This is a genomic window from [Flexibacter] sp. ATCC 35208, from assembly GCF_001975825.1.
GTDB lineage: Bacteria > Bacteroidota > Bacteroidia > Chitinophagales > Chitinophagaceae > Chitinophaga.
In genome coordinates this window covers 1-57,671 of sequence record NZ_MTKN01000038.1, presented here as the reverse complement: position 1 = coordinate 57,671, position 57,671 = coordinate 1, and the positions used below count along the sequence as shown (strand labels likewise).

Below are 57,671 nucleotides of genomic sequence, written 5' to 3'. Positions count from 1 at the left end.
AATCTCAACTTGCCGGCCTTGATTTTGAATACGTAGAAGATTGCGTATTCGCCACCATCGTATTCAGGATCAGATTTTTTGTTATAGCCACTGAGTTGCAGTGTTACAGTTTGTTCATTCTTATCGTAGGTAGCTTCCATGCTATAGTATTCTTCCTGATCATCTGTAAATTCGGCTGTTTTGGACGTGCCTTTTTCGTATAGATCTTTTGTTTTTATTTTCAGGAAGGCGGTAATAAATTGTTTATCGAAGATTTTGTCGAAGTATAGGTCGAACGATTTCTCAGTGACAGGGGCTTCTTTTTCTGCGAGGTTAGGTACACCGACAATATACCAGAATTCAGCATTGTTGTAAGGAAAGTTAAAGAAGGTTTTAGTTGTTTCTTTATCTCTCTGATAGATAGCGTCTCTAAGGGTACGGACCTGGTCAATCCAGGTAGTAGTGGTGTCGGTGGACGCGATGGCAGTGTGGGCACACAAGAGCAGGCAAATGTATAGTAGGGTTCTTTTCATGAGGTAAATTTAAAATTTTATATTTGAATAACTTTTACCCCGCAACTTAATTTGTTATGATTCCACTGCATCTACAATCTACATACAGTATGTTGACATGTGCTTTTAAACATCCTTTGGAGCAACATACATACGAAGGCGTGATACGGTTTTTGTATTATGACATGTCTGACGGATGTCTGGCGCAGGTATTGTCTTTGATGGTAGATAAAGAGATAGCTATGATCAAGAATGATATAGCCCGATATTATAATGCAGACGAAAGTCATTATCTTGATGTGAAAGAGCAACTCATCAGCTGTGGGTATGATGATTGGTTAAATGAAGATGATTAATACCTTACTACAATATTTGTTGCACCTGCCAATTGGATTTGTGTGGCTCATTTTCTTATTAGAGAATGTGATGATCACCTGTGGGGTATTGTAGATAGGCAGGTGTTTTTATAAGGGAGGGTATACGGCGAAGGAGTGGGGGATTTGGGAGTAGAGCCATTGCCTTCAGGTGTGCGGGATTTGCCGGTGATTCAGCAGCACCTTGAATTTTACTGGAGGGGAACTTTTTTCAGCATTAAAGAGATCGCAGAAGCTTCCGTCTGTGAAAAATGATCTTCACAAAAGAGACGAGTTCGCTGATAGCAGTGATCCCCAATGCATATTTGAAAGTAGACGGATCTACGCCTAAGATGAATACAATCAGGATAACCACGGGTAAGATCATCATACCATATCCTTTCCATCCAATCCACTTTTGGGTAAGAGATACCAGCACCCCCCAGATCAGGCTGAAAAAGCCGGCGGCTGCCAGTAAGCCCAGCATGACGAAGCTACCTTTTTCAGGAGCGAAGAAATTATAGAACAAGATGCTCCATAACATGACAAGGAGGATATATAGCAGGATGTATGGTACGCGTTTCATAGCGACAAAAATATGAGAAAATCTTAATTAATCCGCTTGTTGAGGCAGGAGTTGATGTTGTTGCAGGAGAAGTTTTTTTCGGGGAAGTTGTTTATGAGGTGATTAATTCGGAACTCATAAAAATTCAGCCTACAGCGATTAGCAGAGGGTTACCTGAGAATAATAAAAGGGAACATCGTCAGATGTTCCCTTTTATTATTCCTGGTCTTCATCATCTTCTGTTTCTTCCAGTTTATCCTTATCGCTCCCTCTCTTCAGCTTCACCTTCGGGTTACTTTGTGTTCCCGTTACATTGAACGGGATGCCCAATATCCCTAATGGCGGCAATCCCAGTCTGCCTTTCAGGTTTAATTTCCCATCAAAACTCACTTGACCTTCAAATCTGGGGCGGAAACCAGCCACACGCATTTTGGTCTTCTCAATCGTAATGATATTATTATTGATTTTGGATTTGATATTGATTTTTGACAAATCCGGGTCTCGTACGTCATCCTTGCCGGTGGCGCTACTTACTGCATTGAATAACCGGAATCCCTTCATTTTTACTTGCTTCACAGACAGCACGCCTTCTCCTTTCAGAGAAGGATAGACTGGCTGCATATTGTCATCCAGTCTTCCGCTTAGGTGGTATTCAAGTCCTACGATACCACTGGCGCTACCTGCGGAGGTGGCCATATCATGGAATAATTTGATTTCATTGTAGGCGCGCTTTATATCAAATTCAGCAGCGGAGATATGGTAATCGAAAGTGGCTTTCCGGGTATTGATACTGGTATACTTTGCATCCATCTCCACTGGCGCTCCGATTATAGTAAAGCCGGTTTTGTTCAGCTGGAGGTAGTTGCTGTCAATTACCAGCTGGCCATGGAAATCGTTGATATTAATACCGTTAAAATATATCCTTGCAGCATTGGCATTCAGGGTAAGCGACAGGTTGGCGGGCACCATGACCACGCCGGAAGCGGAAGAAGTGCTGGAGGTTGTAGTAGTGTTAGCTGTAGGGTTGGTGGCTGTTGAATGACCTCCATATACCATCAGTTCATCCACTAATATATAATCGCTTTTAAAATTAAACTGCCCATGCAAAACCTGATCTTTTTGCGTAGCATACCCGATCACATTGGTCAAATAGCCATCCAGGCGGATGGTGGATTTACCATAACGGGCATTGAACTGATCGAACCACATCTTATCCTGGTCAAAACGGAACACGCCGTTAGCAATATAAAATGGGAGTGGGAATAGTTCAGAGGTAAGGGTGATATCTTTTACAACCAGGCTTCCTTTGTTGTATAACCTGTTGTAGCGTCCTGCCATAGCATCGCTTTGTGTACCGCGTAATGACAGGTTGGTTTTGATCAGACCTGTCACATCATATCCTTGCTTTGCAAACACTTTGTATATCTTACCAAGGTCAATATTCCCATTGGAGGTGATATTATAACGCAGGTTATCAAAGTTGTTCAGATCCGCTTTCAACACAAATGGTTGTCCCTCAAATTCAAATGATATCGGTTTGACATTTACATTTAGTGATTTGAAAGTACCTGTAGTGTTGGTAATAGTGGCATCAATATTTATTTTTTCCAAAGGATTGGGGTAGTACTTTGTATGCACAACGCCATTGTTCATAGTGAGAGTGGCGGTGGTGACAGGGAACAATCTTTTTACCGGTACGTAACTGCCTTTTGTGACAATGTTTATATGCAGGTCTCCGGCCATAGATAAGCTATCCAATGGGTAGAACTGCTTCACGTCGTCCAGATGAAGTATTCCTTCCAGGCTGGCATCCACGAGTGGACTGCTGGCATTGCTGACCTGGAAATAGCCTTTGATATAGTTACTCAGCACATTTGCATTGATGTTTTTAACGGCAAGCATAGCATGTGCATAGTTGCTGTCGGGGCAGGAAGCCTGGATGTCAAAATTGATATTGTCAACAGCCTTTGGTAAAGAAGCGAATTTGAAATACCCATTATGGAAGGAAGACTGGAAGCTAAATGCCGGGATGCTGCTGATGACGGTATCGGCTTGTTTCCGCAGTCCTCTGTATACAACGGACTTTGCATATTTTCCATCAGCCAGCAGGTGGGCCTGTAGTCTGCCTTTCATGGCAAATGAGTCCAGTCCTACGGCTTTACTCCATTTTTCCAGGTCTATATCTGTATTCAGTTTAACATGAACTTCCGGCGTTTTGATACCTTTCAGTTTCATGATCGCGCTAAAGTAATCCTTGTCAATATTGAAGAAAATAGAGTCGATATTCACAATCAGGCTATCGGTATTCAGCTGTCGTAATTGTGACTGGAAGTTGAGGAACAGGTTTTTTACAGGGGCGGGTGCTTTTGCATTGGAGATGGTACCATTTCTGATCTGCATATTAAATGTGAGATCAGGCATGGTGTTGGTTGCTGCAATGTATTGACCAGTCAGGGTGGCATTTACATCCGCGGTTCCCGCTACATGTGTATGTTCCAGCCAGGTGGTGTATTCATGTGGCAGGGCACTGAAAATGGCGCTCAGGCTGGATTCTTTTGAATTGAGTTTGAAATCCATGGCATATCCATTCTTTAAAAATCCGAATTTCCCATTTAATTGTACAGGGAGTTCATTGATTTTCAGGTCATTCTTTTCAAAGATCAGATCCAGTGAATTGGTATTGATTTTTGTAATCAGCTCTCCATCCAGCTTTTTATTCTGGATATAAGGTGTATTGCCATAGCTCAGATCGAAAGAGGAGGCACGAAGGCGGGAATACAGATCAAACTGGGCTTTGCTGAGATCTCCTTTACCCAGGTAATCAACATTCTGGGCCTTTACATAAAGCGGGAGTGACTGGTCGTTGTAAATGATATTGCACTGTTCCAGCTGAATGCGTGCTATTTTCAGAGAGGCGCTACCGCTATCTGTTTTAGTGCTGTTAGTAGATGGTGCTGATTGGTAGACGTTATAGTTTGGATGGCCGGCAGCATCTACCAGCACGTGAATATTTCCTTTTGTGAGGTAAATTTCATCGATGCTGATGGCGTTTGAGAAAATGCTGGCGAGGTTTACACCCAGGGCTACTTCATCAGCGGCGATCAGTGTATCTTTTTGGAAAGGCGCGGCGCCTTTCAGATTGAAATCATAGAGGGTTAATGTGAGGGAAGGGAAGTGATTGAAAAAGGAAAGTCTTGCCTTTGAGAAGTTGAGATCCCCAGTAATACTGTTATTGGTCCATGTCTTGATCTTGTTGGAGACAGTCGATGGAAAGAGGACGGGGAGGAGGAATAGCAGTAATAAAAGTGATACAATAGAAATGCCGGCAATCTTCAGTGTTCGTAGTGCTGTTCTTTTGATTTGGACGTAGCTCATAAAAGCCCCCGGGTATTTTTTTAAACCCGGGGTAAAGGTAAGTGGTTTTTCATGAGCTCGATTAGAATGGGTTAAAAGTGAGGAAGTTATAATGATTATTTTAAATGTGTTTGGTTGAGTATTGATGTATTGGTGGAATTAATTATTCATTTGATCGACAGAGAGAATGTGTTGTGTAAATAAATTGGGGGAAACAAAAAGAAGGCGCCTTAGGTAAGTCGCCGTTCTTTTTCAGTGTACAGTACTTACCTGGTATTGCATGATCCATTATTACAGCTATCACAGCAGGTAGTATTGACCAGTGCCTGAATGATGAACATGGCACCAAATATGGCAATGATCAGGAGTTGCATCTGTATAGCCACACCGATTAAAATTATGCCGGCAATCAGTCTTATTATCCTGAAGAAGCTCCAGTTTTTAACTATTTTGTTCATAAGTTTTTTCCCGATTTGGTTGTAAAAATCCGATAGGAAAACGAGAATGACTGTAACTATTGTTACATATTTAGTTTTAGATTAACAATATCATGGTACAATTGGGTATAGACAGACTACTACTTACTGCATGGGACTGGAAAGCCAGGCGGATAGGTTTCGTAACGAACAATGCGGCTGTTACCTCAAATTTTGAAGCTTCCAGGAAAGCCTTAATAAGAAATGGATTTAATGTTGTCAGGTTATTTTCTCCTGAGCACGGATTGGATACTACCGGTCCGGATGGTCACTTTATGGGAAATACAATGGATAATCTGACAGGTTTGCCGGTAGTGAGCTTATATGGTGAAAAGTTGGCCCCGGATCAGAAGGACTTTGAAGATCTGGATATAATCCTGATTGACCTGCCTGATATTGGTAGTCGTTTTTATACTTATTTATGGACTTTGACTTATGTGCTGGAGGCCGGAGCGCGCTATGGGAAAAAATTGATTGTATTAGACAGGCCTAATCCAATTTCTGGAAATCTCCTGCTAGCCGAAGGTCCGATGCTTGATGAAGTGAATGCCGCCAGTTTTATTGGCAGGTGGGCGATCCCTGTTCGTCATAGCTGTACAATAGGAGAGCTGTCGTATTATTTTAACATAGAAAGAAAAATTGGGTGTGACCTTCAGGTTGTCACATGTACTGGGTGGAGGCGTCATATGTTTCATCCTGATTGGAGCGAATCATTTGTACCTGCTTCTCCTGCTATTAATACTTTTGAGACGGCCTTGCTTTATCCCTGTCTTTGCTTCCTGGAAGCGACAAATATCAGTGAGGGTAGAGGTACCGCTGTGCCTTTTAGGGTAGCAGGTGCTCCATGGATAAATGCAGGAGAGCTGGCGAACATATTTAATGATAATATTAAAACAGCTGTTGTGGCCCGTGAAGTTGATTTCGTGCCGGAAGTGGGTAGATATGCAGGTAATAGTTGCAAAGGTATAATGTTGCATGTGACAGACAGATACCAGTTTCACGCAGTAAAAACGGGGTTACTATTGATTAAGCTGATCATGGATACTTATAAGGGGAGGTTTGAATGGGCACCATACAAAACCCTTGTAAATGGAAAGGGGGAAAATCATTTGACATTATTATTGGGTCAACTGGATGCAGAAGATTTTTTCAAATTGCCTTTTGAGGGTTTTAAGGAGGAGTTGGATAGTTATGTTAGCAATGGGAATTGGAGAGAAAGAGTAGAGCCTATATTATTATATGAGGACTAAAACGATGGAAGATGTGAGAGAGTTATATTTGTTTTAGGTAGGATATGTCGTCTCCCTATTTTCCTTATATTCCAATTACTAATGAGGTAAATGGTAAAAGAATGGAGGAATTAATAGAGCATTTTCCGCGGAAAAATTGCTTCTACCTGCATATCAATCTTACGAAGATAATCGGCTCCATATGTTCCATTCTCCAATCCATTCTTCAATGTTTCCGGCACATAATCGTCGAGAACAGTACAATGGGAGGCAATAATTGTGGCTATTGCACACACTGTATCTGTATCCGAATTCTCTATTTGGTTTACCACATTCAAAAATACATCTGCCATCGTTTTTGCATTCTTCAATGCAGAGAGGGCTTGTGTCACTATCCTCATTGCATTTCCGGGATCATTTTCAATACCATTTTGTTCCCATCCTTCGCCTGACTGCACAATTGAAAACGCCTCCAATTGCTGGCGAGTACCTCCGTGATGCAAAAAATGCACAGACGGTGCTACTGCCAATGCAGATGTAGTCCCTGCGACGCAGTCTACAGGAGAATTTTTTGTGATTGTACAACTTATTCTGTCAATAAAAATGCTTCCAAAACAAGACACTTTTGCAGTGTGTTTTATTTAATACTGTTAGAAGCGGGAGGCTTTTGGTGAATTCCACACAGTCTATAAGTGAAATAGCCTGGAGCTCAATTTTAAGAATAATTCGTACTTCTCTCGTTTTCTTTAAGAAGTAAGAAGGGATAAGTCCTGAAAAAGTTAAGAATATGAAACATGCTAACAAAGATCTTATATAGTCCATCTCGCCTTCCCTAATTCCATATTTTTTTAATAATAAGTAAAAAGTTACATCATTGAGGTAAATAGGATAACTGCCTGCGTTTTAAGGTGTCTAATTTTGTTCCTGAAATAACACATATACAGGAATATGAATACAAATGCGCATTCTGATATCGAAAAAGACTTCAAACCCAAAGGTACTATCGTCTTCATAATTCTATTGCTGCTTCTTACTGTTTTGGTATGGTTCAGCGTGTATAATCTTCAGTTGGAGAGACATTGAGTTAATAATAACTATTATTATGAATAAGTATGAAATAAAAGTCGTTTTACTGAGTAGTTCGGTAATGGCGGTATTTTTTTTTGCTCTCCTTTATAATGTATTTGCCAGGAAAATAGATGTACCTACCTGTATTCCCTATCAGGCATCTTTTCAGCAGTCATTGGTTAAGCAGGTTGATAATACACATTATGAAGTATATGTTATTGCAAAGATGTGGGCCTTTGATCCCGCGGAAATAACGATACCAGTGGGTAGTACAGTTGATTTTTATCTGAGCTCTGCTGATGTGGTACATGGATTCAATATTGAACGAAAGGGAGTCAACCTGATGGCTGTACCGGGTGCTGTTAATAAGGTGACAGTAAAATTTACAGACTATGGAACATATAGAATTGTATGTCATGAATATTGTGGTGCGGGGCATCATAATATGATGGCCCAGGTATTAGTTACTTATTTAAAGAGATAAAGAATGAATATATCAGCATCATATAGAAGAACAATTCTTACCGGTCTTTTTATGCCTATGACACTCTTTATATTGGGTGCTTATAATGGTGTAATGCAAACACTTTACAGAGCAGGCGTTATTCATAAAGCAGCGGTTGCAGGTATTAATTATTATCAGGGACTTACTATGCATGGTGTTATTAATGCTATTGTCCTCACCACATTTTTTGCTGTGGTTTTCGGACATGTAACAATGAGTCATTACCTGAAGAAGGAGCCTCCTGGATGGTCTTACCGCATATCGATGGTATTGATGGTGATTGGTACTTTAATAGATGCGATATTAATGATAATGGGTAAGGCGCAGGCTCTTTATACATTTTATGCCCCGCTTAAAAATTCACCTTTGTTTTATCTGGGTACATCTTTATTGATTGTGGGTAGCTGGGTCGCGTTTTTTGGCTGGATTAAAATGTATATCGATTGGAAGAAGGAACATCCTGACGGGAAAATGCCCATTGCCGTTTTAGGTACGTTCGTGAATTTTACAATGTGGGTTATCAGTAGTATCCCGGTGGCATATGAATCATTGGTATTGTTAATGCCCTGGTCGGCCGGCTGGACAGAAGATATTAATGTGCCGCTTACCCGCATGCTGTTCTGGATGTTTGGACATCCTTTGGTTTATTTTTGGTTATTGCCTGCATATATAGCATTTTATACCATTCTACCCAAAATAAGCGGAGGAAAACTATACTCCGGAAATGCAGCAAGGTTAGCTTTTTTGTTATTCCTTATATTATCTACTCCTGTAGGTGTACATCATCAGTTTAGTGAACCGGTAATGGGGCAGGGAACCAAACTTTGGGTAAGCATACTTACTTATGCGGTGTCTATTCCCAGTTTCATGACTGCATTTACTGTTGGGGCTTCTTTAGAATTGGCAGGGCGAAAACGGGGAGCCAGAGGTTTGTTTGACTGGATGGCAAAATTGCCCTGGTTCCGATCTGAATATTACCTGTTCGGATATTTCCTGTGTGGGTTGATATTATTCATTTTTGGAGGACTGTCAGGAATCATCAATGCGTCTTATTCTCTTAATCAAATGGTGCATAATACCGGCTGGGTACCTGGGCATTTTCATATGACAGTGGCCGGACCTGTCCTACTGGTAATACTGGGTATGAGTATTTACATGTATAGTACTGTATCCGGAAAGCCGGTAAAATTTTTAACCATGGTTACTCTTGTTCCGTACGTTTGGATGATCGGTGTGGCATTACTCTCACATGGATTAATGGCAGGAGGGTTAATGGGGGAACCCCGGAGAACCAATATGGGAATGTCTTATACTAATCCTGAAAGCAATCTGTTTAATTCAAATTGGATACCTACAGCAACAGTTACTATGTTCGGGGGCATCGTGATGGGAGTTGCAGCATTGATATATTTTGTGAGTTTCTTTGCCACAGCACTTGGCAAAAGAACAAGGCAACCAGTTATTTCGCTACCGGAATCAGAAGAATTACGTGAAGAAAAACCAATTCCACTGTTACACAATATGAAGCCCTGGATCATTGCCAGTATAATATTGGTAATGCTTACTTACATTCCTTCTTTAATGAACGTATTCAAATACAGCACGCCTGTTCCCAATAAATTCAATGCAGAAAGTCCTGTAAATGAAAGCGGCAATAATGATAAGTATTCTCAACCTGTGACAAATGAAAGAGCTAAGTAAAAGAGCATGGGTACTGTTTTTCGGTATTGCATTTATACTGCCGGCAATGACTTACGGTGCATTATACTGGTACAACCATCGTATTGCAGGCCTACCTTATTACGGTGAAAATTACAGGTTAGAAACCAGTCGTCCATATTATACAGTTCCTGATTTCTCATTTGTAAATCAGGACGGCAATTTGATTGACAATAATTTTATAAAAGATAAAATATGGGTGGCACATTATTTTTTTACCACCTGTACAACTATTTGTCCAAAAATGATGAATGGGATGAACGATGTGCAGAAAGTATTTGCGGGTAATGATGATGTTCGCCTTGTATCTTTTACTGTAGATCCGGAACAGGATAGCCCTGCTGTTTTAAAACAATATGCTCAATTACGGGAGATACAAAGCAAGCAGTGGGGACTATTAACCGGTGATAAGAAAATGCTATATCAATATGCCCGTAAAGGATTGTTTATTGTGGCTACAGACGGGGACGGAGGCGACGGAGACTTTATTCATAGTGAAAAATTGGTGTTGATGGACCGTTTAGGGCATATACGGGGATATTATGATGGAACCGAAAAAAATGACATCCAACTATTGATTAACGATATCAGGCGCTTGCTTGCAGATAATTAGAATTATGAAGAAAAGAATTTTCAAAGGATATTTTGTATTGGGTTTTATTATGATTTTATTGCTCTTTATGTTTAGCAATGTTGATGCACAGCCAGATGTTACACATGGGAAGCAGTTATTTACTAATCGTTGCGCTGCTTGTCATGCTATAGCAAAAGATGTAACCGGACCGGCGTTAAAAGATGTTGACAAGAGACATACAGAAGACTGGATTATAAAGTTTGTGCAAGGGTCGCAATCTGTTATCAAATCAGGAGATCCGGTTGCTGTTCAATTGTTTGAAAAGTTCAATAATACTATCATGCCCAATCATCCGGATTTGAGTAATGATGATATCAAAAGTATCATTGCCTATATTAAAGATGAAGGTGCAAGACAAGCCGCTTTACCAGCATTACCCGCTGTAATCAACGATGATAAGCCGTATGCCGGGAAAAGCAGTGTTTTGCATCAGTTAGTTTACTTAGATATTCCAGGTGAGCACCGACCATTAAACCTTCAGTCTCCATTCGTTTTATTATCGCTTGCCGGCATAATTATAGCCCTGGTTTTATGCTTCTGGGTAGTTGTTAAAACTTATGATATCCTCGAAAGGTATCAACAATCAAAAGAATAGAATTTTCTGGCGTATATCGTCCGGTAAAATCTGAAAAATAAATGCTTAGCCCAATTATAAGGTTTTTTATCAACATTTTAATTCATATTAATTACCTGTCATAACGTCTGCGTAACAAATGTTACCGTTTTACTTATTTGCTGCCAGTACTTTTGTAGCAAATAGGAAGTTAATGAATGCTACAACGTATATTATAAAATTGAGTCTGTTCCTGTTGATGGGAACAAACGGCTTGCTCTCAGTCGCATTTGCGCAGGAAAATACCCGGAATATAAGTCTCACGGAGGCAATCTCAACGGCCCTGTTGAATAACAAAGATATTCATCTGGCACTGCTGGATGAACGTATTGCAGCTTCTGACTATAGGCAAACACAAGCGATCTTTCTTCCACAGGTGGATGTTTCTTATACTGCTATGAGCACGAACAATCCGCTGAATGCCTTTGGCTTCAAGCTACAGCAAAGGACGATAACACAAGGTGATTTTAACCCGGCTACATTGAATCATCCATCTGCTACACCGGATTATATGGCCAAACTGGAATTACAGCAGCCACTGTTGAATATGGATATGCTGTATCAGCGCCGGGGGGCCGAAAAGAAAACAGAGGTTTATCAATATAAAACACAGCGAACCAGGGAGTATTTAACCTTCGAAGTGCAAAAAGCTTACCTGCAGTTACAATTGACTTATACAGCTGTTAAAGTATTGGAAGAGGCTTTGCAGACAACCAATGATGTTTATACTTATACCAAAAATCATTTTGATCAGGGCCTGATTCAAAAATCAGATGTATTAAATGCGCAGGTACAGGTGGCAACAATAACAAGTAATCTTACCAAAGCAAACAGTAATATCCGTAACGCATCTGACCATCTCAGTTTATTGATGGGTGAAAAAACCGGCACCATATACAAAATCACGGATGGCATTACAACGGCTCCGCAAATGCCTGATGCCGTGCGGGATGTTACTTTTTCAAGAGCAGATTTTATGGCTATGCAAAAAGCGGTAGAAGCATCTGACCTGGTGATCAGGTCAACACAAATGAAATACCTGCCCAGATTGAATGCATTTGGAAACTTTCAATACAATGATAATAGTATGGTGGGTTTTGGTGCGAATGCCTATCTCGTTGGTGTGCAATTGTCATGGAATATTTTTAATGGTAACCGTACTAAGAACACGATCACTACCCAAAAGCTGGAACGTGATAAGTTAGTTACACAATTAGAAGATAAAAAGAATCAAAGCCAGTTGGAATTGGATAAAGCTTATCGTGACCTGGCTGATGCCCGGTCAGAAACCGGAAGGGGGGAAGTATCCGTTGAGCAGGCTGCGGAAGCGTTACGCATTATACAGAACCGGTATGAGCAGGGGCTGGTGAACACGACAGACGTATTGTTGGCTCAAATGCAACTTTCGCAACAAAAATTATTGCTGGCACAGGCACAGTTCTCTGCTAATGTGACCCTGGCTTACCTGCAATTTTTAACCACAAGCACTAATAAATAAATTTTCATAAATGAATAGCGTTTACATCTCAAAAACAATAGCACTTATATGCATCGGTTTTGGATTATTATCCTTAACCTCATGTTCTTCACATGAGAATACGGATAATAAAACAAGCACAGATAGCGCAATAGTCGTAACGGTCGCCACTCCTTCATCGACAGGACAATCGGGGTTAAATATAAGTGGTCAGATTGAAGCGGGTGAAACAGCTGGTATCAGCACGAGGGTGATGGGTTACATTACTATGATAAATGTAAAAGTGGGGGATAAGGTGAGTAATGGACAATTGCTGGTTACTATCAGCAATCAGGATATACTGGCAAAAAGGGCGCAGACGGATGCAATGATCACTGAAGCAGATGCTGCCTATAAAAACGCGCAAAAGGATTTTGAGCGCTTTACTAATCTATACAAGCAGCAAAGTGCTTCCGCAAAGGAACTTGAAAATATCAGCCTGCAGTATACATCTGCGAAATCCCGGCTGGAAAGTGCAAAACAGATGCGCAATGAAGTAAACGCAAGCCTGAGTTATACCCGTTTAATCGCACCTTTTAGTGGTGTGGTTACTCAAAAGCTGGCTGACGTAGGCAACATGGCCAATCCTGGTATGCCGATATTAACGCTGGAACAAAGTGGCAGTTACCAGGTAAGTGCTGCTGTTCCTGAAAATGCCATCAGCCGGATCCGTCAGGGATCAGCCGCAATCATTAGTGTTAGCGCAGTGAATAAAACCATCAATGGGAAAATTTCCCAGATTAGTCAGTCCTCAGAATTTTCAGGCGGGCAGTACGTCATCAAGGTGCAAATTCCTGATCATGAAAAAGAGGGTTTGTATGCAGGCATGTATGCCAATGTATCTATTCCTGTGGCAGCAGCCAGTGAGATAAAGAATGATCAGGTGATGGTACCGCTTTCCTGTATTGAGCATAAAGATGCATTAACCGGGCTATATACTGTGGGTAATAACAGCACTGCTCTATTACGCTGGGTGAGGCTGGGAAAAGCAAATGGGAATCTGGTGGAAGTGCTGAGTGGATTAGCTGCAAACGAACAGTTTATTGTTAATGCTGAAGGCCGGTTATTTAACGGTGCTGCTGTTCAGATAAAAAAATAATAACGATGAAAAACGGATTCTCAGGGAATATAGCAAAGGCTTTTATACAGTCGAAATTAACGATACTGCTGATGATCGCCTTTTTGTTGATTGGCGGTTACAGCACTTTTTTGATTCCTCGTGAAGAAGAGCCACAGATACAGGTACCAATGGCCGATATCTTTATTGGTTATCCTGGAGCATCACCCAAAGATGTGGAAATGAAAGTGGCTATTCCGGTGGAAAAAATGGTCTCCAACATTAAAGGAGTGGAATATGTGTATTCCACTTCAATGCAGGGACAAGCGATGTTGGTAGTACAGTTTAATGTAGGGGAAGATGTGGAGCGCTCATTGGTGAAATTATACAGTGAGCTTATGAAAAATATGGATAGGATGCCACAGGGGGTTACGCTGCCTCTGATTAAAACCAGGGCGATAGATGATGTGCCGGTATTAGGTTTAACCCTATGGAGTGATAAATATGATGATTACCAGTTGAAACAGATAGGACAGGAGCTGGCGAATGAGGTGAAAAAGATAAATGACGTTTCGGATGTCAATATTATTGGTGGGCGAAACAGCGAGGTGAAAGTTTTGCTGGATAAGAATAGAATGGCAGAAAACCATGTAGATTTTTTATCTGTCAGCAAACAGGTGCAGGCAAGTAATGTGCAGTTGGCAGGTGGTACGTTGCTTCAAAAGGATACGGCGTTTTCAGTTGAAACAGGAAATTTTCTGACTTCTTCAGATGATGTGGGTAATCTGGTAGTGGGTATTAATCAACAGCACCCCGTTTATCTAAAGGAGATTGCAACAGTGGTAGAAGATGCCGAAACGCCCAGACAGTATGTATTGTTTGGTTATGGGAGTGCAGATGCTGCAAACGCTCATACATTCAAATCCAATTACCCGGCCGTTACGCTTTCCATTGCCAAGAAAAAAGGTGCAGATGCCATGCAATTATCAGAACAGATCCTGAGCAAGGTGAAACATCTGGAGAAGGAGCTGCTTCCTGGTGATGTACATTTAACTGTTACCCGGAACTACGGGGAAAGTGCGTCGGATAAAGTAGGCGAATTGCTGTTCCACTTGTTTATCGCTATTGTAGTGGTTACTGTGTTTGTGATGCTGGCGATGGGATGGCGTGGTGGTCTGGTCGTGTTTTTGTCAGTACCTGTCACCTTTGCACTTACCTTGTTCGCCTACTATTTTATGCACTACACGCTTAACAGGATCACCTTGTTCGCGTTAGTGTTTATAACAGGTATTGTGGTGGATGATTCTATCATTATAGCAGAGAACATGCACCGTCACTTTAAAATGAAAAAGTTACCACCATTACAGGCCGCCATTTATGCCATTAATGAGGTGGGCAATCCAACGATACTGGCTACTTTTACGGTGATTGCAGCAGTACTGCCAATGGCTTTTGTATCCGGTATGATGGGACCATATATGAGCCCTATGCCTATAGGAGCCTCTATTGCCATGATACTATCACTGATCGTTGCACTTACATTAACACCTTATCTGGGATATATTTTCCTGCGTGAGAAAGAAAAACATGGTGTGGTGCATGAAGATAGCAATGCACCATTACTGGAGTCAACCCGTATCTATAAAATATATCGTTCCTTTATTAATCCTTTACTGGAAACCCGCTGGAAACGCTGGACGTTCATACTAAGTATAGTGGTGATTCTGTTCGCTTCACTGTCTATGTTTTATACTAAAGCCGTTGCGGTAAAAATGCTGCCTTTTGATAATAAGAACGAGTTCCAGGTAGTGATAGATATGCCGGAAGGTACGACGCTTGAAAAAACGCAGGCTGCAGCGAAAGATATTGCCAGCTATGTTGCACACCAGCCTATGGTTAAAAATTATCAGACCTATATCGGGACTTCAGCCCCAATCAGTTTTAATGGACTGGTAAGGCACTACGATTTGCGCCGTGGTGATAATGTGGCTGATATACAGATTAACCTGGTAGATAAAAAGAACAGGAGTATCCAGAGCCATGATATTGCTAAAGAAATGCGTGGAGCCGTACAATCTATCGCCAGGAAATATAATGCCAATGTGAAGGTGGTGGAAGTGCCGCCAGGACCTCCGGTATTATCAACTCTAGTTGCAGAAATTTATGGGCCTGATTATAATGAGCAGATCAGAATCGCCGGCGAGGTAAAAAAAATACTTGGCACCACCAATGATGTGGTAGATGTGGACTGGATGACAGAAGCAGACCAGCCGGAGTATCATTTAGAAGTTGATAAAGAAAAGGCAATGCGTTATGGCATAGCTACCGGGCAGGTTGCCGCAACAGTTAATGCTGCATTGTCTGGCATGTCTGCAGGAAATATATCTCAGCCGGCGGCATTTGTTCAAACAGGCATAAAGCTGCAATTGAGTGATCCTGATAAGAGCAATATAGACGATGTACTAAACCTGAAAGTTATAGGCATGCAGGGCAATGCCGTACCGATAAGGGATCTCGTAAATGTTACCCGTCAATTAAAACCCAAAAGTATTTACCGCAAAAATCAGAAGGAAGTGGTGTATGTGCTGGCAGATATGGCGGGGGATTTAGAGAGCCCATCTTATGCCATATCAGATGTATCAGATCATTTAAAAAGCATCAGGTTGCCTAAGGGATTTTCTCTAAAAGAGGAATATACTCATCAGCCGGAACTGGAAGATAACTACAGCCTGAAATGGGATGGAGAGTGGCAGATCACTTTTGAAGTTTTTCGTGATCTGGGTATTGCTTTCGCTGTGGTGATCATCATGATCTATATTTTGATTGTTGGATGGTTTCAGAATTTTACTGTACCCTTAGTGATGCTTGCTGCTATCCCGTTGTCATTAATTGGGATTGTATTGGGGCATTGGATGATGCATGCATATTTCACGGCCACCTCTATGATCGGTTTTATTGCATTGGCGGGTGTCATGGTGCGAAATTCCATACTACTTATTGACTTCGTAAATATCCGGCTGAAAGAAGGGATCCCTTTAAAGCGGGCAATTATTGAAGCAGGTGCTGTACGTACCACTCCGATATTACTGACGGCAGGAGCGGTGGCGCTGGGAGCGGTCATCATTTTGTTTGACCCGATCTTCCAGGGATTAGCCATATCGTTAATGGGCGGGACAATTACGTCTACTTTCCTGACATTAATCGTAGTGCCATTATTATACTTTAAGATGATGCGTAAAAAAAACTTAAAATCTGAATGATGAAATTATTTGTAGTAACCTCTTTGAAAGAGTACCTGGGGGATATATCCAAAATATTTAATCAGGCCAATATTCATGTTTTCAGCACTGTTGATATTGTTGGTCATAAACAGGATAAACCTCCTGATCTTCTGGATGACTGGTTTGCCAGTGGTGGTGAAGATATTGATTCAATGATGATCTTCTCTTTTACGAGCGAAGCCGGAGCTGATCATGGAATGAAGCTTATCGTTGATTATAATAAAAATCTTAAAGAAAACTTTCCGGTTAGAGCATTCGTTTTGCCCGTTGAAAGATCTGTTTAATTATACAATTATTAAAAAATGATAGAAAGAATAGTCCGTGTAGTTGCCGGCACGTTTTTCCTGACAAGTATAACATTAGCTTATACTTTAAATACCAACTGGCTATGGTTAGGTGTTTTCGTAGGCCTCAACTTATTACAATCTGCATTCACTGGCTTTTGCCCGCTGGAGAAGATTTTAAAAGCTCTGGGTGTCAACAACCAATAATAGTAGAATGTAACGGGTATAACAAAAGTGTTTTCATTAAAACTGGTTTTATGGATTTTTTCAAACAATTATTTAGTGGTTTTCCAGCAATTGATCTGGGGAAAATTATTAAAGATGGTGCGTTTTTAGTGGACGTACGTACTGCTGCAGAATTTGCCAATGGGCATGTGAAGGGTTCGGTAAATATACCCCTGGATCAGATAGCTTCGCAGCTTTCCAGATTTAAGGATAAAAAAAGCATCGTTGTATTTTGTCAAAGCGGTGGCAGAAGCAGTCAGGCTAAGTCTATTCTGGAAAAGAATGGATTTAGCCAGGTGATCAATGGCGGGAGCTGGAATAATGTTGCTAAATATTGCCAGGCATAATAAGCACAGTAGAAAAGTTCAACAGATGCACTATTCAGAGAATACAATGTTCCGGATTAACGCATTTCTGTTAACTTTAGGTGTATGAATGAGTCAGCCCGTTTAGATTTTGTATTTGAACCTGCCTTAATGGAAGAGATTAAGGAGTTTGGTGAACTGCGATCATTTAAAGATGGAGATATTATCATAGATTATGGTAAATATATCCGTATGATGCCACTTGTTGTCAAAGGATCCTTAAAGGTCCTTAAAAGGAATGATAACGGCAATGAAATACTATTGTACTATCTATCCAGTAGTGAGACTTGCTCAATGGCCTACAGCTGTTGCCTTGAAGAGAAGAAGAGTGAGGTTAAAGCTATTGCTGAAGGCGATCTGGTGATCATTGCGATCCCGCATAATAAACTGGATGAATGGCTTTGCAAATATCCAAGCTGGAAAAATTACATTCTGCGGAGCTTTAACGAACGGTTTTCCGAACTCTTAAAATCTATTGAAAGCATTGCATTCCTTAAGCTTGATGAACGGCTGATTGCTTACCTGAAAGAAAAGAAGCGGCTCTCTGGCTCAAACGTTATCAAAGCTTCCCATTATCAGATAGCGGACGAACTTGCCACATCCAGAGTGGTTGTATCCCGGTTACTTAAACTACTGGAAAATGATGGCAAGGTATTATTGTACCGTAATGAAATAAAATTATTACAGGAGTTTAACTGAGTATTACCGGATTTTCGATTTTATAGCATCATCCAATGCGTTTCTTTACATAGCAGGTTCCCGCGTCACAGCAGGTAGTATTGATCATTGCCTGGACAATGATCATAGATCCCAGGTTGAAGGGCCTTTCAAAACCACCCTTGCCCTTGGCTTTGATTCCTTATGTATATAAGCAAATTGCAGGAATTCGTCTTGAATGATCAATTTCCCTTTGAATAATTCAAAGTATGCTTCAGGGGCATTTAATTTTGCTTTGTTAGAAGGACGTTCAAGGTTGAGATAGACGGGTTCGTAAGAAAAAGATGTTGCATTTCTTCCGCTAATGTTGTTTTCCCGATTTGTCTTGGTCCTAAAACAGCAACTGCGGGAAATTCTTCCAGGAACAGATGTATTTCGGACTGTGCATTACACATTATCATCCTTGCAGTTTTAATGCTAAATTTTCGATTTGCAAGGAAATAATTGTGTATTAACTAAGTTAATGTTTTGTTTTTCAGTCATTTAGTTGAAATTCCAAATGATTTTTCAATTCACATTTATGACTTCCATTCGATGGTAAGGTCTTTGACTTCTGCATCAACTGTGCGCCCTGGATCTCCGTAAAAACAGGTTATGGGTACCAGCTTCAACAGCTTTACGGATGGCAATAATAGAGCATTTTCCGAGGAAAAATTGCTTCTACCTGCATATCAATCTTACGAAGATAATCGGCTCCATATGTTCCATTCTCCAATCCATTCTTCAATGTTTCCGGCATATAATCGTCGAGAACAGTACAACGGGAGGCAATAATTGCGGCTATTGCACACACTGTATCTGTATCCGAATTTTCTATTTGGTTTACCACATTCAAAAATACATCTGCCATCGTTTTTGCATTCTTCAATGCAGAGAGGGCTTGTGTCACTATCATCATTGCATTTCCGGGATCATTTTCAATACCATTTTGTTCCCATCCTTCGCCTAACTGCGCAGTTAAAAACGCCTCCAATTGCTGGTGAGTACCTCCGTGATGCAAAAAATGCACAGACAGTGCTACTGCCAATGCAGATGTAGTCCCTGCGAGGTTATTATGTGTTATACGGCCCTGTAGCAGTGTCAGTCGTTTCACTTCTTCAATATCTTCAATCACTCCAAAAACACCTGCGCGCATTGCTGCACCGCTGGTAGTTCTGCTGGAAGGTGCAAGCTGGCTCACAAACTCTGCCGGAGTTTCGCACTCTGCTAATAGTTTTTGCATGTGTCTTGAATATCCTACGTGAGGATCACGTTTGAATGTATGCAGCCAGGCGCTTACAAATTCCTCTGCTGTAATATCAAAAGATTGCTTTGCGAGTAGCAGTTCCATATTGGCCAGTGACATCTGTGTATCATCTGTATAATCGCCCTTTTTATAAGCTGTCAGTTTAAAGATTGCCAGGATAAAACTAATCTGTACCAAAGGCAATCACATAATTGATACAGTGCGATGTCAATATACAGGAGATAAAATTTATTTTAATAGTGTTGATACTACAGAAAATAAAATAGTCTCTCTATCTTATGTGAGATCAAAGCTGAAAAGGGGAAGAAGGGGCGTAATGAAATTGTCGTTATACCTTTTGAGACGTTATTTTATCATACTAATGAGAGTTCAACTGCCTCTATATCTTTAGAGAGAGATGATAATCACCTTTTCCATATACAAATTTCAAAACTAGATTTTCCGTATATGGTTTCTATTTTTGATGTAACGGCAAAACATTGAATAAAATACGTAAATAGAATATTCAGGAAAGAGAGGAATTCACCAAGTGAATTCCTCCAAATCGCCGAACAGGCGCAAGAACTCACCCAAAACAAAAACGGCAACAATACTTTCGTATCGTTGCCGTTTTCTTTCGTACAACGGGGCGGACAACTGTCGAACTGTTGGGTGGGGGATTTTTAGAAGGTATGTAAGCTTTAATCATGAAAAATGTATAAAATGACAGATAACAATAGAACCGAAATCCTCATTTACAAGGCTTTATAATGAGTGTACAATGGGTTGGACAAATCGGTGGTTATTCTTTTGATGAACATTTATGGTTGAAAGCTAAGTAGTTGTATTCAATTCAAATTAAATAATGGAACAGTAAAATGAGTAGGATAAACCGGGTTTCTGGCTTATTAACTTAATTTTTGTTTTGCTGTGGATGCTTTGAGTGCATCTTTCGGCGTTTTGTAATAGTCTCTTTATTTTTAAAGCCCAATCTGCCAGACTTTCTATATAGGGAACAAGACTATTACCCAGGGCGGTCAACTCATATTCCACGCGTGGAGGTACTTCCGCGTATAATTTTCGCACTATTACTCCGTCTTTTTCCAGTGACCGTAATGATGCCGTTTACATCTTTGTACAGTGCCAACCATTGAACTCCTCACTTTATTACGCAAATCTAATACGTGCTCCCCCATTACCTTCAATAAAATTTTTGTTAACTAAAATTATTTATAATGTTTTTTGAAACTTTCGCTGTTTTAAGCGCAACTCCTGGCACTACGGCAGGTGAGCAAGCCACTCTTGGGGGCTATCATAATTCCGGCGATGACGGAGGTGGTGAATTTTATTGGGATAGCAGTTCCACAGAAACTGCCAACGGAGGCACTATTGTAGCTGTAACCAGTGTAAGTACAGGTAGGTGGAAAAGGATTATCACTGTACCATTAAATGTTCGTTGGTTTGGTGCCTGGGGATATACAAATACCAATAATCCCCAGGATGACACCGCTGCTATTTCGAGTACTATCAATGCAGTTCCTGTAAGTCAAACAGGCTCAATTGTATTTCCTGCCGGTACATATTATATTTCTGCTATTGAACTGGGCAACAGGATATTAACAATCGATGGACAAGGCTCTTCGCTGGTATGTATTGGGAATGCTGATGTCGCCATTAACATTATAAATACAGCTGATATTCATGACTTGAATGTTTCTAAAAAAGAGGCATCGGTTACGACAGCAACTGTCTTCAGAATTTCAGGTATTCGTCACAAGTTCCGTAATATACAGACAGGCAGTACCTTTACTATTGTATTTGATTGTTACGATATGAAGGAAAGTCACTTTAGTATGATTCGGGTGGATAATGATATTACAGGATACACAGGTAATATTTTCAGTTTTTCTTATTGTGTAAATAATACCATTTCACAGTCAATGTTAGGTTATTGTGACAATGCATTTTATTTTTCCTCCACTCCTCATCCTACAGGGGGTTACAAGTCTGAAGGTATTCTGATTACTGAATGTATCACTGTGTTTGCCGATGCAGCTGTCAATATTCTCGCAGGCACGCAGATCTCCCTTATAGGCAATGTCTTTGATTTTTGCAGTACTTATGGGATCTTTCAGTCAAATGGGCAAAACTTAGTGGTCCATGGTAACTGGATTGCTGCACGGGGTGTAAATGGATTCATTGGCATAGGCGGAACTGTTAATTTGACAGGTGCCTCAATAGTAGGGAATCAGGTTCAGGCAGGTGCGACTGTTACTTCCGGTAGTGCATTCTCTTTCTCCGGCAAGAATATTATTGTATCCAGTAATTATTATATCAACCTAAATGGAGGCCTGGTAACAGATTCATCTTCCCAGGTCTTCGGTAATACTTTTTCTGGATCGGCGACAGGTATTGCCAATGTTGCCGGAGCTACTATTGCATTGGGTAATCATCGTACCATCGGTTATGGTCTTCCCTCCGGATCAATTGCGGGAACTGCTTATTCTGATTGTGGGTTTACCGCTGTCAATGATGTGAATGCTTCATATAGGGCAGGTGTCAAATATGTCAGGGGGAGTTACTCTGATCAATTAGGGCAACGTTTTTATGTATCCGCAGGTGCTGGTGTTGAAAAGGATGTATTTATACTGAATGAAAATATGGATGTTGGTATTCCTGATCAGGGGTATAATAAAGGGAAATTAATATTAGGTAATTACTTTTTTTGGGTAGATGCAAATGGAAGATTAAGAATCAAAAATGGAAGACCAACATCTGATACAGATGGCACAGTAGTTGGTACGCAAGCTTAATTCGGAAATGTTGCTTAAGCTCGGTAAGCATAATGTATATAATAATAAAAAAGGGACCATCATTGGATGTTCCCTTTTTATTGTACGGGGAAGGGGACGGAAGTCGAACTATTATCTGGCTGATTTGCAAATTCTGTTGAGTATTTTATGGAAAAACCTTGTCTTTTAAAGCTCAAGCTAATAGTTCTTTAAGCTCAATAGACTAATTTTTCGCGCTTTATTTTGAATATTATTGAGCTTTATTCATTTTAAATGCTTCCAGCAATTGAGTAATTTCAGATTTGGGCTTATGGGTAAGTATAGAGTTGGATTCCCTCTATTACATTTTATCAATTGATCGACATACCCATGGAGTCTAATATCCCATCTTCGATTTCATGATAATACGGGATTGTGGCTCTTTTTCGAAGAATTTCTATAACATGGTTCCGCAGTGCAAAGGAATTGGTCAATATATCACCTATATAGTGACCTATTATTCTTGCGCTTACTAATTTTAAATAATTATTGTCATTTGTGTCGTAAAGATCCAATACATCGGCTTTTTCCTGATATATTATTTCATCATGAAGGTTAAAATAAACAGAAATAATATGCTCTATATCAGTAATGTCTTTTGTACGTTCTGGTTTGTTGTCATTGGCAATGATTTTAAGCAGAACAAGTGCTTCAAGAGAGCATACTTTTAGCTTCACGTTATTTCCCAATTCAACTTCTTCAATATCGACATATGCTTCAGAAAACCCAGGTACGTCTATTACAAATAGCCGGGGCTTATGTAGCTGTGTTTCTCTTAATTCATTTTCAATGTCACCAAATGGTAAAAGGTCTATTTCAATACTATGCTTAAATATTAATTTAATAGTTTCGGTTTCATGGGGTAAAAAGTCTCCACTATTAGTCATTGCTTCTTTAATCGCATAAAATTGGTCTTCATCTGAAACTAATATGGCAATATCTACATCTTTTGTTTTCCTTTGTGGTGCGAAAGCGGGATTCGCCGATAAATGAATGTCCCTTGCCAAAGCTCCCACCAGATAAAATTCAACACCAAATTGTTTAAATATTTTTTCTGCTTTAGTGAGTAGTTCCAGCACGACAGGTAGTATAATATTACTTTCCATATAAATATTTATTTTTGATACGTGCGGCTATTTCCCAACTGCGGCTGTCCGTTCCTGCCATCAGTTCAGCATAAACAATGATTGGAAGGGCTACCTCTTCAGGAATGCTGTAATCTTTTAGTAAAGCTTCATCCCAATATTGTTCATATACTTCTATGTTCCCTTCCGGGTCAGGAATTATTTTTATTTGTTTTACGATTTCATTTGTTGTCTTAGATGTATAAATTGCAAATGTTTGTGGCTCCAGATAATTTACTAGTAGATCTGCTCCGGGTTCCCCTCCCCACTTAAAACCATTAACCGGTATATCTTTCCAGTTTTTTTGTTGCTGCTCGCGCATAAAGCGGAATCTACCTTTTGTCAGTTTAGGCTTTAATACCACATGAAATAATTCAACCCATCGCTGGATCAATTTTTCTTTATTCAATAACTGGGGGGATTGATCAGAACTCTGTATATAACCTTCCTGTTTTAGTTCTTCCTGTAGCGGTCCTATGTTACCTAACGCGATTCCCGCTGCCTTAGCAATTTGTCTGTAAGGAGCATTTAGATGTATGCTCTGTGATAACATTATCGATAAATATTTCAATCCAGGAGCGCTCCATAACTTGCTGGTATCTGTTTGCCTGCTGGGCGTAACTTCCTTATCGTTTATATAGATGAATAAATTTTCGACATTAATATAGCAATTACCTGCTGCCTCAAGATAGTTTATTGATGCAGCTTTTAATCTTTCCTTCTGCGGACCAGGAATATATTTTGCCACTAGTAACCATTTGTTCTGCTCCCGACTGAATTTCTCAATGATATCGGGTATATGGGTTTGACGAATTTCATTTTTAGTTTCGATAAAAAAAAAGTGGCTTTGATTACCCAGAGTCATTTCAATATTGGCATCAGCAAAAGGATTAGCAGGCAGAGTTCGTCTTATCTTCCCCCCAGTTATCTTACTGAAATTAGATATCGTCTCCTTTAATAATGTATGTTCCTTTATCATGTTCATTAAATTTGATTNNAATCAAATTTAATGAACATGCGGTGAGTTGTCAAATTATTTTATGCATTTGTGAAAATGTATAAAAAGCAGGCTGCCAATTTGTTACTGAAAGAGAAGCACAATATCTTGAAAACGATTAAAATAAAAAAGGTTGCTCATTGAGCAACCTTTTTCTTGTACCGCGTACGGGAGTCGAACCCGTCATTCCTCCGTGAAAGGGAGGCGTCTTAGCCGATTGACCAACGCGGCATTTCGCGATTGGGATTGCAAAGGTAGTCAATTATTGAATATTTCAAAATTTATTTCAAAAAAGTCGGGTGTATTTTCGCATTTTCACGTTTATGATGCATTCACGTAAGGATAGGCTGTTCGATGCCGTAGATTATCAACTCGAAAAATTTCCTAAGGAAGACATGCTGGCCGCCAAGGTGAATGGCACCTGGACCCGCTACAGCACTGCTTTTGTAAGAGAAATCGCTGATAGATTCAGTGCCGGGTTACTGCAACTGGGCGTTAGTGGCAATGATGGTTCCGCTGCCAAAGCAGACAAAATTGCCATTATCAGCTCGAACCGACCAGAATGGATCTTTACCGATCTGGCCGTTCAGCAAACAGGAGCGATACTTGTACCGCTCTATCCCACTACCAGCCTTCTGGAACTGGAATTTATCCTCAATGATGCCGAAGTGAAGTACATTTTCATTGGCAACCAGGAATTGTATGACAAGATCAACAGCATTCGACCGCAATTGTCGTTTCTGAAAGGTATCTATACGTTAGACGAAGTGCCTGATGTATCACATTGGTCGGCCGTCACAGATATGGCCACGCCCGAACTGCTGCAAAAAGTGCAGGAAGTGAAAGCAGGCATATCGCCCCAACAACTGGCTACTATCATCTATACGTCGGGTACCACCGGTACGCCAAAAGGTGTGATGCTGAGTCATCACAATATTGTGAGTGATGCCTTTATGGGCAAGGTCTCGTTCCCTTTTTATGACGATCCTGCTAAAAAGGCACTGAGCTTCCTTCCGCTGAACCATATTTTCGAGAAATGCGTTACCTATATCTACTTCTACAGTGGCACCAGCATTTACTACGCTGAAAGTCTGGATACCATAGCTGACAACCTGCGGGAAATACAACCGGACGGATTTACTACCGTACCGCGTCTTCTGGAAAAGGTATATGATAAGATCCTCGCTACCGGTAATAAACTGACCGGTATCAAAAAAACTTTATTCTTCTGGGCGGTGAACCTGGCTACCCGCTATGACAATGTCAAAAGCGGAGGCGCCTGGTACAACCTGCAGCTCGCACTGGCCGATAAACTCATTTTTAGTAAATGGCGAGCTGCCCTGGGTGGTAAGATAGATTTCATCGTAACGGGTGGCGCTGCCTGCCAGGAAAAGCTGCTACGCATCTTCTGGGCGGCTAAAATACCCGTTTACGAAGGTTACGGACCTACCGAGAATAGTCCCGTGATCAGCGTAAATACCCGGAAAGAGGTCATATTTGGCACTGTAGGCCCTGTTTTGGAAGGTCTTAGTGTGAAACTGGCAGAAGATGGGGAAATCTGCGTGAAAGGCGATTCTGTGATGGTGGGTTACTATAAAAGACCAGACCTGACCGCAGAGGTGGTAAAAGATGGCTGGTTACTAACCGGCGATATCGGTATCCTTCAGGAAGGAAAATACCTGAAGATCACCGACCGTAAAAAAGAACTGTTCAAGACAAGCGGGGGTAAATATGTGGCCCCTCAGCCGATAGAAAATAAATGTAAGGAAGATCCCTTCATCGAACAGATGATGGTGATAGGGGCAGACAGGAAGTTTGTGAGTGCCCTCATTGTGCCGGCTTTTCCATACTTAAAGCAATGGATGCAGCAGCAGGGTATCAATTTTACCACCCATGAAGCGGCCATTAAGGAACCTAAAGTGTTAGAAAAATACAATGATGTGATAGAAGGGTATAATTCGAGGTTTAACCATGTGGAGCAGGTGAGAAAGTTTGCACTGTTGCCTGATGAGTGGAGTGTGGAAGGAGGAGAGATGACACCTAAAATGAGTTTGAAGAGAAAAGTGGTGTTGGAAAAGTACAAAGAGGTGATAGAAGAGATCTATAATGTACAAAAGTAAATCAGAAGAGATTGGGTGGCGTGCAAAGAAACGAACTAATAAATGGGCCGGCTGTCTGAAGGCCGGCCCTGGTTTTGATCCTATTACTACTAAAGCGCTGTAAATGTGAATGAATGGACGATCAGTTCCACTTCCTTAGCATTTGACGGCGCATTGCCATCAAACAGCCAGAGATTCATATGTACTGGCATCGCTACCGTACTCACATTATACCCTGATGGTGTTGTCCATGGAAAAAAGGCATTTGCCGCCGCCTGTGTATGACCATGAAAACCGGAAAAAGACACACTGCTGCTGTTCCGCACAAACCGATAAGTACTATAAGTACCATTCAGCTTCAGCTCAGCCGTATAAGATGCACTGCCACTACCTGTTTGCGGATACACAGTATAGTTATAATTAGGCCATGCATTGTTCCCCCAGCGGGCAAACTCAATATCCATCTCATGGTGCCCATCATCTCCGGATTTGTAATTAAACAATCCAAAAACGATATTTCTGTCCAGAGAGTCAACTCTACCTTCTACCTGCCATACATAGGTGCCATACCCAAATGACTGATTGGTATACACTTCTGAACAAAGCCATCTGCCAGTACTGGCATCTTTCCTGATTTTGAGATGGAGAAAGCCATTGCTGTCTACCCATACATTACTGGAACTATTGCTCCAGTAATTGGGGCCCGGGCCTGAGGTGCCGGATTCTGTTCTTACCGTCCAGGTATATCCACTGAACGTAATCGTGGAAGCCGCAGCGCTTGCTCTGGCAGCGGAGGTTTCCGTGGCAGGAGTTGCTGCCTGTTGGGTAGATTCTTTACTACAGCTGGTGAAAGCGATCATTGCTACAGCCAGTGTCATGAATGTGTACTTCATGATGGTTTATTTTGATGAGGAAAAGTGGTTTTTTAATATGGTCTATATAATGACATCGTAGAAATGTGTTACTTTGATGCGAAATCAAGAAATTTTTAACAAATCCCTATCATCATCCATATTAGTTTTGCGCCCTACCCTTTATAACAAATGGAGAAAAAGAAATTGTATCTGCTTCTGGCAGGTTTATTTATGTTCAGGTTGATATACGGTCTATGTGCGGAATTTTGGTTTGCAGATGAACTGCAGATCTACCTGATTGGGTTAAAATCTTACACTACCGGTACGTGGCCTACCTACGGACCAGATGTAGTATATACCCACACTCAGATCCCCGGTGCCCTGCAAGGGCTGCTGGTGAGCCTTCCATTTTACCTCGGAAAGTTGCCGGAACTGCCTACGATTATGTTAAACATCCTGTCGTTTAGTAGCCTATGTCTGCTTGGTTGGTATGTGACTAAAAGGGTGAAAGGCGTGCCGGACTGGCTCGTCTGGATCCTGTGTATGACCACTCCCTGGACTTTGTATTATAGCACCAGGGTGGTCAACCCATCGTATGTACTGGTCTTTTCCATTCCGTTTTTCATTGCCGTACTGGAATTATTACCCATTTATACGGAAAAGCTCATGAAACCCGGCCTGGCATACTTCACGATGGGAATCACGACTACCTTCATCATGCAACTGCATATGTCATGGGTATTGATGGTGCCATATAGCCTGGCGGCGATGGCGTTTACGATGAAGACAGCCAATAAAAAAGTCATTCTTTTCTATATCCTGGGAGGTGTGATCGGGTTACTCACCCTGATACCTACCTGGTTACATCCGGACCCGTTGGCGGGTAAGGTAGGGGAGAATGTGGTGATCAACTGGGGGAATTTCAGCAATATCCTCACGATATTACTACGTTACCTGTCATTTGCCACTTACGAAATCCCTTATGTACTAGGCGATTCTACAGACAAGGATGTGATCTTTCATACCCAATACTGGATGATTCCATTTATCGTATTCCTGTTGGTAATCGGCTTCCTGCAGGTGGGGCTGTTGATTATTGGATTCTTTATAAAGACTGAGAATGAGGAGTGGAAAAAGGTGCGCTGGCTGAATATCTTCTCTTACGGGTTACTGTTTGTGAGCTTTTTCTTTTCAATAAAAGGGCCTTCTTCACACACCTTTTATTTACTGTTGCCACTGCCCATGATCTATTCCTTCTATTGCTATGAATGGCTGATCTCGAAAAAGGCAGTGGCGCTGAAAGTCCTGAGGGTCGTAGTCTATTGTGGCTTCATTTTCCACATTGGATTGGCGATATACAATTACGGGCACAAATCCATTTATAAAGACAGACCTAAAGTATCTGAAGCCCTGGAACGGATGGATTACCGCGTATTGGGTGAGCGACGTTCCGATCAGTTAGGCTATGGTTATTAATGTTGATCCTTATAGCTATAAACAGTGTAAGGATATATTTTCCCGGCAGTATAACGAGCTACCATACTGGCTAACAGAATAGGGAAAGTCAGTATGAAGCTGCCTGATAAACGTACTGCCAGGGAAGATGAAGTAAGTGGTGCATGTATGGCGCCGCTTAATACAGCTGCAATACCCAGGATGATAAAGTTGCTTACCACCAGCTGCGTGTGGAAAAACTGGTTACATGTCAGCGCTACCAGTAGCCCCAGCAAAGCACCTATCACAATACTTGGTGCAAATACCCCACCATCACCACCGGCTCCCAGCGTTACTGAAGAGATGATCGGTTTCAGCAAAACAATACCCAGTATCGTGCATGCAAATGTATAGGAGAGGGGAGTGTGACTGGATTGTTCAATCATATCTTTCACACCACTATAGCTGTCGCCAAACAGGTGAGGGAATATAAAAATACTCACACCTACTATCGCAGCTCCCAGACCGATACGCACATATTCATTCTTCATAATTGCAAAGCGATGCTTGATACCAATTACCGATTTGGTAAAGAATACAGAAATCACCCCTGCAATCACACTCATACCAATCATATAAGGTACCGCCTGCCATTTCCATGGAAATGCACTCAATCCAAACAATGCATGTTCATGAAATAAATGAAGCCAGCCCCATCCGATAAATACGGCAATGCCTGTGCTGATCAATATTGTTTTAGTGACTTTCTTCGCAATTACTTCCAGCGCGAACAGCAACCCTACAAATGGGCTACCGAACAATGCTGTTAAACCACCTGCTACACCCGCACAAATCAATTCTGTTTTATACCTGTTGGCAATGCCAGCTTTTTGCCTGGTCACCGCACCAATTGTAGCTGTTGATACTACTGTGGAAACCTCTACACCGGTAGAACCACCAAAGATGACAGTGAGGAAACCATTGATAAAGTGTGAAGGGATCTTATATGCAGGTAGTTCATTGCGACGGGTATCAATGGTGAGGTAGATCTCTTTAATACCTTTATTGGGTTTCTTCCGGAAAGCATATTTGCGTAGCACATGTATCAACACCAGGCCGATCAATGGAAAGACGATAAATAAGAAGGAGTAAGGTCTGATCGATTCAAAAAAATGGTCTTCGTAATACTCTGTAATATGTTTCAAAACACTAGCCAGAATGGCCGAGAGTAAACCAGCAAAACACGAGGCAATTACCAATTTGTAGTAATTGACCCTTATAATCTTATCGCGCATGAAATTTGATCTTTAAGTCTTAATTGGCGATGCAAAGTTAGGGCATAATGACCTCGTGTCGATAGAATATTTTAAATAGCATTGATAATCATGCAAATATGAAAGCAATATACTGGCTGCTGGCAATTGTTCTCGTCAGCTGTAAAACAACCACTCCGGGTTCAGCAGGACAATTGATACAGGTTGAAGCAGGTCCGTGTTTCGGCTCCTGCCCGGTATTTAAAATGACCATTAACCAGGATCGTTCTGCTACTTACGAAGCGATCCGGTTCAATAAAGATCAGCAGGGAACCTATGGAGCGACTATCAAGGAAGAAGACTTTGTAAAACTGCAGCACCTGCTACAACAAACGAACTATGCAAATCTGCAGGATTCATTCAAACTTCCCATTACAGATATGGCATCTATCACACTGCACATTCCGCACGATGGCAAGGTGAAAAATATATATGATTACGGAAAAAGGGTACACCTCAACTAGAGGTACTGTATCAGTTTATCACCGACCTTCGGACTACGCAGGACTGGAAATAAAAAGGGCGGGTCATTTGAACCCGCCCTTTTCAATAATTTTAATTCAGCACCTTCAACTATTTTAATTCAGCACCCAGGAAGGCTTTCATATCATTCCAGCTGGCAGTATCAGCAGCGGCATTGTATTCAATCGGCATATTGAATTTCTTACCGGTTGCTGTTGCAGCAGGATTAGTAAATGCATGTGTCGCATTTGGATATTCTTTGAACACATATTTCACACCTGCAGAATCCATTTGCTTTTTGAATGTAGCTACTTCTTCAGGAGATACAAATTTGTCCGCACCACCATGGCAGATCAGGGCAGATGCCGTGAACAGGTCTTTAGAGATAGGCAATGAAGTAGCCAGACCTCCGTGGAAACTTACCACATTTTTCAGTGGCGCACCCAGGCGAGCCGCATTCAGTACGCAGCTACCCCCAAAGCAGAAGCCGATAGCAGCAATACGACTTGTATCCACCTGTGAATAAGTCTTTGCTTTTGCTACAGCAGCAGCAATACGCTCATACGCCAATTTAGGATTAGCGTAGAAAGGTGTCGCCCATGCCTTCGCAGAATCAGGATTGTCGGCCAGTTTGCCATTGCCATACATATCCAGACCTACGGCAAAGTAACCCAGCTCTGCCAGGCGCTGTGCTACGTTTTTAACATGGGTATCGAGGCCCCACCATTCCGGTACTATTACGATAACTGGTTTCTTTGTAGCAGTGTCATCATTGAAAGCGATAACACTGTTCAGGGGTACACCATTTGATTCGATGGTAACATCTGTTACCTGTACGGTAGGCGTTTTGGTGCTGTCTTTAGTTTCTGTGGTCGACGAGCCATTGTTACATGCGGTCATGAAGAGCGCAGCTGCAGGTATGGCAAGCAGAGTTCCGAGTGTGAATTTCATCTGATAGTATTTGAGTTGAGTAATTGGAGTTGCAAGGTATGGAATCTCCCTTGTTTATTTGAAGATACCAAAGTAACTTTGCAAAGTTAATTTAATAGTAATATGTTTAATAATCAGGACGAAGAAATTGCTTACGGTATCCGCAATCTGGTGACAATCATGAATAAGCGATTGCGCAAGCAGATGAGCAACCCGGAACAATTATCCATCGCTGAATTCAATGTACTGAGCATCCTCATGATCCAGAAAGAAGCTTTCCCTTCTGAACTGGGTGCACAGCTCAGCATATCCTCCCAATTCATGTCGCAGATACTGAACAGGATGGAAGGACTGAAATACATCTCCAGGAAAAGCGCCCCATCTGATGGTCGCAAAACACTGGTTTCCCTCACCAAACAAGGTAAACAAAAAGTAGAACTATCCCGCAGGGAAAGAGAAGAATGGCTGGCACTCATGGTATCGGAGAAATATACAACGGAAGAAAAGGATGTGATTAAGAAGGCACTGGACCTGCTTTCTGTATTGACAGAATTATGACTACTGGAAATATGCGCTTTTCTGCTTTGCCGCTAAGTGGTGGATACTTTCTGATGGCTGTGCCGACAGCGATGCGGAAGCCTAGCCTGAACCTGTATGATTTTTCACAGATGGAACTGGCTCATGAGCAACAGCTGGAAGGCAGAACGCGCGGAAAAATAGTGGTTTCAATTAAATAATAAACTGCTCCCCGTCATAGAATGGCATCTTCACATATCGTATTTTGTAAAAAAGGACAATTATGACGGAACCATTCAAAGCGTTACAGGTGATAGAAGCCGATGGGAAATTTGTTTTATCTATTGTTGATAAACTCATAGACAATCTGCCTCCGGGCGATGTCATCATAAAGGTTCATTATTCCTCACTGAACTATAAAGATGCCTTATCTGCTACCGGCAACAAAGGCGTGACCAGACAGTTTCCACATACACCGGGAATTGATGCCGCCGGAGAAGTAGTATCGTCTATTGATGAAAACTGGAAACCGGGTGATCAGGTGATTGTAACCGGGTTTGACTTTGGTATGAATACCAGTGGAGGTTTTCAGGAGTATATCCGGGTACCGGCCAAATGGGTCGTACGTTTGCCAAAGGGTTTGACACTGAGAGAAAGCATGATCTATGGTACAGCAGGGTTCACAGCGGCACTGTCCGTACAGGCATTGCTGAAAACAGGTGTACAACCAGCTGATGGTAAGATCGTGGTAACTGGTGCCAGTGGTGGTGTAGGGTCTATTGCCGTAGCCATTCTGAGCAAGTTAGGTTATCAGGTAACTGCTGTAAGCAGCAAGCAGGCAGCGTTCCTGGAATCATTGGGAGCTGTGGAAGTTTTACCTCGTGCGGAGATGGATGATGCCAGTGGAAAGGTGATGCTGAAACCAAGATTTGCAGGTGGTATAGATACCGTAGGTGGCAATGTATTGGCTACAGTGGTGAAGAGTTTGCAATATGGTGGTGCGGTGACTGCCTGTGGTATGGTGAATGGCGGACCATTACCTTTGACTGTATTCCCATTCATACTGAAAGGTGTGCAGTTATTAGGAATTGATTCAGTAGAATATCCAATTTCCAAAAGGAAAGAAATATGGGAAGTCATGGCTACAAGCTGGAAGCCAGCGCAATTAGCGCAACTGGCAAATGAAATTCCTTTGGAGAAATTAGGTGAGAATATTAACCTGATATTGGCAGGGAAGATACAGGGTAGAACTGTAGTGCGTCTTGCCTAAAAAAGTTAAGAGGCCGTATCTTAAGTAAGATACGGCCTCGTTTTATTCGGATACCTAATGGAGATAGGTAGTCCTTTAAGCACTTCTGAGGAGGTTTATTTATTTTTGATACACGCTCTTCTTAAATTACTGAATCATCAGTTTAGTGCTCATCACTTTCTTTGTTTTAGTGCTTACTTCCACGCTGTAAATACCTGTAGGTATACCAGATGGAATAGTCATAGTCTCGTTAGCCTTCGCTGATTTTCTCAACACCACTCTGCCTGACATATCCGTCATTGTTACAATCACATCTGTAATTGCCTTATCTGATATACGAATGGCAAAGCTATGCTGTATAACAGGGTTTGGATAAATAGATGAAGTGGTTACCTCCACAGACGCCTGTCTTGCACCCGCTTCAGTACCCGCTGCTTCAAAGTGTGACCAGTCATACGCACCTACATAATGCACATAGTAATTACCATTCACTCTCGCAGGCATGCTATTAGACCATGTATTGGTATAATCCACTCCATTGATCTCGAGTTTAGTCAGGTTCCATGAATTGATGTAAGAGATATTGCCTGCAATTACATAACAGAACTCACCATTACCATCTTTTGCAAATGGTAATGTCACCACAGAAGGGTTATCACAGCTACCACCAGTTACATTCTGTTTGAAATTAGCAGTGACAGACAGGTTGGTGTTTACTGTAACGGTAACAGGATTGAGGGTGTCAGTAATGCCACCACTCCAATTATTAAACAGGTAACCATTACCTGGTGTTGCAGTCAATGTTACAACCGTACCTTCTGTATATGTACCACCAGCGGGGTTGAGTGCCACCGTACCGGTACCTGATACTGCTGTAGTGATAGAATACTGCTTAGGTGCGACTACATTGGTTACATAGATATTGCTGGTATCTTTAAAGCTACCATCAGCAGTCGTCGCATAAATGAATGCACTCCCTGAAGCCAGCGTTGTTACTAATCCTGTGCTGCTCACAGTAGCAATGGATGGTGCAGAAGATGTCCATGTCAGCAACTTATTGGTAGCATTAGCAGGTAATACAGTTGCTGTGAGTTGTGCTGTAGTATTGATGTTCAGTGTATCGGTAGCAGGTGTAACAGTGATACCTGTTACAGGTACTACTACAGCAGGTGTAGGTGTGCTGCCATATACCAGTTGATCATTTACATAGAGAGGAATATTACTTACTTCTTTCAATGTACCGTCTACACCCTGTGAAGACCAGTCATTGGCTGCGTTCCATGCACTGGCTGGCGCTTCGTAAGGAAGACGGATACGGATCTGTGATTCTTTCTTTGACTCACTCTGACCACCTGGCCAGATCTTAAGCGTTGAATTGTAAGTTACCTCTGTATAATAAAGATGCTTTGCAGTATCCCACGCTTGTAACGGTGTAAAAGTTACATCTGCATTGTTGGAAGAAACGACGTAGTCAGTAGATTTATAACCGGCGGTAAGGCCTTCTGAAATATCAACAAATAAACGGAATACATGTTTGGATGCAATACGTGCCGGCCATGCAGTATGATTGTTTACCCACACAGACCATTCAGTGTATGTAGTACCACTGCCATTGATCTTGGCCTCGATCGTGAATTCGCCTGTAGGTGTTTCTGCCACCGGGAAGTTAGTGAGGGGCGTACCTCCGTAATCCTGTACCAGCTTTGCCGCCAGTCCGGAGAATGCCGCATTGTAATCGGTCGCTACTTCGTTATTCACATAGTTGCCACGATCATCTGTATAGGAGTCATCGTTGTTGGGGCCACCTACCAGTGCGCCATACAAGGTATGTCTCGATTCGGTAGGAGGGCCGGTCAGGTTATTCGTCCAGCAACCATGTGCAGTACGATGGTGAGGCTTTACAGGAGGATTTGTACCAAAGCCACATACATAACTACGATTGTTTGGATTGCTACCCAGTGCATAGTTTATTTGAGATTGTGCAAAGGTGTAGTACTTCGTGCCTTTGGCAGTGGTAGTAGCGGCATCTTTGTAGTAAGCAGCCAGGAAACCAGTGTTGATCGCATATCTCAGTGCACCCCATACATCCAGGAATGCGAGGCCACCGGCTGTGTAAGTAATGCGTGACCCATTGTAACCATCTGTCCAATAGTCAAGGTGTCTTTCTATATCTTCTTTGTACTGGGTTTTGCCTGTCAGCTTTGCCAGTAGCGCATAACAGCCAGTAGATTTATCATCCCAGGCTAGCCCCCATTTGTAAGATTTGATGGCTGTCTGTGATTCAGTAGAGAGGTTTGCATAGTATGTCTCTGCTTTTGTGAGCCATGCAGCATCGCCGGTGGCGCGGTAGAGCCAGATGGCGCCCCATACCAGTTCATCGTTGTAGCCGCTGTAAGAGTTATAATAACTGGCAGCATCCGTGATGGAAGCAGAATACACACCGCGATAGGTATCAGCAAAGTTGTACAACTGAATCGCGTGTGTAAGCAACGTCGCACTATAAGTAGGGTCGTCTGTTTTAAACACCATACTGGCAGCGGCCATTGCAGCAGCAGTTTCGGCAGCAAGGTCAGAGCCTGGATGTGTCGCATCAATCTTGTAAGCAGGACGGGACATCGCCATTACTTCCGAAGATCCCCACCACGCGTGGTCTGTACCGCCATTGCCTACCTGGCCATACAGTTCATTTGGCGCGGTATGACAGCGAATAAAATAGTCATTTACAAAACGAAGATTGCTTTTCAGGTACTTCATCTGACCGGAGTTATTATAACCACCTGCAAAGTCAACAGCGCCCCAGGCCAGCATCGTCGCTGAGAAAGCCATCGGGAAGTTGAACTTCACATGGTCGCCGGCATCATACCATCCACCAGTCAGGTCTACACCTACATCACTACCATCAGTGAGTGCTGAGTTGCTACGCCAGGTGACACGGTTGTCTGCCGGCAATGTACCCGAGCGTTGTGCTTCGTAAAAGAACATAGACTTCTGCAATACTTCTGCATAGTTGTAGCTCTGTGCGTACGTGGATTTGAGGGATACCATCGTCAGGATGGTGGCGAATATGGGTAGGCGCAGCAGCTTGCCTCCCTTCGCAGGAACGAGGGAAAATCTGGTTTTCATCGGGTTGTATTTAAAAATCAATGTAAAGGGACCAATGGGTATCTGAATTGGGCCTTGAAGAGATTATAGGTTTTTTATAGTATGTCTTTAAGAATAATGATATGGTAACGCAAGTTTAGGGAATTCTCAGGTATAAACAAAAAAATCGCCAGCCTTATCAGACTGGCGATGTACCATCATTAAGCACCCATCAGGTCATCCTGTCTTTCGGAGATAGCCTTGTGTCTGAGTACCAGTTCTTTGAAACTTCCTTCATTCAGCATGGTGTCTTCCTGGCCAAGATGACGAAGCTAATCTTAGTTCCAGTTCTACAGCTGTTTTATCAGCTTTCCGTTCGGGGCGCTGTAAGCGAATGAGAGGGCGAATTGAAAAAAGAAAGCCGCCTTTCATGAGGCGGCTTTGCGTATTAAATAGGTTCAGATAAATATTTTCTGATTAGTGGATGGACTTGGGCAGGATAAAATGTAGTGTTTAAACAATATAGCAAGGTCAAACACGGATTTTTAACATCTTACTAAGTTTTTGCCTTTTATTAGAGTAATGCTAGCATCTCGTCGATATTTCCTTTTATTTGAAGGGAGCGGGCTGCGATTTCCGCAGGCACTTCAGGGTGGTCTCTGTTAAAGCGAAGCAGGTAGGCCGAAGGATTATGGTAAGTGATTTGTTCCATTGGCCAGCGTACTACTCCTGGAGTATTGAAACCGGTGCCCATGTCCATGATGACTATGGGTGTTTGTAAATGTTGATGTACCCATGACTGGAAGCGTTCGCGTTGTTGCTCGTAAGGTTTTTCGATAAACCAGCTGCCACCCCGGACGTTCATAAACATATCGCCACCACATTTAGGACATTTAGGAATAGCGTTTGCATCCGTGATTTCATGCGTAACCGGATCAAGATTCGCTAACAGTTTATCAAGAATAGGGCGGGTATCATATGTTTCATCAGAGCAGGGTTGTAAACATTGCATCAGTTTATAGTTTCCCTGTGGTGTGAAAATTCTGGAAGGGGCAAAACCGTTCTTTTCAAACATGGTATCCACATTGGAGGTAATGACAAAGTATTCCTTGTCTCTGACCAGAGAGAATAATTGTTGATAAACGGGGGCCAGCAGCTGAATGAATGGCATTGTCTATACACTTATGAAATGGGTGGAAACAGCCAAGTAGTTGTGAATTGGCTGCATTTACGATTGCATCTACCTGTAGGGTGGTAATATCACCCTGCCAGAGAATGCCATCGGAAATGACTACTTTCCGCTCAGTTGTTTCTTCCAGATACAATTCATCAGTCAATACCAGTATCCTCTCCGTTAATGGGGGAGGAGTACTGGTCAGAATGGCTTTGACCTGTTCACGTGGGGTTAAGCCACTGGTCATTTGCTTGCGATGGCCGAAAAGCGTTAATATTTCTTCAATTGTATTTGTCAACGAAATCCAAATTTGCCGTTTTGATTTTTCCATTCACTGGTAGCAGGAATCGCTTCAATCACATCCCAGTGTTCAGCAATTTTTCCATCTTCTACACGGAACAGATCATAGAAGGTGCTGTGTACATCTGCCATCTGACCTTCGCTGATCACCAGTACAAAGTTACCTTCTCCCAGTACCTTGTGTACCTTCGTATAGCTAAAGCCAATTTTATTCGCTGCAAAATAGGCCAATGCCTGTTGTAACCCTTCCAATCCATCGGCAATATGAGGATTGTGTTGAATATAGCCGGTTGCTTTGATGTAAGCAGGAATGATGGAAGAATCGCCACCTACCAGGAACTTTTCCACAAAGGTCGTAATGAACGTTTTATTGGAGGCAGTTTTGTCCAGGTCTGTGATCGTAGTCGCACCATCAGTCATTGTATGTCCGTTAGCAGTAGGAGCAACGGGTTCCTGCAGGTTATCCCAGTGTTCTACGATTTTACCGTCTTCAAAGCGGAAGATATCAAACCCGATCTTAGGGCCGAAGAAGTCGTATTCTGTATGTGTAAATACATAATCGCCTTCCTGGAAGGCACGTACAATATTCACTTTAAAACCCTGTGCAGGTTTGTTCTGTACCAGTGCACCAAATCCGGCCAGACCATCGGCAATAGCGAGGTTGTGCTGGGTATACTTTTCTGGATTGATATAAGCAACCGGAGCCGCATCGCCAGTTTCAAGGCTGTTTAAGAGGTCGATCACCTTTTGTTTGTTGTCTTTCATACTACAAAGTTGCAGCATTTACAGGCGCGGGAAAAGGTAGAAACGGGATATTGTATGATACTTTTACGCCATCAGGAATTGTTCCCTGAATTCAACGGGTGTTTGAGCAGCGTGTTTTTTAAAGTATTTGATGAAGTTGGTAGGTTCATCATAGCCCAGGGTGTAGCCTATTTCCTTGATGGTATCCTGGGTATGGGCGAGCAGGCGTTTGGCTTCCAGCATGACACGGTCGTCGATCATTTCCTTGGGTGTTTTGCCTACAGTTTTGGCCGTGGCGGTGTTCAGCCGTTTCTCTGTCACCAGGAGTTCGCGGGCATAGAATTGCACCTGTTTTTCTGACTGGTAATGTTTTTCCAGCATTTCCCTGAATAACAGTAAATAATCCAGGTCCGCATTCTTCTTCAGTTCTGTAAAGTCTTGCTGGCGGTATTCGCGTTCTGCATACAGGAGGAAATTGTGTAACAGGTTATGCAGGATGTCGGGTTGTCCTCCATCTTTGGGATGTGTGAGTTCCCATTGCATGAGGGTGATCAGTTCACTGAAGGGTTTGCTGTCATCAAGATGGATCATGACCACTTTCATAAGGTCGTTAAAAAGGATGTTCCCATGCAGGTATTTCAGGTTCTTGTTAAAGAAATTGTCTGTGAACAAAATTGCATATCCTTCAGCATTAGCGTGCACATCATATCGGTGTACCCTGTCTTTGTTTAAGAACAGTAACGTATCCCGCTGTATTTGTATGGGTTCAAAGTCTACCCAATGTACAGAGGTGCCCTGCTGAAACCAGAGTATGTGGTAAAAGCCGGTACGGTGTGGGGTGATGAGCATTTCAGCATGATTGCTGTATAGTTTCTCCAGCGGAATGATTTCGAATTCCACGGGTAAACCTGCTTTAAACTCGAATTTAGTGATTCTCTTGTGCATGTATCCTTACAGCTATGAGGTAGCAAATTAACGAATAGATGGCAGCTGCGGACAATAGCATTACATACTTCCACAATGGGGCGCTGTAATTGGACTGGCCAGAGGCCCCATTGAAACCAGTAATGATCATATAGGCTATTTCATGAGAGATCAGACAGCTATAAACAATGACTAAAATCAACGAAAATAAGACCGTAGCTCTTAGTTTCTTTAAAAGAGAGAGCGAAATTGCAGCCACATAAATGATGATAAACGGCAAGTAGACTGCTGAACGGTATTTGAAGAATATGTGATCCGGGGAGGCCTCCCATGCATTGACCTGGTCAACGGTCATCAGCATCACATTCACCAAAGCAAGAACAGCAGCAATAGAATTGGCAGTAGAGAGATATGTGCTTTTAACCTTTCGGAGTTTTGCCATACACAGCGTGGCTATCAGAAAGCCAATTATGGATATACAGTGGGTCTGGAGCAGGGATTCTGGTATAAACATATGCGGAACAAAATAAAAAAGGCTGCCCAATTGAGCAACCTTCTTACTGGTACCGCGTACGGGAGTCGAACCCGTCATTCCTCCGTGAAAGGGAGGCGTCTTAGCCGATTGACCAACGCGGCTTGTCTAAAAGCTATGGCGCGATTCCATATTTTAGGATTGCAAAGGTAAGCGGGATTTTCATATTTCCAAAAAAAATTTCGTTAACTTAAAATTCTATTGCTTTATCCCGGTCTAGCATGTAACTTCGCAATCAATTTTTTTCAATCTCAACAAACTCAGTGTAAAATGGGAACTAATCTTAAAATCGGTATTAATGGTTTCGGTCGTATTGGCCGTTTAGTATACCGTCAGATCTACAAAATGCCAGGTATAGACGTGGTAGCTATTAATGACCTTACAAGTCCCGCAGTTTTAGCTCACCTTCTGAAATATGATTCAGCTCAGGGTCGTTTCGATGCTGATGTGAAGCACTCCGATAACGCTATCTCCGTTGACGGAAATGAGGTGAAAATTTACGCTCAAAAAGATCCTTCTCAAATTCCTTGGGGTAACCATGGTGTTGACGTAGTTATCGAATCAACCGGTTTCTTCGCCGATAAAGACAAAGCTGAAGCTCACATCAAGGCTGGTGCTAAGAGAGTTGTTATCTCCGCTCCTGCAACTGGTGACCTGAAGACTGTTGTATTCAACGTAAACCATGATATCCTGGATGGTAGCGAAACTATCATTTCCTGCGCTTCATGTACTACTAACTGTCTGGCTCCAATGGCTAAGGTACTGGAAGATACTTATGGTATCGAACTGGGTATCATGACCACTATCCACGCTTACACCAACGACCAGAATACCCTGGATGCACCTCATCCTAAGGGTGACCTGCGTCGTGCACGTGCTGCTGCTGCTAACATCGTACCTAACAGTACTGGTGCTGCTAAAGCTATCGGCCTGGTACTGCCTAGCCTGAAAGGTAAACTGGATGGTAACGCACAGCGTGTTCCAACCATCACTGGTTCCCTGACTGAACTGACTTCCGTTCTGAAGAAGAAGACTACCGTTGAAGAAATCAACGCTGCTATGAAAGCTGCTTCTAACGAATCATTCGGTTATACTACAGACGAAATCGTGAGCAGCGACATCATCGGTATCCACTTCGGTTCCCTGTTCGATGCTACTCAGACTAAGATCGTTTCTGTAGGCGACAAACAACTGGTTAAGACTGTATCATGGTATGACAACGAGATGAGCTATGTGTCTCAGCTGGTTCGTACCGTTAAGTACTTTGCCGGTTTGATCAGCAAATAAGCTTTATAGATCATAAGATGTAAATGGTGAATGGTAAATGGTGAAATTGTTTCCACCATTCACTGTTCACCATTTATCGTTTATTCACCAGAGAGATAAACCAGAACCAATGAGTAAATTTTCCGATTTCAACTTTAAAGGTCATAAAGCAGTAGTGCGCGTTGACTTTAACGTGCCACTGAACGATCAATTCCAGATCACTGATGATACCCGTATGACCGCTGCTGTTCCTACCATCAAAAAGATCCTTGCTGATGGCGGTAGCGTAATCCTGATGTCTCACCTGGGTCGTCCAAAAGATGGTCCTACCGATAAATATTCTCTGAAACACCTGGTTAACCACCTGATCAAATTGCTGGAAGGTGTGACCGTTAAGTTCGCTACCGATTGTATTGGCGAAGTAGCTGAAAAAGCTGCTGCTGCCCTGCAACCAGGCGAAGTGCTGCTGCTGGAAAACCTTCGCTTCTACAAAGAAGAAGAAAAAGGTGATAAGGGCTTCGCAGAAAAGCTGTCTAAACTGGGTGACGTATATGTAAACGATGCATTCGGTACAGCTCACCGTGCACACGCTTCTACTGCTGTGATTGCTGAATTCTTCTCAACTGACAAACGTATGTTTGGTCTGCTGATGGAAGCTGAAGTTAACAATGCAGAAAAAGTACTGCATGGTTCAGAAAAACCTTTCACCGCTATCCTGGGTGGTGCTAAGGTGAGCGACAAAATCCTGATCATCGAAAACCTGATGGAAAAAGCTAACAACATCATCATCGGTGGTGGTATGGCTTATACTTTCCTGAAAGCGCAGGGTAAGGAAATCGGTAGTTCTCTGTGCGAAAACGAGAAACTGGACCTGGCACTGGAACTGCTCGCTAAAGCTAAGGTGAAAGGCGTACAGCTGATCCTGCCTGTTGACTCTATCGCAGCTGATAAATTTGCAGCTGATGCCAACACCCAGGAAGTTAGCAATGACAACATCCCAGCTGGTTGGATGGGTCTGGACATCGGACCTAAATCCGTAGCTATCTTCAGCGAAACGATCCAACAGTCTAAAACCATCCTGTGGAATGGTCCTATGGGTGTGTTCGAAATGAAGGCTTTCCAGAATGGTACCAAATCTGTAGCTGATGCCATCGTGCTGGCTACAGCACAGGGTGCATTCTCTCTGGTAGGTGGTGGTGACTCTGTTGCTGCAGTGAACCAGTTTGGCCTGGCTGACAAAGTTAGCTATGTATCTACTGGTGGTGGTGCTATGCTGGAGTATTTCGAAGGAAAGACCCTACCTGGTATTGCTGCTGTAAAAGGATAAGTATTATTGAGCTTTTTAGATAAAAAAGACACCTGGTGTTAAAAACATCAGGTGTCTTTGTTTTTTGGAATGGGCAGAAAGTTTTTTATTATCTTGATGGAATGAGTAAACTAACGCGCCACCTCTATTTCCAGGTTATCATCGCCATCATCATCGGTATTCTCGTCGGCCACTACTATCCACAAATTGCTCCTACAGGAGAATTGATCAGTACCATCTTTATCAACCTGATAAAGATGCTGATTGCCCCCATCATCTTCCTTACCATCGTACTTGGCATCGCCAGAATGGGAGATATGAAGAAAGTAGGCAAGGTAGGTGGCAAAGCGTTACTTTATTTCGAAATCGTGACCACCCTCGCCATCACTATCGGCCTCCTTGTTGCGAACTATTTAAAACCCGGTAAAAGCATTGATTTTTCCAGTGTGTCGGGTGCCGACATTGCAAAAGCGGCCAGGATCCAACAGGATGCAGCTGGCTTTAGCTGGACGGAATTCCTGCTCCATATTGTTCCTTCCAATGCTGTAGAAGCCTTTGCCAAAGGCGAAATTATCCAGGTACTGGTCTTTGCAATTCTCTTTGGCTACGGTATTACAAAACTGAATGGAAAGGGTGATGGTCTCCTGAATACCTTCGAGCGCATTTCAGAAGTCTTTTTCAATATCCTTAAGTTTATCATGAAACTGGCGCCAATTGGTGCCTTTGGAGGGATGGCTTTTACTATTGGTAAGTTCGGCCTCAAAGCCCTGCACCCTATGATCTCACTTATGCTATGTGTATACCTGACTATGTTCCTGTTCATCTTCATCGTACTGGGAACGATCGCGTATCTGTACAAATTCAGCCTCTGGAAATACCTCAAATTTATAAGTAACGAACTTCTGATCGTACTGGGTACATCCAGTTCCGAATCTGCCCTGCCGGGTATTATGGAGAAACTGGAAAAAATGGGTTGCCATAAAGAGATCGTAGGTCTCGTTATCCCCGCAGGTTATTCCTTTAACCTGGATGGTACGAGTATCTACCTCAGTATGTCTATGATCTTCCTGGCGCAGGCGGCAAAAGTAGACCTGAGCATCTGGCAGGAGTTAACCATCATTGGCATCCTGATGATCACTTCCAAAGGAGCTGCAGGTGTAACAGGTAGCGGTTTTATCGTACTCGCCTCCACACTGGCTGTTATCAAAGTGATCCCTGCAGAAGGTCTTGCACTCCTGATAGGTGTTGACCGTTTTATGAGCGAAGCCAGGGCTATTACAAACCTGATCGGTAATGGTGTAGCCACTATCGTAATGGCAAAAAGTGAAAAAGCTTTTGATGAGGAAAAGTATAAGCTGGCTGTAGGTGTTCAGTAATATTAGTTACTTTTAGTTCCCACTTATGAATGTGAAGTACCGCCTTGCTACTTTTATATTTTGTCTGCTGACAATATATAGTTATTCTGTGCGTGCACAGGAGTCGACACTTTCATATTCATTCCGCCACCTGGATCTCAACGATGGGCTGGCCAGTAATCACGTATCAGCTATCTTACAAGACCGCAAAGGGTTTATCTGGATTGCCAGCACGGCATTGCAGCGTTACGATGGGAGTAACCTGATCACCATTGCCAGCTTTGACAAGGTACCCGGCTCTATTTATTACGATGATATCTGCCTGTGTGAAGATAAGAAAGGAAGGATCTGGATGGGGGCTCCGGACAACATTCGTTTTTATGATCCTGTTACATCCAAAGTAAAGGTCCTGAAAATGGATATGCTCCCAATGGGCACCGGCAATGTATATTGTAGTCATATTATACAGGATCATGCAGGGGTGATCTGGGTCACCACCCAGGAAGGATTATATCGCTATGATGAACAGTCTTCCACCTTTGTTATTCCCAAAGAAGTACCCGAAGCGCAGCGAGCTGAAATGTACAGCGCCATTACTGAAGATAGAAAAGGTAACCTCTGGATCAGTGGCAGGAAAGGCATCTATATGCTGAGTGCCGACCGGAAACACCTGTATGGCAGAAATAACAATCCCCTACAGATTCCCCTGCTAAATACACTGGGTAGCGTTAAGCAGTTTTTCATCGATAGCCACGAACGGCTCTGGGTTGCAGATAGGCTTGGCGACACACTCTACTGCTATATACCCGCACAAAACCAGTTAAAAGGTTGGCCCTTCAGGATCAATCAACCTCCTGAAGGGAATATGGTCACCGACATTACCGAAGACAAAGACAATCAGATATGGGTAGCAACGGAACTGGGCGGCATCTACCGCTATGATGAAAAGGCAAACGATTTCCACCTCAACATCCGCGCAAATAATGAAGACGATAAAAGATTCCACTACGACTTTGAAGTCAACTGTTTCCTGAATGACAGAGATGGCCGCCTATGGATAGGTACTGACAGGGGTTTAAATATTCTGAATACTCCTGATCCGGCGTTTCGCATCATGGATCAGCGGGATCCAAATGCAAATCTACCCCAGGCAGAAGTGACTGGTCTTTTCCAGGATAATAAAGGGAATATCTATGCAGGTTATTGGGGTAAGGGCTTTAGCTGGCTCTCACCTGATTTGCAGTTTAAAAAGCAGTTCCTCAAAGAAGTACCTGAGGAGCGGGGACTGGTATGGAGTTTTGCCCAGATGCCGGATGACAAGGTGCTGGTAGGGCAGGAAAATGGCTGGTTATCAATATTTGACCCTAAGCAGGGGGGATTTGTAGCGCATAAACACAAAGATGTATTTGATGATCAGACGCTCATGACCATGCTGCCGGAAAATGATACCACCGTGTGGATAGGATTGTATAAAAACGGACTGGTACGTTGGAACCCTGTAACAGATACATTCATGGCTTGTCAGAACCTGATGAATAAAATCCGGCATCCTATCACGGTGATGGATATAGCGAGGCAGGGAGACAGTATATTATGGCTCGCTACGAGTGATGCTGGTTTGATCCGGTATAATCATGTTACCCAGAAGATAGTGTCGCGGGAGCTGTTTCCCTATGCACATTTATCTGTCAGTAATATCACCTGTTTGAAACTGCTGGATGATACGACGCTCGTAGCAGGTACAGAGCATGGTTTGTGGGTATACAATATTCATAATCATACAGCTGATCCATTATTGATCAATGGCGACCTGTTTGACGAGTGGGTACTAAGCATGTTACCTTCTGGCAGCAAGGGTTTGTGGTTTACTACCCCATATGGTTTTTATCGTTTTAACAGACGGAATTTCGGTCTGGAAACCTTTGTACAGACAGGACAGATCATTGATAATAACCGTAAGGTGAGTAGACGGATTGTACGACTGGCAGATGGCCGGTTGATGATAGGGGCCTCAGATCATTTTGTGATATTGGATACGGCGGCATTGAAAGTCGCACCTTCGCCACCCAATGTCACCATTATCAATTTCAGGGCCATGGACAGCAGTATACAGCTGAGTACCCTGTATTATAAAAATGCACCGCTGGCACTGAATCATCGTCAGAACTTTATCAACATTGAATTCAAAAGTCTGCAATATCACCATGAAGCCATCCGCTATTTTTATCAGCTGGATGGGGTAGATGAAGACTGGGTACAGGCTAATGGTCTGCTGGTAGCCAGGTATACGAATCTACCTCCGGGTAGTTATATATTCCGGGTAAGAAGTATGAATACTGCCGGCACTTTTTCATCGGGTGTAACGACATTGTATTTTAATATTCTGCCTGCTTTTTGGCAAACTACTTGGTTTCGTATGTTGGGGCTGCTGCTGGTAGTAGCGATCATCTATACTTATTTCAGGATAAGAATCTACCTGATCAAAAGAGAAGCCCGCCGCCGTACACAAATAGAACAACAGATTGCACAGCTGGAAATGAAGGCCCTCCGGGCACAAATGAATCCGCACTTCATCTTCAATGCCCTGAACTCTATTCAGACATTTATGATGAAGAGTGAAACAGAGCAGGCGCTTTCTTACCTGAATCGTTTTGCAAGACTGATCAGGAATGTGCTGGATAGTTCACAGCTGAATAGTATTACTATTTCCAAAGAGATCAGGATGATTGAAAACTACATAGAGCTGGAAAAGTTACGTTTTGCGGATCAATTTGATTGTGATATACATGTAGATGCCGCACTGGATCCTGATTTTACGGATATCCCTACCATGATTTTACAACCCTTTGTGGAGAATGCCATCTGGCATGGGTTGCTACACAAAAAGGAAAGGGGGAAACTCACTATTATATTCACGAAAGAAATAGATCGGGTACTATGTATGATAGAAGATGACGGTATTGGCAGGGAAAGGTCGGCAGCGTTGAAGCAACAAACTGGCGATGAGCATCATTCCAGGGGGATACAAATAACGCGTGACAGGCTGGCTTTGTACAACAAACGATTTAACCTGGATATGACCTTTGATATAGAAGATTTGCCATCAGGAACGAGAGTGAATGTATGGTTTCCACTCGACGAAGAATAAAAATCTTCATGAAAAGCGGGATTCACCAAAGGGGATGAAAACTATTTTCACAAAAAAAGGGGGTTACAGTAATGTAATCCCCTTTTCAATTATTTTACCAGCTGCCGCTTGAACCTCCTCCGCTACCGGAGCCTCCACCGAAGCCGCCAAAGCCGCCTCCTCCTCCGCCACCGCCCCAGCTACCTCCACGGCTACCGCCGCCAAAGATACCCGGGCCAATCCAACCAGTCCATCCACGACGACTGAATGTATGACCACCACCGCCACCGCGATTGTTCAGGATCGAAATGATCACTACAATTATGATGATCAGTATAACCAGTCCTGGTGCATTGCTGCCGTCTTTTGCCCTGTTGGGCGTGCCTTTGTATTCTCCTTTCGACGCTTCAACGATCCTGTCTATCGCTTCATCAAAACCCTGATAGTAATCGCCGGCTTTGAAGTTTGGCTTAATGTTCTCATCGATGATACGGTTAGCGATAGCATCTGGTACTACGCCTTCCATACCGGTGCCGACTTCGATACGGATCTTTCTGTCGTCTATGGCTGCCAGTATCAGTATACCATTGTTTTTCTCTTTGGTACCGATACCCCAGTCACGGAGTATAGCCAGACCTACTTCGGCAATGTCCCTCCCGTTGGTAGAAGGGATGGTCACAATGGCAATCTGTGTAGAAGTGGTATCGTTGTACTCTAACAGTTTGTTTTCCAGTGTGGCCACCTGATCGCTTTGCAGCACGCCTGCCAGGTCATTCACCAGCCGGGGTGGATTGGGGCGGGGAGGAATCTTTAATTCCTGTGCCTGTACCATTCCCAGGGCTAAGAAGAAACCTACAAGCAGGCAGTATACTTGCCTCATCTTAATTAATTTTATTGACCTCATCTCCCTACTACTATGTCATCCGGTAATTCGTTAATGTCATCTCCTTCATGTGGAAAGTGTAAACACAGCGCTTCGCCTATTTCACCGATGCAGGTTTCGATACCTGTTACCACCTGGTTATTGGCAAAATGTGCCAGCATGCTTTTTGTTTTCTCTTTCCAAAAATCTTTACCCACTTTTTCATGAATGCCTTTATCCCCGGCTATAGCATACTGTTTGTCTTTCAGTGCAAAATAGAGTAGCACTCCATTGCGGAACCTTGTTTTCTCCAGACCCAGTTGAATAAAGATCTCATGTGCCCTGTCTATGGGATCAACAAATTTGCAACGGCTTTCGACAAATACGCGGATTTCTCCGCTGGTCATTCTTTCCGCATTCCGGATCGCTTGTACCAGTTGCTGTTTTTCTGCTTCGGTGAGCAGTTCTTTTTTAGGGAATAAACGCATAGATGAATGGGCTATTTGATATTAGAACTGCACCTTAGGTGCATTTTCAGAACCCTTATCGGCCATGTAGTATTCTTTGGCTTTGAAACCACCGAAACCAGCTACGATATTGTTAGGGAAAGTGCTGACAGTGCTATTAAAGCTTTCCACAGCAGTGGAAAAGTCATTACGTGCTACGGTGATGCGGTTTTCAGTGCCTTCGAGTTGTGCCTGCAGGTCACGGAAGTTCTGGTTAGCTTTTAGTTCAGGATAAGCTTCTGATACAGCCAGCAGTCTGCCCAGTGCTGTACTCAGCTGACCTTGTGCTGCCTGGTACTGTTGTACTTTTTCAGGAGTCAGGTCATCGCCTTTGATAGTGATCTGGGTAGCTTTTGCTCTTGCTTCCATTACCTGTGTCAGGGTTTCTTTCTCAAAGTTAGCAGCACCTTTAACAGTCGAAACCAGGTTTGGGATCAGATCAGCTCTGCGCTGATACTGTGCTTCCACATTGCTCCACTTGCTTTTTACTGCCTGATCCTGACGTACGATGCTATTGTATTTGGATACACCACAGCCTCCAAAGATTAATACTACAACAAGAATAATGATCAGTGTGAGCGTACTCTTTTTCATTTGTGCTAAGATTTATTTACTATATAACAATGTTAATGCCTGTTTATATTGCCCTGATTTTCTGTAAATTAGTATAGTGAGTAATAACAGGCGTATCCAAACCTACAAGAAATTACGCAAAGTACAAGGAGTTATTATGCTAAGGCCTGTTAACCAGCTCACTGAACAATAACCGCAGGAACGATAAAGGGAGTTTATTTTACTTTCACAAGAAAGATATAAGCATTGGTGAAAAAATCAGTTAGCAAATGTAGGTTTCTCTATAATTTTGGTGGTATTTGCTTATTGTGAATATCGTTAAGAATACTTTCATTCGTTTGTAACGCCGCTATTGTTAATTTAAAGGTATTTAAGTCTGCTTCAATGAGTGAACAACACATCCATATTCTGTATATAGATGATGAGATACACAACTTAAATGCGTTCAAAGCATCTTTCCGTAGGCTTTACACGGTGTTTACGGCAAGTTCGGCTGAGGAAGCAGAGAAAGTGTTGGAAAAGGAAGAAGTCCACATCATCATTTCAGATCAGCGGATGCCCAGGATGACCGGGATTGAATTTTTTGAGTCTATCCTTGACAGGTATCCTGAGCCCATCCGAATCTTACTGACAGGTTATGCCGACATCAATGCGGTTATTGATGCCATCAACAAGGGTCAGGTGTATAAGTATTTTTCCAAGCCATGGAATGACGAGGATCTTCGTCACAACATTGAAAAGGCATTTGAAGTCTATGCCCTCCGTAAAGAGAACAAGGAATTAACAGCAAAGCTGCTGGATGTAAATGAGAAGCTGGAGTTCCTGCTCCGTCAAAAGCTCATTTCTTAATGATGAAGTGTATCGTGTTGTCGTATATCTGATAGTCCAACTTTAATTGTTTACAGATCTCGTCAAGAAAATCTTCAACCTTTTTATCTTTTTCAAGGCTACCTGAGAAGTGTGTATTTTCAAGCGAAGGCGCTGCGGAAAAGTCCAGTTTGAGTCCAAACCAGCGTTGTAATACAGGTCTCAGTTCTTCCAATGGCCTGTTGCGGAAGCGATAAACGCCTTCCCTCCAACCCAGGGTCACTGTTTCATCGAAACGTTTTACCTTGAAGCGCTCACCGGGATGATAGATTGCCTCAAATCCGGGCTTGAGCGTTACATCAAGACTATCCCCTACATCTGTCACCACTGTACCTTGTACCAGCGAGGTAGTAACTGTATTGTTATCATAAGAATTGACGTTGAAAGCCGTACCCAGTGCTATCACGGAGGTGATTCCTGTGTGTACGATAAACGGTCTTTCAGGATTATGTGCTACTGTAAAGTAAGCTTCTCCTTCCAGGTACACTTCCCTGGTTCTGCCTGGGAAGATGAATGGGAAACGGAGGGTGGAGCTGGCATTGAGATGTACTTCCGTACCATCTGCCAGTTCAATATGATAATCCTGCTTGGGGGGCACTGTGAGCGTATTCCATTCCAGCGATTTGCTCTGGTAAATGGTATCCGGACGGATGTTTTTAATAGCGATGGTCCCTGAATCGCCTGTTACCTTAATGGCGGTATCAGCCACTTCTGTGCCAGCTACTACCGAAGGTGGAGGCACTGAAAAGATAGGTACGCCTGCCATTTGTGGGATTATAATGCGATATTGGTTGGCTGTTTGATGAGGTACCTGTTGTTTTGCCGGCAGAAAGAAATATGCCCCTGCAGTGGCGCCGATGGCCAATAATATAGCTGCCGCTACCCGTACTTTCTTCAGGTAAGCCAATACCCTGAGGTGTACTGGTGTTGGTTCCAGGATGGCTTTTACCTTTAGCCAGTCGGATTCTACCTGAAGATCTTCCAGGAATGCATTGTCTGTGTACAATATGGCCTCTTCATATTCCTGCCAGCAGCGGCGCACATTTGCATTGTTGTGCATTTCCTTTTGCAGCAGCTTGTCTTCCACTTCAGTTAAATCGCCAAGTTGCTTACGCAGTAGTAAACTGTAGATATACTCTTGGTCGTATTTCATTTTATTATGGTAGTGGTTACGAGGGTTTTTAAGATAATAATTAAGTTGAGTCTTGGTTTTATATATTGCGTCATAGCCGGGTTATCTTTCAATAGCCATGATCAAAGGTGTTGTAATCGACGTCGGTACCAATGCCGGCCCCGTTTCGCAGGGTGGACAGGGTGCCTTATTTTGCTGTGCAGCAACGACGGCATTTTCCTGCCGCTGACGGCATCTGGCGTCAATAAGTTGATAGAAAAAGCCCCCAGGGGCATGTTCTATCTGCTGATATTGCCGGGTCTTCCATACTTCTATAAATATCTTTTGTACTAGCTCTCTTGCCTCGTCCATATTCCCCAACATTGTACTTGCTTTCAGGCAGAGGGGTTTGTAGTATTTCATAAAGAAGTATTGATAGGCCTCCAGGGTATTATCCTTCTTTAAGACGGATAACATAGCGGTATCCTCGCTGGTAATCATATGAATAAGGTTATTTTGCGGTTAGTGAGTCTTCTTTTGTGCGATAGATATCTGTCCCCAATACGCTTTAAATTTCGATAGAAAGAAGGAGAAATTCGTTAACGCCATGTTAATGAAATCCGATTTTTCTGGTTCCCTATATTTAGACTTTCCCTTAAATTGCAGCTTTCTAAAGAAAAACTTAGTGGAATATGCAAGTTTGGAAAGACTATCAGACAAAGAATAAAGAACGTTTTCTGGAAGAATTGCTGGCTTTGCTGCGCATCCCTTCCGTGAGCGCAGACTCCCGTTTTAACAAAGATGTAGCGGACTGCGCCGAAGCGGTAAAACAACGCCTGATTGAAGCAGGTGCTGACAATGTAGAAGTTTGCCCTACTGCCGGACACCCGATCGTATATGGAGAAAAAATCATCGATGCGGCTTTCCCGACCGTATTGGTATATGGTCACTACGACGTACAGCCTGCCGATCCCCTGGAACTGTGGGATAGCGGTCCGTTTGAACCTGTGATCAAAGACGAAAAGATCTATGCCCGCGGTTCTGCGGACGACAAAGGTCAGTTCTACATGCACGTGAAGGCGTTCGAAACCATGATGAATACCAACTCTGTACCCTGCAATATCAAGTTTATGATTGAAGGGGAGGAGGAAGTAGGCTCTGCGAACCTGGGTATCTTTATCAAGGAAAATAAGGAAAGACTGAAAGCAGATGTGGTGCTCATTTCTGACACCTCCATGCTGAGCCTGGAAAATCCTAGCCTGGATACCGGCTTACGCGGTCTGTCTTATATGGAAGTAGAGGTAACCGGCCCTAACCGTGACCTGCACAGTGGCGTATATGGTGGCGCTGTTGCCAACCCTGCTACCATCCTTTGCCAGATGATTGCTTCCCTCCATGACGAAAATAACCACATCACCATCCCTGGTTTCTACGACAACGTACAGGAACTGAGCAAGGAAGACAGAGCTGCCCTGAATGCAGCACCGTTTGACGAAGCTGAGTATAAAAAAGACCTGGGGGTAGATGAACTGTGGGGTGAGAAGGGATATTCTTCTATCGAGCGCACCGGTATCCGTCCTACCCTGGAGGTAAACGGTATCTGGGGTGGCTATACCGGCGAAGGTTCCAAAACCGTACTGCCTTCAAAAGCACACGCCAAGATCTCTATGCGCCTGGTACCTAACCAGGACTGGATCCAGATTTCTGACCTGTTCAAAGCTCATTTTGAGAAGATTGCGCCTAAGTCAGTAAAGGTAAAGGTAACAGCTCACCACGGTGGTAGCCCATATGTAACACCTACTGACCACGTGGCATTCAAGGCAGCGAGCGAAGCGATCAAAGAAACTTTTGGTAAATCTCCAATTCCCGTACGCGGTGGTGGTAGTATTCCTATCGTAGCACTGTTTGAAAAAGAACTTGGACTGAAGACCATCCTGATGGGCTTTGGATTAGATAGCGACAACCTGCACTCTCCAAATGAGAAGTATGGTCTGGCTAACTATTATAAAGGAATTGAAACCATTCCTTATTTCCACAAGTTCTTTGCGGAAATGAATAAGAAATAATTATGCAGAATACAGAGAAACTGCGCCTGGACAAGTATCTCTGGGCGATCAGGATATTTAAAACCCGCTCACAGGCCTCTACGGCCTGTGAAGGCGGGAAAGTGAAGATGAATGGGACCTCCGTAAAAGCTGCACGCGCAGTTAGTATAGGAGACAAATATGAAATCAGGTCAGAATCCCGGAAATGGGTGATTGAGGTGGTGAGCTTAATAGCCAACAGAGTACAATATGCTGAAGCCATTAAGCATTACGTTGATCTCACTCCCGAAGAAGACCAGGAGATGAACCAGCGGATTGCCGCCAGCTTCCATACCGGTAAGCGTCCGAGTAAGATCGGCCGCCCTACCAAAAAGGAAAGGAGGGACCTGGATGGTTTCATGACCAACGAGGATGAGGAACAACAACAATAAAGATTGAGGCCCGGGCTAAAGCCCGGGCCTCAATCTTTATACATAAACTTTGGAATTTGCTTAGTAAATTCGCATCCTCTAAAATTACCTTTCAATAAATGCCTAAGCAAAGCGACGTTTTGTCTACTGACTTCCTTGTCAAAGTAGCGGAAGAATTTGGAACTCCGGTATATATATACCATGCGGAAAAGATTGCCATCCAGTACGAAAAGTTAAAGGACGCCTTCCAAAAGACGGACGCACGCTTTTTCTATGCCTGTAAGGCGCTAACCAACATCAACATCCTGAAGTACATCAACTCCCTGGGTTGCGGTCTGGACACCGTGTCTATCAACGAAGTCCAACTCGGTCTCAAGGCAGGATTCGAACCTAAAAACATCATCTTTACCCCTAACTGTGTAGACCTCGACGAAATCGTAGCTGCCAAGGACCTGGGTGTAAATATCAATATCGACAACATCTCCATCCTGGAGCAATTTGGTAACCGCTTTGGTGACTCTTACCCAATCTGCATCCGCCTGAACCCACATATCATGGCTGGCGGTAACTATAAGATCTCCACAGGTCACGTAGACAGCAAGTTCGGTATCTCCATCCACCAGATCCGCCACATTGAGCGCATCGTAAAGAGCACCAAACTGAAAGTAACCGGCCTGCATATGCACACCGGTTCTGAAATCAAGGATGTAGATGTATTCCTCCGTGGGGTAGACATCATGTTCGAACTGGCTGTGAACTTCCCTGATCTGGAATTCATTGACCTGGGTAGCGGCTTCAAAGTGGCTTATCAACAGGGCGACCCTGAAACCGACATCCAGCTGCTGGGCAAAAAGCTCTCCGACGCTTTCAACAAGTTCAGCAAAACATATAACCGCCCTCTGCAGGTATGGTTCGAACCGGGTAAATTCCTGGTAAGCCAGAGCGGTTACTTCGTGGTAAAAGCAAATGTGATCAAACAGACCACTGCTACCGTATTCGTAGGTGTGAACTCAGGGTTTAACCACCTGATCCGCCCAATGTTCTACGATGCCTTCCACCTGATCAAGAACATCTCTAATCCAAAAGGAACCGAACGGATCTATACCGTGGTAGGTAACATCTGCGAAACGGATACTTTCGGTTGGGATCGTAAACTGAACGAAGTAAAAGAAGGCGATCTGCTGGTATTCTACAACGCAGGAGCTTATGGTTTTGAAATGTCTTCCAACTTCAACTCCCGTTTTAAACCTGCCGAAGTGCTGGTAAAAGATGGTAAAGCCCAACTCATCCGCAGAAGGGATACTTTCGACGACCTGCTAAAAAATCAGATCGAGTTATAATTTGAATATTTTACAGATTAGAATATATTTATAGGTCTGCCGGATTGGCAGACCTATAACTTTTTATGGCGAAAATTGAGGTTTTGCATTAAATTTGTACCTAATAACCAACCACAACCTCTCTGCTTAATCCTGCACGCTGTAATTCACTGAATGTAACTTTTACAATTTTTCATCTGTCCATTCGTCATATAACTAGATGAGTCATTTTTACATATTTTAGATTATGAAAGTTTTAACTGCCGGTCCCGATCAATTAAAGGATGAGGCACTGATAGAATCCCATATTTCCTTCGCGCCTTATGTCAAGTTCCTGAAGGAGAAAGCGGCCAGTAAAACAGATAGCAGGGCGGCGTATTATAAAAAGATCGCTGAACGCTTTGAAAGTAACCCCGCACTACTTGGCCCTATAGCCGGTGCAGATGACCTGTCCGCTTACCAGGAGTATATCGACCTCATTATTGCTACAATATTTCCAATCACTTCTGATATGGACAAGGATATCTATGGTATAGGTGTCCCCCAGAAGTTTGCTATATTTTATTACTCCGACCTCTTCAAGAATATCTTCGCTGATAATAGCGACAGAATGCTGGAAGTACCTAAAGGTATTTCAGTAGATAAGATGAAGAAGGATAAACTGGAATGGCTGTACAAGCTGATCCTGGAGAAAGCATACGGTTTTCCCGTTACTTACCAGAACGAGATCATCCACCATATCAACATGCCCGACAGCAATGGAGGCAAGAGATATGTGAAGGTGAATGTAGACCCTCGTTTCGTGGAAGTAAAGGTAAAAGGTGAGCTACCTCCGCTTACATACGATACTGTATGTATGAAAAAGTTCAGCCCCGAAGGCCTGAAAGAAATTTTGCCACTGGATAATTTCGTCCTCGAAGGATTTGTGATCTGGACATTACAGGATGTAACCAAAGATGAGGTGCAGAATGTAATGAAGAACCTGATCCTGAACATGCACGAGGGCAACGAAAGACGTACCTACCGCCGTATGGAGGAAGAAGTACTGGCACTGATGGGAGATACTGACCTGAGTGTGCACGTGGTACCTATTCCAAAAATCAATGGTCGCTATGTGCTGGAATGTGAACAATGCGAAAGCGGCGTGACCCTGGGCGTAACTGGTAGCGAAAAACAGCAGCAACAGCTGTTTCAGCAACTGATCCAGTACCTGGGGCAGAACAAAACGCCACTTTTGCTGCCCGTGGTGACGGAGAGTTCTCTCTATGCATATCCATTCCTGCGCTACCTGCCGCTCAAGGGCATCAATAGCTTTGTACTGGTACCTATATGGCATGAGGATACCCTGCTGGGTATCGTAGAACTGGCCTCCGGCACCCCTAACAAGATCACTGCTGAAACACTGGCACAAGCCATGCCGGCATATCCACTGTTAGTGATGTTGCTGAATAGAGGTGCTGACATCACATCGAACCGAATCACCCAGGTCATCAAGGAGCAGTTCACTGCCCTGCAACCTTCTGTGGAATGGAAGTTCATCGATGCAGCATGGCATTATCTGCACACACCAAAAGCAAAAAGAAAAGACATCGGTAACATTGCGTTTGAAGATGTCTATCCATTATATGGCGCTGTAGACATCCGGAACTCTTCTACCGAACGTAGCAATGCGATCCACGAAGATCTTCGTGAACAACTACTCCTGATCCGGGAAACCCTGGACCACATTGGCAACACCATCTACCTGCCATTGCTGGAAGAGCTGAAGTTCAAAAATGATGAGCTCATTACCGGTATCACCAGTGGTATGCTCTCAGAAGATGAACTGCGTACAAACAACTACCTGGACGAAGAAATCGGCCCATTGTTCCGTCACCTGCACGAAAGTCATCCTGAACTGCAGCCGGCACTGGAACGTTACTTCTCCCTGGTAGACCAGACAGAAGGCCATATTCAGCACCACCGCCAGGATTATGAAGATAGTCTGGCTATGATCAACGCTGAACTGAACCAGTACCTGGACAAAGAGAAAGAAAACATACAACACTCCTTCCCATGTTACTTCGAAAAGTATCGTACGGATGGGGTAGAGTACAATATCTATATAGGACAGGCCATTGCGCAAACCCGCAAGTTCGACCTGCTCTACCTGCGTAACCTGCGCCTGTGGCAGATACAGTCTATGGCAGACATTGCAAGACTCACCAACAAGTTGATTCCAACACTAAAGGTGCCTTTGCAAACTACCCAGCTGGTACTGGCTCACAGCAATCCGATCGACATCAGCTTCAGACAGGATGAACGCCGCTTCGATGTAGAAGGCGCTTACAACATCCGCTATGAAATACTGAAGAAAAGGATTGATAAGGTGCACATCCGCCAGACAGGCAAACGCCTTACCCAACCGGGTACCATTGCAATCGTGTATGCTTATGCGAAAGAGATGGAAGAATACCTGAAGTACATCACCTTCCTGCAGAATAAAAACATCCTGCTGCCAGACGTAGAAATGCTGGACCTGGAAGACCTGCAAGGGGTAAGCGGTCTGAGAGCGCTAAGAGTGAAAGTAAATATGGAAGCATAAAAAAAGGGAACATTATCAATAAATGAAACTCCCGGGAATCGTATAAAATAAAAAAAGGGTGTATCTAACTTTTGATACACCCTTTTTTCTTTGAAAATA

General features: G+C 42.9%; 52 protein-coding genes, 2 tRNA genes and 1 pseudogene (1 of these 55 running past the window's edge). 30 read left to right on the top strand and 25 right to left on the bottom strand.

Annotated elements, in window-relative coordinates; genetic code table 11:
• Positions 1-512, bottom strand: the 5' portion of a protein-coding gene (locus BW716_RS22095) for a hypothetical protein (protein ID WP_143708965.1). It extends 25 nt beyond the left edge of the window; 512 of the gene's 537 nt are visible here — the first part of the coding sequence; its start codon is at positions 510-512; its stop codon lies beyond the left edge, outside the window.
• Between the two features lie 89 nt (positions 513-601).
• On the opposite strand from BW716_RS22095, the gene BW716_RS22090 reads away from it, so the two are divergent.
• Complete coding sequence (locus tag BW716_RS22090) at positions 602-847, top strand: hypothetical protein (RefSeq protein ID WP_083726053.1); 246 nt, start codon at positions 602-604, stop codon at positions 845-847.
• A 235-nt stretch (positions 848-1,082) separates the two neighbouring features.
• On the opposite strand, the gene BW716_RS22085 is transcribed toward BW716_RS22090, so the two are convergent.
• The 3 genes from BW716_RS22085 to BW716_RS22075 form a co-directional block, all read right to left on the bottom strand.
• Positions 1,083-1,430 carry a hypothetical protein gene (locus tag BW716_RS22085; protein WP_083726051.1) on the bottom strand — a complete coding sequence of 116 codons (348 nt, stop codon included), beginning with the start codon at positions 1,428-1,430 and terminating at the stop codon, positions 1,083-1,085.
• Positions 1,431-1,625: 195 nt separating this feature from the next.
• Complete coding sequence (locus BW716_RS22080) at positions 1,626-4,784, bottom strand: AsmA-like C-terminal region-containing protein (protein WP_083726049.1); 3,159 nt, start codon at positions 4,782-4,784, stop codon at positions 1,626-1,628.
• A gap of 245 nt (positions 4,785-5,029) precedes the next feature.
• Complete coding sequence (locus BW716_RS22075; protein ID WP_083726047.1) at positions 5,030-5,221, bottom strand: hypothetical protein; 192 nt, start codon at positions 5,219-5,221, stop codon at positions 5,030-5,032.
• A gap of 92 nt (positions 5,222-5,313) precedes the next feature.
• On the opposite strand from BW716_RS22075, the gene BW716_RS22070 reads away from it, so the two are divergent.
• Positions 5,314-6,489, top strand: a complete 1,176-nt coding sequence (locus tag BW716_RS22070; protein ID WP_083726046.1) for an exo-beta-N-acetylmuramidase NamZ domain-containing protein — start codon at positions 5,314-5,316, stop codon at positions 6,487-6,489.
• 110 nt (positions 6,490-6,599) lie between these two features.
• Here BW716_RS22070 and BW716_RS22065 read toward each other — a convergent pair whose 3' ends face one another.
• Entirely contained in the window at positions 6,600-7,091 is a 492-nt protein-coding gene (locus BW716_RS22065) for a hypothetical protein (RefSeq protein WP_143708964.1), read from the bottom strand.
• Positions 7,092-7,416: 325 nt separating this feature from the next.
• On the opposite strand from BW716_RS22065, the gene BW716_RS39035 reads away from it, so the two are divergent.
• The 12 genes from BW716_RS39035 (at position 7,417) to BW716_RS22010 (ending at position 18,434) form a co-directional block, all read left to right on the top strand.
• The gene (locus BW716_RS39035) at positions 7,417-7,551 is read left to right on the top strand and encodes a cytochrome c oxidase subunit 2A (RefSeq protein WP_143708963.1); all 135 of its coding nucleotides are present in this window, start codon (positions 7,417-7,419) and stop codon (positions 7,549-7,551) included.
• Between the two features lie 19 nt (positions 7,552-7,570).
• Positions 7,571-8,020, top strand: a complete 450-nt coding sequence (locus BW716_RS22060; protein WP_083726042.1) for a cytochrome c oxidase subunit II — start codon at positions 7,571-7,573, stop codon at positions 8,018-8,020.
• A 51-nt stretch (positions 8,021-8,071) separates the two neighbouring features.
• Positions 8,072-9,742, top strand: a complete 1,671-nt coding sequence (locus tag BW716_RS22055) for a cbb3-type cytochrome c oxidase subunit I (protein ID WP_220388809.1) — start codon at positions 8,072-8,074, stop codon at positions 9,740-9,742.
• Entirely contained in the window at positions 9,726-10,373 is a 648-nt protein-coding gene (locus BW716_RS22050; RefSeq protein WP_083726038.1) for an SCO family protein, read from the top strand. Before BW716_RS22055 ends, BW716_RS22050 begins: the two co-directional genes overlap by 17 nt.
• A gap of 4 nt (positions 10,374-10,377) precedes the next feature.
• Positions 10,378-10,989, top strand: a complete 612-nt coding sequence (locus BW716_RS22045; protein WP_143708962.1) for a cytochrome c — start codon at positions 10,378-10,380, stop codon at positions 10,987-10,989.
• Positions 10,990-11,161: 172 nt separating this feature from the next.
• Positions 11,162-12,505, top strand: coding sequence for a TolC family protein (locus tag BW716_RS22040; protein ID WP_083726093.1), 1,344 nt, complete (start codon positions 11,162-11,164; stop codon positions 12,503-12,505).
• 10 nt (positions 12,506-12,515) lie between these two features.
• On the top strand, positions 12,516-13,622 hold the full coding sequence (locus tag BW716_RS22035; RefSeq protein WP_083726035.1) for an efflux RND transporter periplasmic adaptor subunit: 1,107 nt from the start codon (positions 12,516-12,518) through the stop codon (positions 13,620-13,622).
• A 5-nt stretch (positions 13,623-13,627) separates the two neighbouring features.
• Positions 13,628-16,840, top strand: coding sequence for an efflux RND transporter permease subunit (locus tag BW716_RS22030; RefSeq protein WP_083726033.1), 3,213 nt, complete (start codon positions 13,628-13,630; stop codon positions 16,838-16,840).
• Positions 16,837-17,145: a hypothetical protein gene (locus BW716_RS22025; RefSeq protein ID WP_083726031.1), complete on the top strand. Its 309-nt coding sequence runs from the start codon at positions 16,837-16,839 to the stop codon at positions 17,143-17,145. Before BW716_RS22030 ends, BW716_RS22025 begins: the two co-directional genes overlap by 4 nt.
• An 18-nt stretch (positions 17,146-17,163) precedes the next feature.
• Positions 17,164-17,352 (top strand): DUF2892 domain-containing protein, encoded by a 189-nt coding sequence (locus BW716_RS22020; RefSeq protein ID WP_083726029.1) that lies wholly within the window; start codon positions 17,164-17,166, stop codon positions 17,350-17,352.
• Between the two features lie 50 nt (positions 17,353-17,402).
• Positions 17,403-17,717, top strand: a complete 315-nt coding sequence (locus BW716_RS22015) for a rhodanese-like domain-containing protein (protein WP_083726027.1) — start codon at positions 17,403-17,405, stop codon at positions 17,715-17,717.
• Positions 17,718-17,801: 84 nt separating this feature from the next.
• The gene (locus BW716_RS22010; RefSeq protein WP_083726025.1) at positions 17,802-18,434 is read left to right on the top strand and encodes a Crp/Fnr family transcriptional regulator; all 633 of its coding nucleotides are present in this window, start codon (positions 17,802-17,804) and stop codon (positions 18,432-18,434) included.
• 634 nt (positions 18,435-19,068) lie between these two features.
• Here the strand turns inward: BW716_RS22010 and BW716_RS22005 are convergent.
• Positions 19,069-19,875, bottom strand: coding sequence for an ADP-ribosylglycohydrolase family protein (locus BW716_RS22005; protein ID WP_143708961.1), 807 nt, complete (start codon positions 19,873-19,875; stop codon positions 19,069-19,071).
• Positions 19,876-20,535: 660 nt separating this feature from the next.
• Positions 20,536-20,787: pseudogene (locus tag BW716_RS22000) on the bottom strand (winged helix-turn-helix transcriptional regulator); the annotation flags it as partial.
• Between the two features lie 125 nt (positions 20,788-20,912).
• Here BW716_RS22000 and BW716_RS21995 point away from each other — a divergent pair.
• Entirely contained in the window at positions 20,913-22,490 is a 1,578-nt protein-coding gene (locus tag BW716_RS21995) for a hypothetical protein (RefSeq protein WP_083726021.1), read from the top strand.
• 329 nt (positions 22,491-22,819) lie between these two features.
• Here the strand turns inward: BW716_RS21995 and BW716_RS21990 are convergent, their stop codons facing one another.
• The 3 genes from BW716_RS21990 to BW716_RS21980 all read right to left on the bottom strand — a co-directional run bounded on the left by BW716_RS21990 (position 22,820) and on the right by BW716_RS21980 (position 24,860).
• Positions 22,820-23,614: a nucleotidyl transferase AbiEii/AbiGii toxin family protein gene (locus tag BW716_RS21990; protein WP_083726019.1), complete on the bottom strand. Its 795-nt coding sequence runs from the start codon at positions 23,612-23,614 to the stop codon at positions 22,820-22,822.
• The gene (locus BW716_RS21985) at positions 23,604-24,611 is read right to left on the bottom strand and encodes a type IV toxin-antitoxin system AbiEi family antitoxin (RefSeq protein WP_179091222.1); all 1,008 of its coding nucleotides are present in this window, start codon (positions 24,609-24,611) and stop codon (positions 23,604-23,606) included. Before BW716_RS21985 ends, BW716_RS21990 begins: the two co-directional genes overlap by 11 nt.
• Before the next feature lie 177 nt (positions 24,612-24,788).
• Positions 24,789-24,860: transfer RNA gene (locus BW716_RS21980), tRNA-Glu, on the bottom strand.
• Between the two features lie 92 nt (positions 24,861-24,952).
• Here BW716_RS21980 and BW716_RS21975 point away from each other — a divergent pair.
• Entirely contained in the window at positions 24,953-26,749 is a 1,797-nt protein-coding gene (locus tag BW716_RS21975; RefSeq protein ID WP_235643926.1) for a long-chain fatty acid--CoA ligase, read from the top strand.
• Positions 26,750-26,838: 89 nt separating this feature from the next.
• Here BW716_RS21975 and BW716_RS21970 read toward each other — a convergent pair whose 3' ends face one another.
• A complete protein-coding gene (locus tag BW716_RS21970) occupies positions 26,839-27,621 on the bottom strand; it encodes a glycoside hydrolase family 16 protein (protein ID WP_235643925.1) in 783 nt (260 codons plus the stop codon).
• Positions 27,622-27,771: 150 nt separating this feature from the next.
• On the opposite strand from BW716_RS21970, the gene BW716_RS21965 reads away from it, so the two are divergent.
• Complete coding sequence (locus BW716_RS21965) at positions 27,772-29,058, top strand: hypothetical protein (RefSeq protein ID WP_083726014.1); 1,287 nt, start codon at positions 27,772-27,774, stop codon at positions 29,056-29,058.
• Here the strand turns inward: BW716_RS21965 and BW716_RS21960 are convergent.
• Positions 29,055-30,311, bottom strand: coding sequence for a chloride channel protein (locus BW716_RS21960; protein ID WP_083726012.1), 1,257 nt, complete (start codon positions 30,309-30,311; stop codon positions 29,055-29,057). The two genes, BW716_RS21965 and BW716_RS21960, sit on opposite strands and share 4 nt — an antisense overlap.
• 98 nt (positions 30,312-30,409) lie before the next feature.
• On the opposite strand from BW716_RS21960, the gene BW716_RS21955 reads away from it, so the two are divergent.
• Positions 30,410-30,793: a DUF6438 domain-containing protein gene (locus tag BW716_RS21955; RefSeq protein WP_083726010.1), complete on the top strand. Its 384-nt coding sequence runs from the start codon at positions 30,410-30,412 to the stop codon at positions 30,791-30,793.
• Positions 30,794-30,902: 109 nt separating this feature from the next.
• Here the strand turns inward: BW716_RS21955 and BW716_RS21950 are convergent, their stop codons facing one another.
• Positions 30,903-31,742 (bottom strand): dienelactone hydrolase family protein, encoded by an 840-nt coding sequence (locus BW716_RS21950; protein ID WP_083726008.1) that lies wholly within the window; start codon positions 31,740-31,742, stop codon positions 30,903-30,905.
• A gap of 102 nt (positions 31,743-31,844) precedes the next feature.
• Between BW716_RS21950 and BW716_RS21945 the strand changes: the two genes are divergently transcribed.
• The 3 genes from BW716_RS21945 to BW716_RS21935 all read left to right on the top strand — a co-directional run bounded on the left by BW716_RS21945 (position 31,845) and on the right by BW716_RS21935 (position 33,507).
• The gene (locus BW716_RS21945; protein WP_083726006.1) at positions 31,845-32,279 is read left to right on the top strand and encodes a MarR family winged helix-turn-helix transcriptional regulator; all 435 of its coding nucleotides are present in this window, start codon (positions 31,845-31,847) and stop codon (positions 32,277-32,279) included.
• Positions 32,276-32,458: a hypothetical protein gene (locus tag BW716_RS21940; protein ID WP_083726004.1), complete on the top strand. Its 183-nt coding sequence runs from the start codon at positions 32,276-32,278 to the stop codon at positions 32,456-32,458. Before BW716_RS21945 ends, BW716_RS21940 begins: the two co-directional genes overlap by 4 nt.
• 62 nt (positions 32,459-32,520) lie before the next feature.
• Positions 32,521-33,507 carry a YhdH/YhfP family quinone oxidoreductase gene (locus BW716_RS21935; RefSeq protein WP_083726002.1) on the top strand — a complete coding sequence of 329 codons (987 nt, stop codon included), beginning with the start codon at positions 32,521-32,523 and terminating at the stop codon, positions 33,505-33,507.
• Positions 33,508-33,633: 126 nt separating this feature from the next.
• Here the strand turns inward: BW716_RS21935 and BW716_RS21930 are convergent, their stop codons facing one another.
• From BW716_RS21930 to BW716_RS21900, 7 genes are all read right to left on the bottom strand, one after another.
• Positions 33,634-36,609 carry a glycoside hydrolase family 9 protein gene (locus BW716_RS21930; protein WP_083726000.1) on the bottom strand — a complete coding sequence of 992 codons (2,976 nt, stop codon included), beginning with the start codon at positions 36,607-36,609 and terminating at the stop codon, positions 33,634-33,636.
• Positions 36,610-37,141: 532 nt separating this feature from the next.
• Positions 37,142-37,738: a hypothetical protein gene (locus tag BW716_RS21925; protein WP_143708960.1), complete on the bottom strand. Its 597-nt coding sequence runs from the start codon at positions 37,736-37,738 to the stop codon at positions 37,142-37,144.
• Entirely contained in the window at positions 37,635-38,039 is a 405-nt protein-coding gene (locus BW716_RS37675; RefSeq protein WP_143708959.1) for a hypothetical protein, read from the bottom strand. The genes BW716_RS21925 and BW716_RS37675 overlap by 104 nt, the downstream gene beginning before the upstream one ends.
• Positions 38,036-38,806: a nuclear transport factor 2 family protein gene (locus BW716_RS21915; protein WP_143708958.1), complete on the bottom strand. Its 771-nt coding sequence runs from the start codon at positions 38,804-38,806 to the stop codon at positions 38,036-38,038. The genes BW716_RS37675 and BW716_RS21915 overlap by 4 nt, the downstream gene beginning before the upstream one ends.
• A 63-nt stretch (positions 38,807-38,869) precedes the next feature.
• On the bottom strand, positions 38,870-39,730 hold the full coding sequence (locus tag BW716_RS21910) for a helix-turn-helix transcriptional regulator (protein WP_083725994.1): 861 nt from the start codon (positions 39,728-39,730) through the stop codon (positions 38,870-38,872).
• Positions 39,711-40,151: a hypothetical protein gene (locus BW716_RS21905; RefSeq protein WP_143708957.1), complete on the bottom strand. Its 441-nt coding sequence runs from the start codon at positions 40,149-40,151 to the stop codon at positions 39,711-39,713. The genes BW716_RS21910 and BW716_RS21905 overlap by 20 nt, the downstream gene beginning before the upstream one ends.
• A gap of 119 nt (positions 40,152-40,270) precedes the next feature.
• Positions 40,271-40,345 (bottom strand) — tRNA-Glu (locus BW716_RS21900).
• Between the two features lie 166 nt (positions 40,346-40,511).
• Between BW716_RS21900 and gap the strand changes: the two genes are divergently transcribed.
• The 4 genes from gap to BW716_RS21880 all read left to right on the top strand — a co-directional run bounded on the left by gap (position 40,512) and on the right by BW716_RS21880 (position 47,316).
• Positions 40,512-41,528: a type I glyceraldehyde-3-phosphate dehydrogenase gene (gene gap, locus BW716_RS21895; protein WP_083725990.1), complete on the top strand. Its 1,017-nt coding sequence runs from the start codon at positions 40,512-40,514 to the stop codon at positions 41,526-41,528.
• Between the two features lie 109 nt (positions 41,529-41,637).
• Positions 41,638-42,834 (top strand): phosphoglycerate kinase, encoded by a 1,197-nt coding sequence (gene pgk / locus BW716_RS21890; RefSeq protein WP_083725988.1) that lies wholly within the window; start codon positions 41,638-41,640, stop codon positions 42,832-42,834.
• Between the two features lie 101 nt (positions 42,835-42,935).
• Positions 42,936-44,189: a C4-dicarboxylate transporter DctA gene (dctA, locus tag BW716_RS21885; RefSeq protein WP_083725986.1), complete on the top strand. Its 1,254-nt coding sequence runs from the start codon at positions 42,936-42,938 to the stop codon at positions 44,187-44,189.
• A gap of 25 nt (positions 44,190-44,214) precedes the next feature.
• Positions 44,215-47,316 carry a sensor histidine kinase gene (locus BW716_RS21880; protein WP_083725984.1) on the top strand — a complete coding sequence of 1,034 codons (3,102 nt, stop codon included), beginning with the start codon at positions 44,215-44,217 and terminating at the stop codon, positions 47,314-47,316.
• 94 nt (positions 47,317-47,410) lie between these two features.
• Here BW716_RS21880 and BW716_RS21875 read toward each other — a convergent pair whose 3' ends face one another.
• From BW716_RS21875 to BW716_RS21865, 3 genes are read right to left on the bottom strand one after another with little or no spacing between them, the layout of a single operon-like run.
• Complete coding sequence (locus BW716_RS21875) at positions 47,411-48,175, bottom strand: YgcG family protein (RefSeq protein ID WP_083726089.1); 765 nt, start codon at positions 48,173-48,175, stop codon at positions 47,411-47,413.
• Positions 48,176-48,195: 20 nt separating this feature from the next.
• Positions 48,196-48,645 carry a TPM domain-containing protein gene (locus tag BW716_RS21870; RefSeq protein ID WP_083725982.1) on the bottom strand — a complete coding sequence of 150 codons (450 nt, stop codon included), beginning with the start codon at positions 48,643-48,645 and terminating at the stop codon, positions 48,196-48,198.
• 21 nt (positions 48,646-48,666) lie between these two features.
• Positions 48,667-49,257 carry a LemA family protein gene (locus tag BW716_RS21865; protein ID WP_083725980.1) on the bottom strand — a complete coding sequence of 197 codons (591 nt, stop codon included), beginning with the start codon at positions 49,255-49,257 and terminating at the stop codon, positions 48,667-48,669.
• A gap of 363 nt (positions 49,258-49,620) precedes the next feature.
• On the opposite strand from BW716_RS21865, the gene BW716_RS21860 reads away from it, so the two are divergent.
• Positions 49,621-50,085: a response regulator gene (locus BW716_RS21860; RefSeq protein WP_083725978.1), complete on the top strand. Its 465-nt coding sequence runs from the start codon at positions 49,621-49,623 to the stop codon at positions 50,083-50,085.
• On the opposite strand, the gene BW716_RS21855 is transcribed toward BW716_RS21860, so the two are convergent.
• Both BW716_RS21855 and BW716_RS21850 read right to left on the bottom strand, forming a co-directional pair.
• A complete protein-coding gene (locus BW716_RS21855; protein ID WP_083725976.1) occupies positions 50,075-51,256 on the bottom strand; it encodes a FecR family protein in 1,182 nt (393 codons plus the stop codon). The two genes, BW716_RS21860 and BW716_RS21855, sit on opposite strands and share 11 nt — an antisense overlap.
• 81 nt (positions 51,257-51,337) lie before the next feature.
• Entirely contained in the window at positions 51,338-51,715 is a 378-nt protein-coding gene (locus tag BW716_RS21850) for an RNA polymerase sigma factor (RefSeq protein WP_083725974.1), read from the bottom strand.
• A 191-nt stretch (positions 51,716-51,906) separates the two neighbouring features.
• Between BW716_RS21850 and BW716_RS21845 the strand changes: the two genes are divergently transcribed.
• From BW716_RS21845 to BW716_RS21830, 4 genes are all read left to right on the top strand, one after another.
• On the top strand, positions 51,907-53,280 hold the full coding sequence (locus BW716_RS21845) for a dipeptidase (RefSeq protein WP_083725972.1): 1,374 nt from the start codon (positions 51,907-51,909) through the stop codon (positions 53,278-53,280).
• A 2-nt stretch (positions 53,281-53,282) separates the two neighbouring features.
• Positions 53,283-53,690, top strand: coding sequence for an RNA-binding S4 domain-containing protein (locus tag BW716_RS21840; protein ID WP_083725970.1), 408 nt, complete (start codon positions 53,283-53,285; stop codon positions 53,688-53,690).
• Positions 53,691-53,788: 98 nt separating this feature from the next.
• Entirely contained in the window at positions 53,789-55,009 is a 1,221-nt protein-coding gene (gene lysA / locus BW716_RS21835) for a diaminopimelate decarboxylase (protein WP_083725968.1), read from the top strand.
• A 226-nt stretch (positions 55,010-55,235) separates the two neighbouring features.
• Complete coding sequence (locus BW716_RS21830; RefSeq protein ID WP_083725966.1) at positions 55,236-57,572, top strand: hypothetical protein; 2,337 nt, start codon at positions 55,236-55,238, stop codon at positions 57,570-57,572.
• Positions 57,573-57,671: the final 99 nt, after the last annotated feature.

Excerpts from the sequence above, each read along its gene's own strand:
- pgk (WP_083725988.1), top strand. The coding sequence starts at position 41,638 with ATGAGTAAATTTTCCGATTTCAACTTTAAAGGTCATAAAGCAGTAGTG.
- BW716_RS21985 (WP_179091222.1), bottom strand. The coding sequence starts at position 24,611 with ATGATAAAGGAACATACATTATTAAAGGAGACGATATCTAATTTCAGT.
- BW716_RS22040 (WP_083726093.1), top strand. The coding sequence starts at position 11,162 with ATGAATGCTACAACGTATATTATAAAATTGAGTCTGTTCCTGTTGATG.
- BW716_RS21975 (WP_235643926.1), top strand. The coding sequence starts at position 24,953 with ATGATGCATTCACGTAAGGATAGGCTGTTCGATGCCGTAGATTATCAA.
- BW716_RS21955 (WP_083726010.1), top strand. The coding sequence starts at position 30,410 with ATGAAAGCAATATACTGGCTGCTGGCAATTGTTCTCGTCAGCTGTAAA.
- BW716_RS21945 (WP_083726006.1), top strand. The coding sequence starts at position 31,845 with ATGTTTAATAATCAGGACGAAGAAATTGCTTACGGTATCCGCAATCTG.
- BW716_RS22085 (WP_083726051.1), bottom strand. The coding sequence starts at position 1,430 with ATGAAACGCGTACCATACATCCTGCTATATATCCTCCTTGTCATGTTA.
- BW716_RS22010 (WP_083726025.1), top strand. The coding sequence starts at position 17,802 with ATGAATGAGTCAGCCCGTTTAGATTTTGTATTTGAACCTGCCTTAATG.
- BW716_RS21905 (WP_143708957.1), bottom strand. The coding sequence starts at position 40,151 with ATGGCAAAACTCCGAAAGGTTAAAAGCACATATCTCTCTACTGCCAAT.
- BW716_RS22070 (WP_083726046.1), top strand. The coding sequence starts at position 5,314 with ATGGTACAATTGGGTATAGACAGACTACTACTTACTGCATGGGACTGG.
- BW716_RS21990 (WP_083726019.1), bottom strand. The coding sequence starts at position 23,614 with ATGGAAAGTAATATTATACTACCTGTCGTGCTGGAACTACTCACTAAA.
- BW716_RS21880 (WP_083725984.1), top strand. The coding sequence starts at position 44,215 with ATGAATGTGAAGTACCGCCTTGCTACTTTTATATTTTGTCTGCTGACA.
- BW716_RS21870 (WP_083725982.1), bottom strand. The coding sequence starts at position 48,645 with ATGCGTTTATTCCCTAAAAAAGAACTGCTCACCGAAGCAGAAAAACAG.
- BW716_RS22035 (WP_083726035.1), top strand. The coding sequence starts at position 12,516 with ATGAATAGCGTTTACATCTCAAAAACAATAGCACTTATATGCATCGGT.
- BW716_RS22060 (WP_083726042.1), top strand. The coding sequence starts at position 7,571 with ATGAATAAGTATGAAATAAAAGTCGTTTTACTGAGTAGTTCGGTAATG.
- BW716_RS22090 (WP_083726053.1), top strand. The coding sequence starts at position 602 with ATGTTGACATGTGCTTTTAAACATCCTTTGGAGCAACATACATACGAA.
- BW716_RS22025 (WP_083726031.1), top strand. The coding sequence starts at position 16,837 with ATGATGAAATTATTTGTAGTAACCTCTTTGAAAGAGTACCTGGGGGAT.
- BW716_RS21965 (WP_083726014.1), top strand. The coding sequence starts at position 27,772 with ATGGAGAAAAAGAAATTGTATCTGCTTCTGGCAGGTTTATTTATGTTC.
- BW716_RS39035 (WP_143708963.1), top strand. The coding sequence starts at position 7,417 with ATGAATACAAATGCGCATTCTGATATCGAAAAAGACTTCAAACCCAAA.
- BW716_RS22080 (WP_083726049.1), bottom strand. The coding sequence starts at position 4,784 with ATGAGCTACGTCCAAATCAAAAGAACAGCACTACGAACACTGAAGATT.
- gap (WP_083725990.1), top strand. The coding sequence starts at position 40,512 with ATGGGAACTAATCTTAAAATCGGTATTAATGGTTTCGGTCGTATTGGC.
- BW716_RS21840 (WP_083725970.1), top strand. The coding sequence starts at position 53,283 with ATGCAGAATACAGAGAAACTGCGCCTGGACAAGTATCTCTGGGCGATC.
- BW716_RS21865 (WP_083725980.1), bottom strand. The coding sequence starts at position 49,257 with ATGAAAAAGAGTACGCTCACACTGATCATTATTCTTGTTGTAGTATTA.
- BW716_RS21935 (WP_083726002.1), top strand. The coding sequence starts at position 32,521 with ATGACGGAACCATTCAAAGCGTTACAGGTGATAGAAGCCGATGGGAAA.
- BW716_RS22075 (WP_083726047.1), bottom strand. The coding sequence starts at position 5,221 with ATGAACAAAATAGTTAAAAACTGGAGCTTCTTCAGGATAATAAGACTG.
- BW716_RS21830 (WP_083725966.1), top strand. The coding sequence starts at position 55,236 with ATGAAAGTTTTAACTGCCGGTCCCGATCAATTAAAGGATGAGGCACTG.
- BW716_RS21845 (WP_083725972.1), top strand. The coding sequence starts at position 51,907 with ATGCAAGTTTGGAAAGACTATCAGACAAAGAATAAAGAACGTTTTCTG.
- BW716_RS21970 (WP_235643925.1), bottom strand. The coding sequence starts at position 27,621 with ATGAAGTACACATTCATGACACTGGCTGTAGCAATGATCGCTTTCACC.
- BW716_RS21960 (WP_083726012.1), bottom strand. The coding sequence starts at position 30,311 with ATGCGCGATAAGATTATAAGGGTCAATTACTACAAATTGGTAATTGCC.
- BW716_RS21940 (WP_083726004.1), top strand. The coding sequence starts at position 32,276 with ATGACTACTGGAAATATGCGCTTTTCTGCTTTGCCGCTAAGTGGTGGA.
- BW716_RS22055 (WP_220388809.1), top strand. The coding sequence starts at position 8,072 with ATGCCTATGACACTCTTTATATTGGGTGCTTATAATGGTGTAATGCAA.
- BW716_RS21950 (WP_083726008.1), bottom strand. The coding sequence starts at position 31,742 with ATGAAATTCACACTCGGAACTCTGCTTGCCATACCTGCAGCTGCGCTC.
- BW716_RS21930 (WP_083726000.1), bottom strand. The coding sequence starts at position 36,609 with ATGAAAACCAGATTTTCCCTCGTTCCTGCGAAGGGAGGCAAGCTGCTG.
- BW716_RS21995 (WP_083726021.1), top strand. The coding sequence starts at position 20,913 with ATGTTTTTTGAAACTTTCGCTGTTTTAAGCGCAACTCCTGGCACTACG.
- BW716_RS21910 (WP_083725994.1), bottom strand. The coding sequence starts at position 39,730 with ATGCACAAGAGAATCACTAAATTCGAGTTTAAAGCAGGTTTACCCGTG.
- BW716_RS21860 (WP_083725978.1), top strand. The coding sequence starts at position 49,621 with ATGAGTGAACAACACATCCATATTCTGTATATAGATGATGAGATACAC.
- BW716_RS22045 (WP_143708962.1), top strand. The coding sequence starts at position 10,378 with ATGAAGAAAAGAATTTTCAAAGGATATTTTGTATTGGGTTTTATTATG.
- BW716_RS22020 (WP_083726029.1), top strand. The coding sequence starts at position 17,164 with ATGATAGAAAGAATAGTCCGTGTAGTTGCCGGCACGTTTTTCCTGACA.
- dctA (WP_083725986.1), top strand. The coding sequence starts at position 42,936 with ATGAGTAAACTAACGCGCCACCTCTATTTCCAGGTTATCATCGCCATC.
- BW716_RS21915 (WP_143708958.1), bottom strand. The coding sequence starts at position 38,806 with ATGAAAGACAACAAACAAAAGGTGATCGACCTCTTAAACAGCCTTGAA.
- BW716_RS22050 (WP_083726038.1), top strand. The coding sequence starts at position 9,726 with ATGAAAGAGCTAAGTAAAAGAGCATGGGTACTGTTTTTCGGTATTGCA.
- lysA (WP_083725968.1), top strand. The coding sequence starts at position 53,789 with ATGCCTAAGCAAAGCGACGTTTTGTCTACTGACTTCCTTGTCAAAGTA.
- BW716_RS21925 (WP_143708960.1), bottom strand. The coding sequence starts at position 37,738 with ATGCCATTCATTCAGCTGCTGGCCCCCGTTTATCAACAATTATTCTCT.
- BW716_RS21875 (WP_083726089.1), bottom strand. The coding sequence starts at position 48,175 with ATGAGGCAAGTATACTGCCTGCTTGTAGGTTTCTTCTTAGCCCTGGGA.
- BW716_RS21850 (WP_083725974.1), bottom strand. The coding sequence starts at position 51,715 with ATGATTACCAGCGAGGATACCGCTATGTTATCCGTCTTAAAGAAGGAT.
- BW716_RS21855 (WP_083725976.1), bottom strand. The coding sequence starts at position 51,256 with ATGAAATACGACCAAGAGTATATCTACAGTTTACTACTGCGTAAGCAA.
- BW716_RS22030 (WP_083726033.1), top strand. The coding sequence starts at position 13,628 with ATGAAAAACGGATTCTCAGGGAATATAGCAAAGGCTTTTATACAGTCG.
- BW716_RS22015 (WP_083726027.1), top strand. The coding sequence starts at position 17,403 with ATGGATTTTTTCAAACAATTATTTAGTGGTTTTCCAGCAATTGATCTG.